62 protein-coding genes and 1 tRNA gene (2 of these 63 only partly in view) are annotated in these 54,044 nt (G+C 72.2%); 22 read left to right on the top strand and 41 right to left on the bottom strand.

Annotated elements, in window-relative coordinates:
* Window positions 1–1,806 carry the 5' portion of an MFS transporter gene (locus CP984_RS18550; protein ID WP_030184300.1) on the bottom strand. Its footprint begins 768 nt before the window's first position, so the window shows 1,806 of its 2,574 coding nt (coding positions 1–1,806); it begins with the start codon at window positions 1,804–1,806; its stop codon lies beyond the left edge, outside the window.
* A gap of 11 nt (window positions 1,807–1,817) precedes the next feature.
* Window positions 1,818–2,288, bottom strand: a complete 471-nt coding sequence (locus tag CP984_RS18545; protein ID WP_003984166.1) for a MarR family winged helix-turn-helix transcriptional regulator — start codon at window positions 2,286–2,288, stop codon at window positions 1,818–1,820.
* 357 nt (window positions 2,289–2,645) lie between these two features.
* Between CP984_RS18545 and tgmA the strand changes: the two genes are divergently transcribed.
* Genes tgmA through tgmC form a run of 3 tightly spaced genes read left to right on the top strand, consistent with a single transcriptional unit; the run spans window position 2,646 to window position 5,058 of the window.
* The gene (gene tgmA / locus CP984_RS18540; protein WP_003984165.1) at window positions 2,646–2,957 is read left to right on the top strand and encodes a putative ATP-grasp-modified RiPP; all 312 of its coding nucleotides are present in this window, start codon (window positions 2,646–2,648) and stop codon (window positions 2,955–2,957) included.
* Window positions 2,954–3,907, top strand: coding sequence for an ATP-grasp ribosomal peptide maturase (tgmB, locus tag CP984_RS18535; protein WP_003984164.1), 954 nt, complete (start codon window positions 2,954–2,956; stop codon window positions 3,905–3,907). Before tgmA ends, tgmB begins: the two co-directional genes overlap by 4 nt.
* A complete protein-coding gene (tgmC, locus tag CP984_RS18530) occupies window positions 3,904–5,058 on the top strand; it encodes an ATP-grasp peptide maturase system methyltransferase (RefSeq protein WP_003984163.1) in 1,155 nt (384 codons plus the stop codon). The genes tgmB and tgmC overlap by 4 nt, the downstream gene beginning before the upstream one ends.
* Here the strand turns inward: tgmC and CP984_RS18525 are convergent.
* On the bottom strand, window positions 5,012–5,692 hold the full coding sequence (locus CP984_RS18525) for a TetR/AcrR family transcriptional regulator (RefSeq protein WP_003984162.1): 681 nt from the start codon (window positions 5,690–5,692) through the stop codon (window positions 5,012–5,014). The two genes, tgmC and CP984_RS18525, sit on opposite strands and share 47 nt — an antisense overlap.
* Window positions 5,693–5,785: 93 nt before the next feature.
* Here CP984_RS18525 and CP984_RS18520 point away from each other — a divergent pair, with 93 nt between their 5' ends.
* Both CP984_RS18520 and CP984_RS18515 read left to right on the top strand, forming a co-directional pair.
* Window positions 5,786–7,315 carry a monooxygenase gene (locus tag CP984_RS18520; RefSeq protein ID WP_003984161.1) on the top strand — a complete coding sequence of 510 codons (1,530 nt, stop codon included), beginning with the start codon at window positions 5,786–5,788 and terminating at the stop codon, window positions 7,313–7,315.
* A gap of 107 nt (window positions 7,316–7,422) precedes the next feature.
* Window positions 7,423–7,638, top strand: a complete 216-nt coding sequence (locus CP984_RS18515; protein WP_003984160.1) for a hypothetical protein — start codon at window positions 7,423–7,425, stop codon at window positions 7,636–7,638.
* Window positions 7,639–7,695: 57 nt separating this feature from the next.
* On the opposite strand, the gene CP984_RS18510 is transcribed toward CP984_RS18515, so the two are convergent.
* Both CP984_RS18510 and CP984_RS18505 read right to left on the bottom strand, forming a co-directional pair.
* Complete coding sequence (locus tag CP984_RS18510) at window positions 7,696–8,046, bottom strand: hypothetical protein (protein WP_003984159.1); 351 nt, start codon at window positions 8,044–8,046, stop codon at window positions 7,696–7,698.
* Window positions 8,043–8,273, bottom strand: coding sequence for a hypothetical protein (locus tag CP984_RS18505; protein ID WP_030184285.1), 231 nt, complete (start codon window positions 8,271–8,273; stop codon window positions 8,043–8,045). The genes CP984_RS18510 and CP984_RS18505 overlap by 4 nt, the downstream gene beginning before the upstream one ends.
* Window positions 8,274–8,484: 211 nt before the next feature.
* Here CP984_RS18505 and CP984_RS18500 point away from each other — a divergent pair, with 211 nt between their 5' ends.
* Window positions 8,485–8,751, top strand: coding sequence for a GntR family transcriptional regulator (locus CP984_RS18500; RefSeq protein ID WP_226048671.1), 267 nt, complete (start codon window positions 8,485–8,487; stop codon window positions 8,749–8,751).
* A 46-nt stretch (window positions 8,752–8,797) separates the two neighbouring features.
* Here the strand turns inward: CP984_RS18500 and CP984_RS18495 are convergent, their stop codons facing one another.
* Complete coding sequence (locus CP984_RS18495) at window positions 8,798–9,337, bottom strand: Uma2 family endonuclease (protein WP_003984156.1); 540 nt, start codon at window positions 9,335–9,337, stop codon at window positions 8,798–8,800.
* An 81-nt stretch (window positions 9,338–9,418) separates the two neighbouring features.
* Window positions 9,419–10,174 (bottom strand): helix-turn-helix domain-containing protein, encoded by a 756-nt coding sequence (locus tag CP984_RS18490; RefSeq protein ID WP_003984155.1) that lies wholly within the window; start codon window positions 10,172–10,174, stop codon window positions 9,419–9,421.
* 226 nt (window positions 10,175–10,400) lie between these two features.
* Here CP984_RS18490 and CP984_RS18485 point away from each other — a divergent pair, with 226 nt between their 5' ends.
* Window positions 10,401–11,069 carry a DUF4097 family beta strand repeat-containing protein gene (locus tag CP984_RS18485; RefSeq protein ID WP_003984154.1) on the top strand — a complete coding sequence of 223 codons (669 nt, stop codon included), beginning with the start codon at window positions 10,401–10,403 and terminating at the stop codon, window positions 11,067–11,069.
* Window positions 11,070–11,186: 117 nt separating this feature from the next.
* Here CP984_RS18485 and CP984_RS18480 read toward each other — a convergent pair whose 3' ends face one another.
* Window positions 11,187–12,350 (bottom strand): hypothetical protein, encoded by a 1,164-nt coding sequence (locus CP984_RS18480; protein ID WP_151416121.1) that lies wholly within the window; start codon window positions 12,348–12,350, stop codon window positions 11,187–11,189.
* Between the two features lie 175 nt (window positions 12,351–12,525).
* Entirely contained in the window at window positions 12,526–12,966 is a 441-nt protein-coding gene (locus CP984_RS18475) for a cupin domain-containing protein (protein ID WP_003984152.1), read from the bottom strand.
* Window positions 12,967–13,204: 238 nt separating this feature from the next.
* Between CP984_RS18475 and CP984_RS18470 the strand changes: the two genes are divergently transcribed.
* The gene (locus tag CP984_RS18470; protein WP_003984151.1) at window positions 13,205–13,849 is read left to right on the top strand and encodes a CatB-related O-acetyltransferase; all 645 of its coding nucleotides are present in this window, start codon (window positions 13,205–13,207) and stop codon (window positions 13,847–13,849) included.
* Between the two features lie 16 nt (window positions 13,850–13,865).
* Here the strand turns inward: CP984_RS18470 and CP984_RS18465 are convergent, their stop codons facing one another.
* From CP984_RS18465 to CP984_RS18450, 4 genes are all read right to left on the bottom strand, one after another.
* On the bottom strand, window positions 13,866–14,297 hold the full coding sequence (locus tag CP984_RS18465) for an ankyrin repeat domain-containing protein (RefSeq protein WP_003984150.1): 432 nt from the start codon (window positions 14,295–14,297) through the stop codon (window positions 13,866–13,868).
* On the bottom strand, window positions 14,294–15,223 hold the full coding sequence (locus tag CP984_RS18460; protein WP_100246661.1) for a S1 family peptidase: 930 nt from the start codon (window positions 15,221–15,223) through the stop codon (window positions 14,294–14,296). Before CP984_RS18460 ends, CP984_RS18465 begins: the two co-directional genes overlap by 4 nt.
* Before the next feature lie 190 nt (window positions 15,224–15,413).
* Window positions 15,414–15,827, bottom strand: coding sequence for a VOC family protein (locus tag CP984_RS18455; RefSeq protein WP_003984148.1), 414 nt, complete (start codon window positions 15,825–15,827; stop codon window positions 15,414–15,416).
* Between the two features lie 48 nt (window positions 15,828–15,875).
* A complete protein-coding gene (locus CP984_RS18450) occupies window positions 15,876–16,298 on the bottom strand; it encodes a helix-turn-helix domain-containing protein (protein ID WP_003984146.1) in 423 nt (140 codons plus the stop codon).
* A gap of 65 nt (window positions 16,299–16,363) precedes the next feature.
* On the opposite strand from CP984_RS18450, the gene CP984_RS18445 reads away from it, so the two are divergent.
* Window positions 16,364–16,687, top strand: a complete 324-nt coding sequence (locus tag CP984_RS18445; protein WP_125533838.1) for a hypothetical protein — start codon at window positions 16,364–16,366, stop codon at window positions 16,685–16,687.
* A gap of 1 nt (window position 16,688) precedes the next feature.
* Here CP984_RS18445 and CP984_RS18440 read toward each other — a convergent pair whose 3' ends face one another.
* Entirely contained in the window at window positions 16,689–17,057 is a 369-nt protein-coding gene (locus tag CP984_RS18440) for a hypothetical protein (RefSeq protein WP_003984144.1), read from the bottom strand.
* 102 nt (window positions 17,058–17,159) lie between these two features.
* Between CP984_RS18440 and sigJ the strand changes: the two genes are divergently transcribed.
* Complete coding sequence (sigJ, locus tag CP984_RS18435; RefSeq protein WP_030184280.1) at window positions 17,160–18,113, top strand: RNA polymerase sigma factor SigJ; 954 nt, start codon at window positions 17,160–17,162, stop codon at window positions 18,111–18,113.
* Here the strand turns inward: sigJ and CP984_RS18430 are convergent.
* The gene (locus tag CP984_RS18430; RefSeq protein WP_003984142.1) at window positions 18,110–19,003 is read right to left on the bottom strand and encodes a LysR family transcriptional regulator; all 894 of its coding nucleotides are present in this window, start codon (window positions 19,001–19,003) and stop codon (window positions 18,110–18,112) included. The genes sigJ and CP984_RS18430 overlap by 4 nt on opposite strands.
* A gap of 143 nt (window positions 19,004–19,146) precedes the next feature.
* On the opposite strand from CP984_RS18430, the gene CP984_RS18425 reads away from it, so the two are divergent.
* Together CP984_RS18425 and CP984_RS18420 are read left to right on the top strand one after the other, a co-directional pair.
* Window positions 19,147–20,202: a YncE family protein gene (locus CP984_RS18425; RefSeq protein ID WP_003984141.1), complete on the top strand. Its 1,056-nt coding sequence runs from the start codon at window positions 19,147–19,149 to the stop codon at window positions 20,200–20,202.
* Between the two features lie 122 nt (window positions 20,203–20,324).
* The gene (locus tag CP984_RS18420) at window positions 20,325–21,209 is read left to right on the top strand and encodes an NAD(P)H-binding protein (protein WP_003984140.1); all 885 of its coding nucleotides are present in this window, start codon (window positions 20,325–20,327) and stop codon (window positions 21,207–21,209) included.
* Between the two features lie 10 nt (window positions 21,210–21,219).
* Here CP984_RS18420 and CP984_RS18415 read toward each other — a convergent pair whose 3' ends face one another.
* The 6 genes from CP984_RS18415 to CP984_RS41290 form a co-directional block, all read right to left on the bottom strand.
* Window positions 21,220–22,359 carry a methyltransferase domain-containing protein gene (locus CP984_RS18415; RefSeq protein ID WP_003984139.1) on the bottom strand — a complete coding sequence of 380 codons (1,140 nt, stop codon included), beginning with the start codon at window positions 22,357–22,359 and terminating at the stop codon, window positions 21,220–21,222.
* Between the two features lie 434 nt (window positions 22,360–22,793).
* Window positions 22,794–23,597, bottom strand: a complete 804-nt coding sequence (locus tag CP984_RS18410) for a hypothetical protein (RefSeq protein WP_226048670.1) — start codon at window positions 23,595–23,597, stop codon at window positions 22,794–22,796.
* Between the two features lie 86 nt (window positions 23,598–23,683).
* Complete coding sequence (locus tag CP984_RS18405) at window positions 23,684–24,520, bottom strand: RNA polymerase sigma factor SigF (RefSeq protein ID WP_003984136.1); 837 nt, start codon at window positions 24,518–24,520, stop codon at window positions 23,684–23,686.
* A 191-nt stretch (window positions 24,521–24,711) separates the two neighbouring features.
* Window positions 24,712–25,521 (bottom strand): RNA polymerase sigma factor SigF, encoded by an 810-nt coding sequence (locus CP984_RS18400; RefSeq protein ID WP_003984135.1) that lies wholly within the window; start codon window positions 25,519–25,521, stop codon window positions 24,712–24,714.
* Between the two features lie 186 nt (window positions 25,522–25,707).
* Entirely contained in the window at window positions 25,708–26,001 is a 294-nt protein-coding gene (locus tag CP984_RS18395) for a Dabb family protein (protein ID WP_003984134.1), read from the bottom strand.
* Between the two features lie 101 nt (window positions 26,002–26,102).
* Complete coding sequence (locus tag CP984_RS41290) at window positions 26,103–26,267, bottom strand: hypothetical protein (protein WP_003984133.1); 165 nt, start codon at window positions 26,265–26,267, stop codon at window positions 26,103–26,105.
* A gap of 601 nt (window positions 26,268–26,868) precedes the next feature.
* Here CP984_RS41290 and CP984_RS18390 point away from each other — a divergent pair.
* Both CP984_RS18390 and CP984_RS18385 read left to right on the top strand, forming a co-directional pair.
* Window positions 26,869–27,258, top strand: coding sequence for an ArsR/SmtB family transcription factor (locus CP984_RS18390; protein WP_043976922.1), 390 nt, complete (start codon window positions 26,869–26,871; stop codon window positions 27,256–27,258).
* Window positions 27,242–30,151, top strand: coding sequence for a P-type ATPase (locus tag CP984_RS18385; RefSeq protein ID WP_030185676.1), 2,910 nt, complete (start codon window positions 27,242–27,244; stop codon window positions 30,149–30,151). The genes CP984_RS18390 and CP984_RS18385 overlap by 17 nt, the downstream gene beginning before the upstream one ends.
* 89 nt (window positions 30,152–30,240) lie before the next feature.
* On the opposite strand, the gene CP984_RS18380 is transcribed toward CP984_RS18385, so the two are convergent.
* Window positions 30,241–31,764, bottom strand: a complete 1,524-nt coding sequence (locus CP984_RS18380; RefSeq protein ID WP_078575559.1) for an LCP family protein — start codon at window positions 31,762–31,764, stop codon at window positions 30,241–30,243.
* 155 nt (window positions 31,765–31,919) lie between these two features.
* Between CP984_RS18380 and tatA the strand changes: the two genes are divergently transcribed.
* From tatA to CP984_RS18365, 3 genes are all read left to right on the top strand, one after another.
* The gene (gene tatA / locus CP984_RS42080) at window positions 31,920–32,195 is read left to right on the top strand and encodes a Sec-independent protein translocase subunit TatA (RefSeq protein WP_003986283.1); all 276 of its coding nucleotides are present in this window, start codon (window positions 31,920–31,922) and stop codon (window positions 32,193–32,195) included.
* 201 nt (window positions 32,196–32,396) lie between these two features.
* Window positions 32,397–33,173, top strand: a complete 777-nt coding sequence (locus CP984_RS18370) for a DUF2127 domain-containing protein (RefSeq protein ID WP_003986284.1) — start codon at window positions 32,397–32,399, stop codon at window positions 33,171–33,173.
* Window positions 33,174–33,230: 57 nt separating this feature from the next.
* The gene (locus CP984_RS18365; RefSeq protein WP_003986285.1) at window positions 33,231–33,659 is read left to right on the top strand and encodes a hypothetical protein; all 429 of its coding nucleotides are present in this window, start codon (window positions 33,231–33,233) and stop codon (window positions 33,657–33,659) included.
* A 136-nt stretch (window positions 33,660–33,795) separates the two neighbouring features.
* Here the strand turns inward: CP984_RS18365 and CP984_RS18360 are convergent, their stop codons facing one another.
* A complete protein-coding gene (locus CP984_RS18360; RefSeq protein ID WP_003986286.1) occupies window positions 33,796–34,758 on the bottom strand; it encodes a pirin family protein in 963 nt (320 codons plus the stop codon).
* Window positions 34,759–34,839: 81 nt separating this feature from the next.
* Entirely contained in the window at window positions 34,840–35,853 is a 1,014-nt protein-coding gene (locus CP984_RS18355) for a GlxA family transcriptional regulator (RefSeq protein ID WP_043976917.1), read from the bottom strand.
* 108 nt (window positions 35,854–35,961) lie between these two features.
* Here CP984_RS18355 and CP984_RS18350 point away from each other — a divergent pair, with 108 nt between their 5' ends.
* Entirely contained in the window at window positions 35,962–36,909 is a 948-nt protein-coding gene (locus CP984_RS18350) for an alpha/beta hydrolase (protein WP_003986288.1), read from the top strand.
* A 116-nt stretch (window positions 36,910–37,025) separates the two neighbouring features.
* On the opposite strand, the gene CP984_RS18345 is transcribed toward CP984_RS18350, so the two are convergent.
* The 4 genes from CP984_RS18345 to CP984_RS18330 all read right to left on the bottom strand — a co-directional run bounded on the left by CP984_RS18345 (window position 37,026) and on the right by CP984_RS18330 (window position 38,716).
* Window positions 37,026–37,112 (bottom strand) — tRNA-Ser (locus tag CP984_RS18345).
* A 68-nt stretch (window positions 37,113–37,180) separates the two neighbouring features.
* Window positions 37,181–37,696 (bottom strand): tRNA adenosine(34) deaminase TadA, encoded by a 516-nt coding sequence (tadA, locus tag CP984_RS18340; RefSeq protein WP_003986289.1) that lies wholly within the window; start codon window positions 37,694–37,696, stop codon window positions 37,181–37,183.
* 23 nt (window positions 37,697–37,719) lie between these two features.
* On the bottom strand, window positions 37,720–38,259 hold the full coding sequence (locus CP984_RS18335; protein ID WP_003986290.1) for a tRNA adenosine deaminase-associated protein: 540 nt from the start codon (window positions 38,257–38,259) through the stop codon (window positions 37,720–37,722).
* A 199-nt stretch (window positions 38,260–38,458) separates the two neighbouring features.
* Window positions 38,459–38,716, bottom strand: coding sequence for a hypothetical protein (locus tag CP984_RS18330; RefSeq protein WP_003986291.1), 258 nt, complete (start codon window positions 38,714–38,716; stop codon window positions 38,459–38,461).
* 444 nt (window positions 38,717–39,160) lie between these two features.
* Between CP984_RS18330 and upp the strand changes: the two genes are divergently transcribed.
* The gene (gene upp / locus CP984_RS18325) at window positions 39,161–39,796 is read left to right on the top strand and encodes a uracil phosphoribosyltransferase (protein ID WP_003986292.1); all 636 of its coding nucleotides are present in this window, start codon (window positions 39,161–39,163) and stop codon (window positions 39,794–39,796) included.
* A 177-nt stretch (window positions 39,797–39,973) separates the two neighbouring features.
* Here the strand turns inward: upp and CP984_RS18320 are convergent, their stop codons facing one another.
* The 8 genes from CP984_RS18320 to CP984_RS41285 form a co-directional block, all read right to left on the bottom strand.
* Entirely contained in the window at window positions 39,974–40,627 is a 654-nt protein-coding gene (locus CP984_RS18320) for a LytR C-terminal domain-containing protein (RefSeq protein ID WP_030191725.1), read from the bottom strand.
* Window positions 40,628–40,760: 133 nt separating this feature from the next.
* The gene (locus CP984_RS18315) at window positions 40,761–41,057 is read right to left on the bottom strand and encodes a type II toxin-antitoxin system VapB family antitoxin (protein ID WP_003986294.1); all 297 of its coding nucleotides are present in this window, start codon (window positions 41,055–41,057) and stop codon (window positions 40,761–40,763) included.
* Between the two features lie 1,175 nt (window positions 41,058–42,232).
* Window positions 42,233–42,883, bottom strand: coding sequence for an RNA polymerase sigma factor (locus CP984_RS18305; RefSeq protein WP_003983355.1), 651 nt, complete (start codon window positions 42,881–42,883; stop codon window positions 42,233–42,235).
* Between the two features lie 31 nt (window positions 42,884–42,914).
* Entirely contained in the window at window positions 42,915–43,406 is a 492-nt protein-coding gene (locus tag CP984_RS18300; RefSeq protein ID WP_106962974.1) for an LAETG motif-containing sortase-dependent surface protein, read from the bottom strand.
* A 130-nt stretch (window positions 43,407–43,536) separates the two neighbouring features.
* On the bottom strand, window positions 43,537–43,932 hold the full coding sequence (locus CP984_RS18295; RefSeq protein WP_003983353.1) for a Fur family transcriptional regulator: 396 nt from the start codon (window positions 43,930–43,932) through the stop codon (window positions 43,537–43,539).
* Window positions 43,917–45,107, bottom strand: a complete 1,191-nt coding sequence (locus CP984_RS18290; RefSeq protein ID WP_003983352.1) for a GTP-binding protein — start codon at window positions 45,105–45,107, stop codon at window positions 43,917–43,919. The genes CP984_RS18295 and CP984_RS18290 overlap by 16 nt, the downstream gene beginning before the upstream one ends.
* Window positions 45,108–45,112: 5 nt before the next feature.
* Complete coding sequence (gene rpmF, locus CP984_RS18285) at window positions 45,113–45,283, bottom strand: 50S ribosomal protein L32 (RefSeq protein ID WP_003983351.1); 171 nt, start codon at window positions 45,281–45,283, stop codon at window positions 45,113–45,115.
* 133 nt (window positions 45,284–45,416) lie between these two features.
* Window positions 45,417–46,196, bottom strand: coding sequence for a hypothetical protein (locus CP984_RS41285; protein WP_003983350.1), 780 nt, complete (start codon window positions 46,194–46,196; stop codon window positions 45,417–45,419).
* 318 nt (window positions 46,197–46,514) lie between these two features.
* On the opposite strand from CP984_RS41285, the gene CP984_RS18275 reads away from it, so the two are divergent.
* The 3 genes from CP984_RS18275 to CP984_RS18265 are packed head-to-tail and all read left to right on the top strand — an operon-like array spanning window position 46,515 to window position 49,109.
* Entirely contained in the window at window positions 46,515–47,408 is an 894-nt protein-coding gene (locus tag CP984_RS18275; RefSeq protein ID WP_003983349.1) for an aminoglycoside phosphotransferase family protein, read from the top strand.
* Window positions 47,405–48,871, top strand: coding sequence for an amidase (locus CP984_RS18270; RefSeq protein WP_003983348.1), 1,467 nt, complete (start codon window positions 47,405–47,407; stop codon window positions 48,869–48,871). Before CP984_RS18275 ends, CP984_RS18270 begins: the two co-directional genes overlap by 4 nt.
* Window positions 48,872–48,881: 10 nt before the next feature.
* The gene (locus CP984_RS18265; RefSeq protein ID WP_003983347.1) at window positions 48,882–49,109 is read left to right on the top strand and encodes a hypothetical protein; all 228 of its coding nucleotides are present in this window, start codon (window positions 48,882–48,884) and stop codon (window positions 49,107–49,109) included.
* An 11-nt stretch (window positions 49,110–49,120) separates the two neighbouring features.
* Here CP984_RS18265 and CP984_RS18260 read toward each other — a convergent pair whose 3' ends face one another.
* From CP984_RS18260 to sbnA, 5 genes are all read right to left on the bottom strand, one after another.
* Complete coding sequence (locus CP984_RS18260; protein WP_003983346.1) at window positions 49,121–49,663, bottom strand: pyridoxamine 5'-phosphate oxidase family protein; 543 nt, start codon at window positions 49,661–49,663, stop codon at window positions 49,121–49,123.
* Between the two features lies 1 nt (window position 49,664).
* The gene (locus CP984_RS18255; protein WP_003983345.1) at window positions 49,665–51,146 is read right to left on the bottom strand and encodes a purine-cytosine permease family protein; all 1,482 of its coding nucleotides are present in this window, start codon (window positions 51,144–51,146) and stop codon (window positions 49,665–49,667) included.
* 264 nt (window positions 51,147–51,410) lie between these two features.
* Window positions 51,411–52,433, bottom strand: a complete 1,023-nt coding sequence (locus CP984_RS18250) for an ROK family protein (RefSeq protein ID WP_003983344.1) — start codon at window positions 52,431–52,433, stop codon at window positions 51,411–51,413.
* A gap of 23 nt (window positions 52,434–52,456) precedes the next feature.
* Window positions 52,457–53,602, bottom strand: a complete 1,146-nt coding sequence (locus tag CP984_RS18245) for an iron-containing redox enzyme family protein (RefSeq protein WP_003983343.1) — start codon at window positions 53,600–53,602, stop codon at window positions 52,457–52,459.
* On the bottom strand, window positions 53,603–54,044 hold the end of the coding sequence (gene sbnA, locus CP984_RS18240) for a 2,3-diaminopropionate biosynthesis protein SbnA (RefSeq protein WP_003983342.1). The gene runs 569 nt beyond the window's last position; only the last 442 of its 1,011 coding nucleotides appear in the window; its start codon lies off the right edge, out of view; it ends in the stop codon at window positions 53,603–53,605.

Raw genomic sequence — 54,044 nt, 5'->3', positions numbered from 1 at the left:
CGGGACCTCGTCACCGCCGCCCGCCGAGGCGTACGCCGCCAGCGGCTGCGTGGCGGTGGTCGCCGCCGGCTGCTGCGCCCAGGAGGGCGCCGCACCGTTGTCGTCCTGGCCCGCCGGGGCACCCGCGCCCACCAGGGCGGGCTCGGGCTGCGGCTGCGCCGCTGCCTGGGCGGCCGCGGCGGCCGGCTCGGCCTCCGGGGTCGCGGCCTGCGCCATGCCGCCCTGGGTCTTCAGCGCGACCTCCTTGATGAACAGCGTCAGCAGGAAGGCGAGCAGCGCGCACGGAGCCGCGTACAGGAAGACGTCGCCGACGCCGTGCCCGTAGGCGCTCTCCATGATCGTCCGGAACGGGGCCGGGAGGGCGTCCAGGTCCGGGATGCCACCGCCGCCGGAGCCGGCGCCGCCCTGCGCGAACTTCGCCGCGGCCTGCGGGCCGAGCTCCTGCACGCCGTCCTTGACGTAGTGCGTGACCCGGTTGGCGAGCACCGCGCCGAGCGCCGAGACGCCCACCGCACCACCGAGGGAGCGGAAGAAGGTCACGACGGAGGAGGCGGAGCCGAGGTCCTGCGGGGCGACCTGGTTCTGCGTGCACAGCACCAGGTTCTGCATCATCATGCCGATGCCGAGGCCCATCAGCGCCATGAAGATCGCGATGTGCCAGTACTCGGTGTCGTAGCGGATGGTGCCCAGCAGGCCCAGGCCCGCGGTCACCAGCACGCCGCCGGAGACCAGCCACGCCTTCCACTTGCCGGTCTTGGTGATGATCTGACCGGAAACGGTCGAGGAGATGAACAGACCGCCGATCATCGGGATCGTCATGATCCCGGACATCGTCGGCGACTCGCCGCGCGCCAGCTGGAAGTACTGGCTGAAGAAGACGGTGCCGGTGAACATCGCGATACCGACGAACAGCGAGGCCAGCGAGGCGAGGGTGATCGTCTTGTTGCGGAACAGCCGCAGCGGGATGATCGGCTCGGCCGCCCTGGACTCGACGAACACGAAGATCGCGCCGAGCACGATCGCGCCGCCGACCATGGCGAAGGTCTGGCCGGAGATCCAGTCGTACTTGTCGCCCGCCAGGGTCACCCACACCAGCAGCAGCGAGACCGCCGCGCTGATGAAGAAGGCGCCCGCCCAGTCGACCTTGACGTCCCGCTTGACCACGGGCAGCTTCAGGGTCTTCTGCAGCACGATCAGGGCGATCACCGCGAACGGCACGCCGACGTAGAAGCACCAGCGCCAACCCATCCAGCTGGTGTCGGTGATGACGCCGCCCAGCAGCGGGCCGCCGACCGTGGCGACCGCGAAGGTCGCGCCGATGTAGCCGCTGTACCGGCCGCGCTCGCGCGGGGAGATCATCGCGGCCATGACGATCTGGGCCAGCGCGGACAGACCGCCCACGCCGATGCCCTGCACGACGCGGCACGCGATCAGCATGCCTGCGTTCTGCGACAGACCGGCCACCACCGAACCCGCCACGTAGATCACCAGGGCGACCTGCACCAGCAGCTTCTTGCTGAACAGGTCGGAGAGCTTGCCCCACAGCGGGGTGGCCGCGGTCATCGCCAGCAGCGACGCGGTCACGACCCAGGTGTAGGCGCTCTGGCCGCCCTTGAGGTCATGGATGATCTCGGGCAGCGCGTTCGAGACGATCGTCGAGGACAGGATGGCGACGAACATGCCGAGCAGCAGCCCGGATATCGCCTCCATGATCTGACGGTGCGACATGGGCGCCCCGTCGGGAGCCGGGTGGCCCCCGTGCTTGGCGTGGCCGCCCCGCACACCGGATGGTGTGGTCGTAGCCATGTGGTTCCTTTTCATTCCGCGGGTGTGCGGGTCGTTTCGTGGTGCGCCCGGGTCCGGCAGTCGCCGAAGCTCGTACGGAGCCGGGCGAGCAACTCGTTCAGACGGCCGACGTCGCTGTCGGACCAGTCGTCCAGGTACCGGGCGAGTGATGCTGTGTAACGTTCGGAGAGCTCCGCGAGGAGCAGCCGGCCGCTCGGTGTCAGCCGCAGCAGGCGCGAGCGCTTGTCCTGCGGATCGGGCTGCCGCTCGATCCAGCCGCGCTCGGCGACGTGCGCCACATGCCGGCTCGTGACCGACATGTCGATCGCGAGCAGCTCCGCCAGCTTGCTCATCCGCATCTCGCCGTACCGGTCGAGCAGCGTGAGCACCCCGGCCGAAGCGGGCGGACAGTCGGACGGCAGTATCCGCCCCATCTCCCGCTTGACGGCACCGATGGCACTGAGCTGCCGGGCCAGCTCCTCGTACTGACTCTGAGCGGCCATGGGCACCTCCGCACTTCTTCTTTTGTTGCCTAGAGCAACCGTAGAACCACTTGGTTGCTGAAGGCAAACGATTCTTGGGGGTAAGAAAGTAAAGGGATCCAAAAGGTTGGCAAGATCAACGGTCAAGGGGTGGGGAGAGGGCGGCGGGCGCGGCCCAAACGCGCCGTGGGTGCGGCGAAGGGAGGAAGGGGGGTGAACCTGCCACCCCCCCTCCGCGCTCATGCGCTCTTCCTCCGCCCCCTCCGGGGCCGCCACGCTGTTCACGGCGCCGGCGGACACCGCGCCACCACTTCCGGTTGCCTCACGGTGCTGCCACGCGGGTGCCACACCGCACAGGCCGCATGCGAGGAGACCCTTGTGTTCCACCACGCGGATCGCTTCCCCACCGGCTGTCCGATGCCGTCCGGCGCGCCGACGCCACCGCCGTGGGGGCTGCGGCGCATGGCGCCCTACCCCTCGTTCGCGCCGGCCTACGCACGTACCGAACTGGACCCGGAGACGCAGACGGCCCGCTATTTCGACGCCGAAGGGCGGCCGGTGCTGATGCCCGGGCACGGTACGAGCTCCGGAACCAATCCGCCGACCAACACCGGCAACCCGTCGGACGGCGCCGGCGGCGGTGGGGACGGCGGCGGGGACCAGGACACCGGCAACGACAGCGACCAGTGAGCGACACCCGGCCCGTCCTGGCCGTGACCAGCAAGGACGACCCCACGGCCGACCTGGTGGTCCGGGAGCTGTACCGCCGCGGCGTACCCGTCGTACGCCTGGATTCCGCGGACTTCCCCCACGCCCTGACCCTCGCGGCCACCTTCACTTCCGACGGGCTCGCCGGAACGGTCACGACACCCTCCAGAGCCGCGGACCTGAGCGGTGTCCGCTCGCTCTACTACCGGCGGCCGTCCGGCTTCGGCTTCCCGCACCTGGCGGAGCAGGACGCCCGGTTCGCTCTGACGCAGGCCCGGTACGGGCTGGGCGGTGTGCTGGCTTCCCTGCCGGGATGTCTGTACGTCAACCATCCGCACCGCATCGGGGACGCGGAGTTCAAGCCCTCCGGCCTGGCCGCCGCGGCCTCGTGCGGCTTCCGCCTGCCACCCACTCTGATCACTTCCGATCCCGAGGCGGCACGGACGTTCATCAAGGAACACGGCCCGGTGATCTACAAGCCCCTGTCCACACCCCTGTACCGCATCGACGGTGTCTCCTGCACGGTGGAAGTCGCCGAGGTCACGGCCGAGGAGATCGACGACACGGTGGCCGGTACGGCGCACCTGTTCCAGCGCCGGGTCGACAAGGCGGCGGACGTCCGGGTGACCGTCATCGGTGAGCACGTCTTCTGCGTACGCATCGACTCCGGCCTGCTGGACTGGCGCACCGATTACGAAGCGCTGACGTACACCGTCGTGCCCCCGCCGCCCGGCGTCCCGCAGGCTCTGGCCGCCTATCTCGACCACTTCCGGCTGGTCTTCGGGGCGTTCGACTTCGCCGTCGACCGGCAGGGGCGATGGTGGTTCCTGGAATGCAATCCGTCCGGTCAGTGGGCCTGGCTGGAGCCGGAGACCGGCCTGCCCATGGTGGCGGCCATGGCGGACCTGCTGGAGAGGGGAGCCGCGGCGTGAAGGAAGACGAGCTGCGGGCGGACCTGGTCCGTCGGCTTACGGACGCCGGGCACCTCCGTACGGATCGGTGGCGGGCGGCGGCCGAAGCGGTGCCGCGGCACGAGTTCCTGCGCGGCGGCTTCTTCGAGCGGGAGCCCGGCTCCGCGCCGACCTGGTGGCGGCCCGTGCTGCCCGGCGACGACACCTGGCTGGAGCGCTGCTACCGCGACGATTCCCTGGTCACGCAGGTAGCCGGCACCATCGTCCCGACCGATGTCCGCGGCGCGGTCTGCCGGGCCCCCACCTCCTCCAGCACCATGCCGGGGCTGGTGCTGCGCATGCTGGAAGAGCTCCGCGTCGCCGATGGCCACCGGGTACTGGAGATCGGCACCGGCACCGGGTACTCCACCGCGTTGCTGTGCCATCGGGTCGGCGCGGACCGTGTCACCTCCGTAGAGGTCGATCCGGACGTGGCGACCCGGGCCCGGGTCGCTCTCGGCGCGTGCGGCCATGCTCCCGAACTCGTCGTCGGGGACGGCCTGGCCGGGTACGCGCCCTCGGCGCCGTACGACCGGATGATCGCCTCCTGCGGAATCCTGGAGGTCCCCGGCGACTGGATCGGGCAGACCCGTCCGGGCGGCCGGATCCTGGCCACCGTCTCCGGCTGGCTGTACGCCTCCGAACTGGCCTGCCTCACGGTCGGCGAGGGCATCGCGCGTGGCCGCTTCCTCGGCGGCCGGATCTCCTTCATGCTCGCCCGCTCCCATCAGCCGCCCCCACTCGGCTGCCTGCCCGACCTGACGAGCGCCGATGAACGGCCCACCCGTCTGGCCGCACACGAGGCGCTGGACGACTGGACCGCGCGCTTCGTCGCACAACTCGCGGCCCCCCGCGCCCAGCACATCACCCTGGCGGGCGAGGACGGCCGTGTCGAACAGGTGCTGCTGGACGTCGCGGACGGCTCATGGGCAGCCCTCCGCCAGGACAGGGGCCGCTCGTTGGTACGCCAGGGAGGCCCGGCGCGGTTGTGGGACGCGGTGGAGGAACACGTGCGGCGCTGGCGGGCCGACGGTTCCCCGGGCCTGGAGCGGTTCGGTATCACCGTCGGGCCGGGCGGCCAGCACATCACTTGGCCGACGAAGGCGCGTGCCGCGCCCGCAACCCCTCGATGATCAGATCGAGTCCGAACTCGAAGAGCCGGGTGAAGTCCGTGCTGGTGAGGGTGGGGAGGGTGGCGTTGAGGTGGGGGTATGTGTCTGTCGTCACCGCGTCGCGCAGGGCGCTGACGGCCTCGGGGTCTCCGTCCTCCGCCTGGAGTGCCGCCTGCTCCTCCAGGGTGTGGCCGACGGTGTAGTTGACGACCGTATAGAGCGCGCGGGCCGCGGCTTCGTCCTGGAAGCCGGCCTCCCGTAGTACGCCCACGAATGTGTCGGCGAAGCCGAGGACGCTGGGGCCGGTCGCGTGGGTGCCGGCGAATACGCGTGCGCCGTCGCGGTGGGCGAGCAGGGCGGTGCGCTGGGCGCGGGCGAGGGTGGCCAGGCGTTCGCTCCAGTCGTCTCCGTCTATGGCCTGGGCCGATGTGCTGACGCCCTCCAGCATCCGTTCCGCCATGGCGGTCAGCAGGTCCTGCTTGGTGGCGAAGTAGCGGTACAGGGCGCCTGCCTGTACGCCCATCGCGTCGGCGAGCCGTCGCATGGTCAGCGCGTCGAGGCCCGACTGATTCAGCAGGTCAAGTGCCGTTTCCAGGGTGCGTGCGCGGTCGAGTCGGGCGGGGCGGCCGCGGGTCGGGGTTGACGGTGAGCTCATGGGGCTCAGTATAGTGAACAGCGTTCACGTGAACGGTGTTCACTAATTGGCGGTCCCTGGCCGCGCTGATCCCTGACCTGGGAGGACAACTTCATGAACGTCGATGTGACCGTGGTGGGCGCCGGACCGGCCGGCCTGATGCTCGCGAGCGAACTCGCGCTGGCCGGTGTGCGGACCCGGGTTCTGGAGCGCCGTACGGAACCGCAGCGCGACTCGCGGGCGCTGACCCTGCACCCGCGCAGCGTGGAGCTGATGGACCAGCGCGGCCTGCTGGACCGTTTCCTCCCGCTCGGCCGCACCGTCCCCGGCTGGCACTTCGCCCAGCTCCCCACCCGCCTGGACTTCTCGGTGCTGGACTCCCGGCACGGCTACACGCTGTTCATCGCCCAGGCCCGCACCGAGGAACTGCTGGCCGAACGGGCCCGCGAACTGGGTGTCGTGATCGAGCGCGGTTCCGAGGTCGCCGGGCTGCGCCAGGACGCCGACGGGGTGGACGTCGAAGTGCGCGGCCGAGACGGTGCCGTCGAAACCATCCGTACCGGTTACGTCGTCGGCTGCGACGGCGGGCGCAGCGTCGTACGGCAGTCCGCCGGCATCGCCTTTCCCGGCACCGACGAAACCCTCACCGGCGTACTCGGCGACTTCGCGACGATCGACCCCGGCGCGCTCGACGCCGCCCGCACGGGCGGCGTACTCGTCGCGCCGATGGAGGGCGGCCTGACACGGCTGGTCCTCATCGACCCGGAGCGGATGCGGGTGCCGGCCGCCGAGCCCGTGACGCTGGAGGAGTTCCGTACGTCCCTGATCCAGATGTGCGGCACCGACTGCGGCGTTGCCGACCCCCGCTGGCTCTCCCGCTTCGGCAACGCCACCCGGCTCGCCGCGAGCTACCGCTCCGGTCGCGTCCTGCTGGCGGGCGACGCCGCGCACATCCACTTCCCCGCCGCGGGCCAGGGCCTGAACACCGGCCTCCAGGACGCGATGAACCTCGGCTGGAAGCTGGCCGCCGAGATCAACGGCTGGGCACCGCCCGGCCTGCTCGACAGCTACGACGCGGAACGCAGGCCCGTCGGGCAACTGGTCACCGAGAACACCGAGGTGCAGACGCTGCTGGCGGAGCTGACGCTCGTACGGCAGTACCAGCGGCCGGGCGCGGCCCTGCGGAAGCTGTTCGACGAGCTGCTCGGGATGGAGGAGGTCAACCGGACGTTGGCGGCGAGGGTGTCCGGGCTCGGTACGGCGTACCCGGCTGGGACGGTCGGGACGGCGATGGCGGCCGGGGCGGACCCGCTGGTCGGGCGGCGGATGCCGGACGTCGGCCTGAAGGCCGTCGGATCGGAGGCGATACGGGTCTACGAGCTGCTGCCCGCGGGCCGGTTCGTCCACCTCGACCTGGCGGGTGACGACCCGGACCTCGGGGCGGCCGTCACCCCGGGCTGGGGTTCACGCGTCACCGCCGTGACCGTCACCGGCCGCGAAGATCACCCGGACTTGGACGGCGTGTCCGAGGTCCTGGTCCGGCCGGACGGGCATGTCGCCTGGGCGACGCGTACGACCGGGGTCGGGGACCGGCGTGCGGAGCGGCGCGCGGCGCTGGTGGCTTGGGCCGGTACGCCCGCCTGAAGCAGCGCTCGTACCTCGGCGGGTGGGACCGGACCGCCGCAACTGTGCTGTGACGCACGGGGCCCAGGGGTGTGCCGGGCATGCCCGGTTCGCTAGGGTCCTGGCCTATGGCGAACTACCAGCAGAACCCGGCCAACGGCAACCAGGACCCGGCCGGCAGCACGCAGATGTTCCGCGCCTTCGTGGACGAGGGCGCGCCCCAGGGCGGCGGCCGCCAGGCCGCACGGCAGCAGCAGTCCTCCGGTCCCCGCATCGGCGTCATCGTCGGCGTGATCGTCGCGATCGCGGTCGTCGTCGGCGCGGCGTGGCTCGCCCTGTCCTGACCGTACGCACGTATGTCTACGGGCCGTCCCGTACGCAGGTGACGGTCTGACGCCCCCTCACTCGGCCGCCACCAAGCGGCCGACGCCCTCCTTTCCGCCCCCCACGCCAAGGCCGGGAACCCGCCGGCCTCGGCTGTCGGCCACCCGCAGCGCGTCGTGCAGGGCCTCGACCAACCGGTTGGCGAGGTAGCGCAGTTCACCGGCCGAGGCGTCGGCATCGCCGAGCAGTGCCCCGGCGCGGTCGAGCAACGTCGTACCCATGTCGAGCTGGGCCGCCTCCATGTCATCGGCGAACCGTGACACGTATCCGTCACCGTCCGTCGACAGGAGGCTTCGTTTTTCGTTCTTCTCCCCCCAGGGCAGCAGGCGCAGCTCCGGTGACGGGCTCTCTTCTTCGTTCTCGCTCATACGGCGAACTCCCCGAGCATCGTGCGGAGGCGCGCGTCGCGCCGGGTCTGCCATGCGTGGGCTCGCGCCTCGAAGGCGGCGAGGTACGGGCGTACGAGGGGGGAGGCGTCGCCGTCGTACGGCAGGTCGAGCGGGGGTCCCGCCAGTGGCGCGAGCCCGGCGATCGGGGTGGGGGAGGGGCGCACGGGCGCGCGGAGGGTTGTGAAGGGCGGAGTCGGCGTCGGCACGAGGAGTTCCCTCACCCGTGCCGTGAATCGGCGGATACGGTGGCGCATGTCGGCGCTCTTTTCGTAGTTGGGTGGCGCTGGCCACGCCCCGGGGGTGGTGGTGCACCCGCCGGGGCTCTGTGTGACCGCCACCTTACTCCCAGTGTGGTACGCCGTACTAGGGTGCAGCACCGCTCGCCTAGGACGGGATACTTTGCCTAGCCTGGCTCAGGTGATCGAATTTGCCCCCGACCGGCCGCGTTGGCGCCAGGTCGCCGACATCATCCGTGAGCGCATCGCTGACGGCACGTACCCGCCCGGGACGCAGGTCCCATCGGTGCTGAAGCTCCAGGAAGAGTTCGGCATCGCTACGGCGACCAGCCAGAAGGTGCATCGCGGGCTCCGGGCGGAGGGCTTGATCTACACGGAGCCGGGCATGGGCTCCTTCGTCTCCAAGGACCTGCCGGAAAGGTCGGCCGAGGGCTCCGGCGGCGCATGACTGGCGGTGCCGATGGTGGGGTTCGGCCAGGCGCGCCGGCCGTCGGCTACAAGCCGGTGGTGTCCAGGTCCAAGCCGAACGGGTCCGGGAGGCGCAGTGAGGTGCCGTACGGCAGCGGCCCGGTGATCTTGGTGTAGCCAAGTCGGCCGGGCTCCGCGAACAGGGTGGCGGCGTGCTGTTGCCGGTCGACGAGCAGGTACAGCGGCGCCTTGTACTCGGCGTAGCGGCGGCGCTTGACCTGGCGGTCGGTCTCCGCGCTGGACTCCGACGTGACTTCCACGATCAGCAGGGTCCGGTCGGGCAGTAGTGCGCCGGCCTCCTTGGCCTCGGCGGCCGGGACGACGGCGAGGTCGGGGACGTACCAGTTGGGGGAGCCGGGCAGGTCGAGGTTGCCGGAGCCGATGACGCAGCCGAGTTCGGCGGCGCGGGTGCTGAGCCGGGTGCGCAGGCTGTGGGTGGCTGCCTCGTGGCTCCAGGGGCGCGACTCCGGGACGATGACGCCCTCGATCAGCTGGGCCCGGTCGCCGTGATCGCGCTGGACCGCGTACTTCAGGGCGTACTCGGCTCCGGCCGCCTTGATGTTCATGCGCATGCCTCCCGGCCGTTCAACGCCACTGTCCGGCCATAAGGCACGACCGGCCGGAGCCTCGGGACGGCAGTCCGCCACCTACCCCCGATCGGGACCCGGCGCGTCCGCGCCCTCCGCTGCTCCCTCGGGGCTCGTGTACAGGATGTCCCGGGCCTGCTCCGCCGCGCGGGCGATGCTCTCGCCGACGAAGTCCACGAAGCGGGCGATGTTTTCCAGGCGGGCGGCGGCCGGGGTGCCGGAGCCCAGGACGCTGACGCCCTGTCGCGCGGCCTCGGCGAGCTGCGCGTTGGAGCGGGCGGCGGCGATCATGCCCTGGTACCAGACGTCGTTGTCGACCACGTACCGCTCGCGGCGGCGCTCGTCGCGTTCCCGGCGGATGAGGCCCTGGGCTTCGAGGAACGTGATCGCCTTGGAGATGGACGCCGGGCTGACCTGGAGGCGCTGGACGAGTTCGGACGCGGTGCAGCTGCCCGCGTCGGTGGTGTAGAGGCAGGTCAGCACGCGGGACATCATCTTCGGCAGGCCCTGCTGCATGAGGAGGGTGGTGAACATCTCCTCGTATTCGCGCACGGCATCCGCATCGCGTCCGTGGGGCTGCGGGGGCGCCTGCCTCCCCCGGGGAGCGGACTGCCGGCGCCGGTGGGCGCGGCGTTCGGTGGCGCGGTGGGCCAGGTCGGCGCGGTAGGCGGTGGGGCCGCCGTTGCGCATCACCTCACGCGTGATGGTCGAGGTGGGGCGGTCGAGGCGTCTGGCGATCTCCGCGTAGGCGAGTCCGTCGGCCAACCCCAGCGCGATCTGCTGACGTTCCTGCTGGGTGAGCCTGCCTCCCGGCATCGCGCACTTCCCTTCGTACTTCCCTGAGGGCGCCAGCATAGCGTTCAGTTCCAGCTCAATGCAACGAGTGGGTGATGTGACGTTGCGTTGACAGGCTGACGGTTGCAATGAAATAGGGGCTCTGACCTGCGCCTATGGGTAATTAGTGCAACGGACGTGTTGCCGGGCGTGCGAACGCAACGTAGCGTTTCTCTCGTCGGAAACAGTAAGCGCAAAGGAGAGAACGATGCACAAGTTCGCCACCCCCGCCCCGGTCTCCGCCGTCCTCGACATCCCCGCGGGCCGCGTCCAGTTCATCGCCGCCGACCGTGCCGACACCACCGTGGAGGTGCGGCCCGCGAACGCCTCGAAGGGGCGGGACGTGACGGCGGCGGAGCAGGTCGAGGTCGAGTACGGGGACGGGGTCCTGCGGATCGTGGCGCCGGCGGCGAAGAACCAGTACTTCGGGCCCTCCGGGTCCGTCGAGGTGACGGTTCAGCTGCCCGCCGGGTCCCGTATCGAAGGGAAGTCGGCCTGCGCGGAGTTCCGGGGCGTCGGGCGGTTCGGGGAGGTCGCGTTCGACGGTGCGAGCGGTGCGGTCAAGCTGGACGAGGCGGAGAGCGTGCGCCTCACCGCCCTCGCTGGTGACGTCTCGGTCGGCCGCCTCAACGGCTCCGCCGAGATCCGCACCGAGAAGGGCGACATCCGGATCACCGAAGCCGTACGTGGCACGGTCGTGCTGAGCACCCAGGTCGGGGACGTGTCGGTCGGCGCCGCACGCGGCGTCTCCGCCTCCCTGGACGCCGGCACCTCGTACGGCCGTATCCGCAACGAGCTCAAGAACGCCGACGGCGTCGCGGGCCTGGAGATCCACGCGACCACCGCGCAGGGCGACATTGTCGCGCGCAGCCTCTGAGGGGCGGGCGCAGGGCCCCGGCGTTACGACCGTTGGGCCACGGGCAGGCCCGGCACGCCCCCGGCATTGCCGCCGGGGGCGTGGGAGGCGGCTGACTCCTCGCCGGTCGTGGACAGGTCAGCCGCAGGTGCCGGCCGGCCGGGTGCGTGTCACGAGATCGCGTTTGCCGGTGGTCGTGTCGATCCACACCACCTGCCGGGCGCCGGCGGAGGCGGGCGAGACCTGGTCGCCGCCGTTGCACGAGACCCGCTCGCGGCGCGTGCCGTCCGGCGAGAACTGCCACAGCTTGGCCGCGGTCCCGGGACCCGCCGTGCCACCGACGGTTCGTGCGGCGACGGTCACCGCGTCCTCGGAGACGGTCAGGCCGTCGATGATCAGTGCGTCCTCGCCCGAGGCCGGGCTGATGACGAGGGGGTCCGAGCCGTCCAGGTTCGCCCGGTGCAGCGCCCTCGGCCTGGTGTCTCCGTCCTCCACCTCCAGCCAGTAGACGTACCGGGAGGTGAGGGCGGTCGGTGCGGGGAGTTTGGCGTCGGCCACCACCGTGCGTCGGCCGGTCGCGACATCCAGGACGGCTATGCGGCAGAGGGTGCCGGTACTGCCGGTGTATTTGCAGTCGTTGAAGGCGATTTTCCCGTTGTGCAGGGACGGGGTGCTCGTCGAGGTCGTCCGTGGGTTTCCGCCCCCTGTGGGAGGGATGCTGACCGGGTCGCCCTCACCCATCCGCAGGTACACCGCGCGCGTGGTGCGGCTCTTGTAGCCGACATCCGTGTAGGTCACGGTCTTTCCCTCGACGCCCAGTGTGGTGAACGCGCAGCCGATCCCCTGGCTTGAAGTCAGCTGCTGTACCGGCCCGCCGTCGAGCGGCCGCGCCAGGAGGTAGCACCACCGGTCCTGGTAGGCCGCCCACACCACGGTCTTCCCGTCGGTGACCGGATGCACGTGGTGCCGCCCGTCGTCGGGGCTGATCAGCTTCTTCTCGCCGGTACCGTCCAACCGCCCGGCCCACACCGCGTACGGCGGCGAGCCGCCCTCGGCGGCCGTGGACACGGTCCACCAGCCGCCCCCCGCACCGGGTGCGCCGTTTCCACCAGCCGTATTGGTCCCGGCCAGCAGCATGTCGGAGTCCACATCGGCGGAGCGCCCCTGGCCGGACACCGTGCCGTGCCCGGTGAGCACCCGCTCCACCCCGCCGGGTGGCGCCGCGGCTCCCGCCGCCCCGGCAGGAACCGCCGGAATGACGAGTGCGGCGACGCCTGACAGCGCCGCCGCACTCCGTAACACACACCGCCCGGTGGACGTTCTCCGTCCAGCCGCATGAACCTTGGGTCTTGGCACAGCCATGCCCCCTCCGTGAGATGCCGTACGGCAGCCCACATGCAACCGGCACATGCCGTGCTGGGCAAAGAGGCGGCCATGTCCATGGACGCTTTCCGGCCTGGTGCCGAGCGCTCCCCTCCTACGCGTCCGCCACCTCGTGCCGGTACAGCTCGGGTACAGACACCTTGACCGGCTCCTGCGTGGTCCTTGCGATGAGGACGACCACCGGTACGTCCGGGTCGGGGTTCTCCTCGCGGTGCGGGACGAACGGCGGGACGAGCAGGAAGTCGCCGGGGCCCGCCTCGACCCGTACCTCCCGTACGCCGTCGTGGTAGACGAACACGGGGTGGCCGCTGACCACGTAGATCCCCGCCTCCGAGTCGCCGTGGTGGTGGTTGTCCGTCGCACTCAGCGGCGGGTTCTCCACCAGACCCATCCACAGCCGCTTCGAGCCGACGGTGTGACCGCTGAGGGCGGTGTGACCGTCGAGTTCGCCGGCGCGGATGTGGTGGACGCGGTTGGGCTTGGGTGCGGTGGTGTCGGTGGCCGATATGGGTTCGGTGCTGTTGTCGGTGGTCATCGTGGTGTCCCCTGATTGCGTCGATGGCCCTGGTGGAGGCATCAGGGTGCGGTGGGTGCGGCGGAACGGCAACTTCCGTTGCTGGGTTGGCAATTCAGGTGGGGGAGGACCTGCCAAGGCGATAACCGGTCGCCCGGGGCGGTGCCGATTGGGATCATGCCGGGGCCCGTGATCGGTGTACGGATACGTATCCGTACACCGATCCCTCTCCCGCCCTCCGTCCGAAAGGCCGCCGCCCATGCCTCTCATCCCCGCCGATCCGAACGTCATCCACCCGATGCCGGAGCAGCCCCGCGTGGTGCTCCTCAAGCCCCTCGTCACCTCGCCGCTGATCGAGGTCGGTGAGTTCTCGTACTACGACGACCCGGACGACCCGACGGCCTTCGAGACGCGCAACGTGCTGTACCACTACGGGCCCGAGAGGCTCGTCATCGGGAAGTTCTGCGCGCTCGGGGAGGGGGTGCGGTTCATCATGAACGGTGCCAACCACCGGATGGACGGGCCCTCGACGTTCCCCTTTCCGATCATGGGCGGTTCCTGGTCCGACCACTTCGACCTGATCAGCGGGCTGCCGGGCCGGGGCGACACCGTGATCGGCAACGATGTCTGGTTCGGCTACCGGTCCATGGTCATGCCCGGCGTACGGATCGGGCACGGGGCGGTGATCGCCTCCGGGGCCGTGGTCGTGGACGACGTACCTGACTACGGCATCGTCGGCGGCAATCCGGCCAAGCTGATCCGCCGCCGCTACGACGACGCGGATGTGGCGCGCCTGTTGGAACTGGCCTGGTGGGACTGGCCGGTCGAGCACATCACGGAGCATGTGCGGACGATCATGTCGGGGTCGGTGGAGGAACTGGCGGCGGTGGCGCCGGAGGCGTAGCCGTAACGGGCCCGGCTCAGATGTCCCGGGGGCGCGCGCCCGCCGCCCGTAGCGCCGCCGCCGTTTCCGGGTGCGGCTGGAACTCCTTCGTGGCCCAGTCGAGCGGCGCGTAGCCGGTGCCGCCGTCCTCACGGAGGTTCGGGTCCGCGCCGTGGGCGAGGAGTTCCCGTACGGCATCGAGGTGGCCCCAGGCCGCCGCCGCGCACAGCGGGGTGCCCTCCGAGCCGTGCCCGCTCTCCGCGTCCGGCGCGGCCCCGGCAGCCAGGAGCAGGCGGACGGCGTCCGCGTCGCCGTGTACGGACGCGGCATACAACGGTGTCGTACCGTCGGAGTTCGCGGTGCCCGGCTGCGCACCGGCCCGCAGCAGCGCGGCGACCTCGCGGATCTCGCCGAACATCACGGCCGCCACCAGCCGGTTCGCCAGCTTCTTCTGCCGTCGTCGGTTCACCGATCGCCCTTCGTGCGTGCGCCCGAGGTCAACTCCGGCAGCAGTGCCGGCACGTCGGCGAACGCCGCGTCCGCAGGACGGCACGCCTTCCCGGCCGCCTCCCCGGCGAAGCTGAAGATGCCGGCCAGCTCCGGCCCGCCGCGCCGCCCCCGGGTCACCAGCGGGCTGCCGCTGTCCCCCCAGCACATCGCCGCGGGAGTACGGCCCGCATGTTCGTCACGCACATCGCGGGCGCAGAAGACCGATGCCTCGTCCACGACCGCCGGCGTCTGGGCGGCGCACTGCTGGTGGGTGCGTACGGTGAGGTCGCCGCGGCGCAGTACGTCGGCGCGGACGTCCCGGCCGGGCGGGGAGGTGGCCGGGTCGGCCGTCAGCCCGTGGCTGTAGATCGATACGGGCGTGCCGGGACGCGGCCGGTGCCGGGCGACCGGCAGCGGTTCGACCTCGCGCACCGGCGCGCTGAGCCGTATCTCCGCCAGGTCGTTGGCCGCGGAGGCATATGCCGGGTTGGTGGGGTCGGCGGGGGACGGCAGGAGCTTGTAGCGCGGGTGCAGGGTGGCGCCGCGGACGTCCCGTACGGTGCCCGGGTCCTTCGACAGCACCGAGGAACCGAGGTGCACCTCCAGCGTGCGTACGTCTCCGCCGGCCAGGCAGTGGGCCGCGGTGAGCACCCGGTCTGGCGCGATGAGCACTCCACCGCACGTCGCCCGGTCCAGCAGCGGCCCGTCCCCCTTCACGGCCAGTGTCGCGAGCCAGGGGGCGGCGCCGGGCCGGGGCAGCTGCGTACCGCCGGACATGGCGTGTGCCGTCCCGGCGGTGCCTACGGTCGTACCGGCGCCGGCCAGTACGACCGCGCTCAGGGCCGCCACCCCGGCTCGCTTCCCACGCCCCGTCGTACGCCCGGCCGCGCGCCGCTTCCGCACCATGTCCACTCCCCTGATCACCTGGTCCCCACAACGTCCCGATAAAGCCGGTCAGTTGCTGCTGTGCCGACGATCGAAGGTAGTGACGGGGCGGGCGGAAGTAATCAGCCCTTGGTCGCGTCGGTGGTCATCCTGGGGAGTGACGACCCTGAGGGCGCCTCAGGGGCGGCCCGGGCCCTGGCCCGCCCCGGCCTCAGCCCCGCTTCGGCTGGGTGAAGCGGAGGCGGTTGCCGAAGGGGTCGCGGAGGCCGCAGTCGGTTCCGTACGGGCGCTCGGTGGGCTCCTCGGTGAACTCGACGCCGCGCGCCAGCAGCGTCTCGTACGTCTTGCGGCAGTCGTCCGTGGTGAAGATGAGCCAGCCGCCCATCGCACCCTTGGTCACCAGCTCACGGACCTGCTGCGCCGTCTCCTGCGACATCGCGGGCGCGCCCGGCTTCTCCAGCAGGACCTGGCGCTCCGGGTGGCCGGGAACGCTGACGGTCAGCCAGCGCATGAAGCCCATGTCGATGTCCGCGGTGACCTCCAGGCCCAGCTTGCCGACGTAGAAGTCGAGGGCCTCGTCCTGGTCGAGAACGTAAATCTGCGAGTGCGTGATGGCGTTGAACATGTCCGTAACGCTACTGAGCGGGCCGGGCGGAAACTTATCCAAAACTGCTCAGTCGGCGACCGGGCCCGACGGAGACGCAGGCGCGCTCGGACGCGTCCACGCCATCGTGAAGCACGTCGGCACCCCCACCGCCGTCGCCTCCTTGCGGTACGCCCGCGGTGACCGCCCGACGATGTCCCGGAACGTACGGCTGAACGTCCCCGGACTGCCGAACCCAACCTCGAAGCAGATGTCCGTCACGCTCCGCCCGGTCTCACGCAGCAGGAACATCGCCCGCTCGACCCGGCGGCGCTGGAGGTACCGGTGCGGCGTCTCACCGAACGTGGCGCGGAACGTCCGTGCGAAATGCGCCTCCGACACATGGGCGATCCGCGCTAGGGTCGGCACATCCAGCGGCTGCGCGTACGCCCGGTCCATCGCGTCCCGGGCGCGCAGCATGCGGCGATTGGTGTCTTCGACGGCGCGCTTCATGGGGGCATCAGACCACGGAGGGCCGATCGGCACTTCCGCCTGACCGGATGAACGGGGCGTCATCGATGGAAGTTCTGGGAATGGACGCGGAGCGCTTGGCGCGGATCTCCGATCTGGTGGCGGAGTGCCGACCGGTACACGCCTCCACAGGGGGCATGGACGCCGTGCAGGAACTGCTGAGCGCACGGGGTGTGCCGGTGATGGACTCGATCCTGGTCACGCGGAAATTGCTGGGCGATGTCCCGCATGCGCTGGGGGAGGCGAAGTGGCTGGTGTTGGGGGCTTCGTCGCGCAGCGAGGAGAGGGAAGCGCACAGGAGGCTGACGGAGGGGCTGTACGAGGCGGTGTGCGCGCTGTACGAGGAGGAGCGGGAGAAGCTCCCGGACTGAATCAGCGCCGCGCCAGCGCCAGCACGCTCAGCCCGAACATCACCACCCCCAGCGGAAGATGGACCGACGGCATGTGCGCGATGCCCGATACCACCTGAACCGAGGCGAGCACGAGAAAGCCGCACGCCTGCCACACGGGCCGGGCCGAGCCACCGCCCGGCTTCCACGCCAGCACCGCCGCGAGTACGTACAGCATCGACGCCCCGTACATGACACGGGCCCCGACGCTGTGCAGCGTCGCTCCGTAGGGCAAGGTCAGCAGCAGACCGGCGGAGACCGCCTGAAGGAAGATGGTCAAGGTCTGGAGCGCGATCGCGATCCGCAGGAACGAGGCGCTGCGCGATGCGTTCGCCGCCGCCTGAGTGGCCATGTCACAGTCCCCTTTTCCGCCCTCGGGCAGGAGCTCGGTTAAGGTCTCACCAGTCCGACGACGCGGGCCTGCGAAAGGTAAGGCGTGGGGGTGGGCGAAGGCATGGGGGCTGCCGGGGGCGGCGCGGACGGGGTGGTCGGCGAGCGGCGCCAACTGATGAACATCGCTTATCGGTTGCTCGGTTCGGTGACCGAGGCCGAGGACGCCGTACAGGATGCCTACACACGCTGGTACGGGCTGCCGCGGAGCCGGCGGCAGGAGATCCGGTCCCCCGGCGCCTGGCTGACGACGGTGACCAGCCGCATCTGCCTCGACCTCCTCGGCTCGGCGCGGGCCCGCCGTGAACGCTATGTCGGCGCATGGCTGCCGGAGCCGTTGCCCGCTCGCGGGGAGTGGGATCACGTGGGCGCCGACGATCCCATTCGCCTCACCGGCCCCAACGATCCCGCCGACCAGATCGTTCTGGACGAGTCGGTGGCCATGGCTTTTCTCGTCGTCCTGGAGTCGATGACGCCCGCCGAGCGGGTGGCGTTCGTCCTGCACGACGTCTTCCGGTACCCGTTCGCCGAGATCGCCGACGTACTCGGCCGGACCCCGGCGGCCTGCAAGCAGCTGGCGGCCTCCGCCCGGCGGCGGGTGAGCGGCGGGCGCGCTCCGGTGACGGCGACCGCGATCGCCACCGCCCCCGAGATCGCGGCCGATCGGGCCGACGTGGTGAGACGCGTCAAAGCGGCATGGGAGGCCAGGGACATCGCATCCCTCGTCGGTCTCCTCGACCCGGCTGCCGTGATGACCGCCGATGGCGGTGGCATGGTCGGTACCGTCCTGCGCCCGGTCGAGGGCGGCGCGCGCATCGCGCAGTACATGGTCGCCATCGCCGACAAGGCCCCGGGCCTCGAACTCCTGGAACGGTCGGTCAACGGCGTGCCGGGCCTGGTGGCCCGGCGTGCCGGTGCCGTCGTCACCGTTGCTTCGTTCGACGTGTCCGACGGGTGGGTCACCCGGATCTGGGTGGTCCGTAACCCGGAGAAGCTGCGGCTGTGGGGCGTCGCCTAGGCACCACCGCCCCGCACCACCCCCGCCAAGTGCTCCCGGAACCACCGATGCCCCGGGTCGGCGGAGTTGCGCGGGTGCCAGGCCATGCCGAACTCGATGGGCGGCAGGTCGAGGGGGAGGGGGAAGGTGCGCAGGCCCAGGGCCTGGATGGTGTCGGGGAGCCAGCCGGCGAGAGTGAGGGTGACGAGGTCGGTGTCCCGGGCGAGGATCATCGCGCTCGTATGGCTCGGGACGACGACGGCGATCCGGCGGCGCAGACCGCGTTCCGTGAGGGCGGTGTCGATGGGGCCGAGGCGCCTGCCATGGCGGGAGATGCCGATGTGGCCGGCCGCGGCGAAGCGGCGGGCGTCGATGCGTCCGTCGAAGAGGGGGTGACCGCTGCGGGCGACGCCCACCAGTGACATCCGGGTCAGCGGCTGGGTGTGGATCTCCGGGTCGAGGGTTCCCAGTACGCCCAGTTCCACGTCCACCCAGCCCTGCCGCAGCGCGGGGCCGCCCTCCACCGCCTCCGGCAGGAAGACCACGTCCACGTGCGGGGATTCCTTGTGGACGCGTTCGATCAACGTTCCGGCCAGGCCCACCAGGATCAGGTCGGTGGCCTGCACGGTGAACGTGCGCTGGAGGTGTACGGCGTCGAAACCGGCGCCGGGCCGCAGCACGTTGTCGCAGCCGCGCAGCAACGCGGCGACCTCGTCGCGGAGTTCCAGGGCGCGTGGAGTCGGGACCATTCCCTGGCCCGCGCGGACCAGCAGCGGGTCACCGACGGCGCGGCGCAGCCGGGCCAGCGTACGGCTGACCGCCGCGGGCGACGTACCGAGCCGTTCGGCGGCTCGGGTCACGCTGTTCTCCTGGAGGAGAGCGTCCAGGACGCGTAGCAGGTTGAGATCCAATGACGCTCCTGAGCTGTGCTTTTACGACTGAGGCAAGGATTGGATGCCGATCCTTGCATTGTTCGGCGGGCCGCCGCGAGCCGAGAGTGAAGAGGTCAGCGAACACGCGTGACACCTCATCCACACCACTCAAGGAGTACGCCATGCCGCAGTCCCCGCGCGCCGGCCGGGACGGCGATGTCCTGGCCGTCGTCAGCCAGACCGGCCCGACGGTCGAGTTCTTCGACGCCGCCTCCGACCGGCACATCGGCACGGTGAACGTCCCGGACCAGCCCCACGAGCTGTGCTACGACCCGACGCAGCGCCTGCTGTGGTGCACCTCCACGTACCAGTCGGGCTACTACCACGCGAACAGCGGCCAGAGCACCGAACTGACCGTCATCGACCCCGACACCCGTCGCGTCGTCGAGGTCATCGACCTCGCACCGGAACACGGCCCGCACGGGCTGGCGCTCGACACGGCGCGCCGCCGCCTGTACGTCAGCGTGGAGGCCTCGGCGGACCGGCCGGGCGGCGTCGTGGTGATCGACACCGAGACCTGCCGGCCGGCGGGCCGGATCGACACGGACGCCCCCGGGCCGCACTGGTTCGCCATCGACCCGACGGGCACGACGGGGTACGCCACCAACAAGGAGGCGCCGTTCGTGTCGGTCGTGGACCTCGAACGCGGGGCCCTCACGGCGAAGATCGAGGTGCCGGGCAGCGAGGGGCTCGCCGTCGCCGCCGACGGCTCGCGGGTCTTCGTCGCCGCGCCCTACGCCGGTTCCGTTCTCGCCGGTGCCGAGGAGCGGCCGGACGCCGGTATCCAGGTCATCGACGCCGGGACGGCGTCCGTCGTCGGCACCCTGCCCACGGAAAACGTCGTCGTACCCGTACACCTGACCTCGACGGGCCGGCTGCTCGCGGGCGAGCTGCGGATGGCATCCGCCCCGGAGTCCGCGCTCGGGCGGCACGCGCCGGGCCGCCTCACGGTGTTCTCCGCCGACAGCGGTGAGGAACTGGGCGGGGTCGAGGTGGGGCACGCGCCGCTGACCATCACCTCGTCACCGGACGGCCGTCTCGCGTACGTGGCGTGCATCGCGTCGTCCACCGTCGACGTCATCGACCTGGAGACGCTGCAGTTGTCCACCCGGCTGGACATCGCCAAGCGCGGCGAGGCGGGCGCGCATGGGCTGGCGTACGTACCGCGGGCGGCGTGATCGCTTGGCCGCACCCCGAAGCGGGACTGCGAGCACGCGTCTCCTGGATTCACCCCGAGCTGAACCCGCCCCGAGCAATCGGACCCCTGCTCCCTCCCCCCTCCCGGACAAAGAGGACGCACATGATCGTCATCACCGCCCCCACCAGCACCATCGGCCGTCACCTGGTCACCGACCTGCTCGACCGCGGGGCCGCGCTGCGCCTCGTCGCCCGCGACCCGTCGCGGATCGCGCCCGGGATACGTGAGCGCGTCGAGATCGTCGTGGGCTCGCACCGCGACGCCGCCGTGATCGACCGGGCGTGTGACGGCGCCCGGGCCGTCTTCTGGCTCGCGCCGGGCGACGGGGCCGAGCCGAGCCCCGAAGCCGCGTTCGTCGACTTCACCCGGCCCGCGTGCGAGGCGTTCGTACGCCACGGTGTCGAGCGGGTCGTGGGCATCTCGGCGCTCGGCCGCGGTACGCCGATGGCCACCCGGGCCGGGCTGGTGACCGCCTCCCTGGCCATGGACGACCTGATCGCCGCCTCGGGCGTGGCCTACCGCGCGGTGGTCTGCCCGTCGTTCATGCACAACCTGCTGCGCCACGTCCGGGCGATCAAGGAGCAGGGCCGGTTCTTCCTGATGTCCGACCCGGAGCTGAAGGTTCCCACCGTCGCCACCCGCGACATCGCCGCCACCGCCGCGCGGCTGCTGCTGGACGACGGCTGGAAGGGGTCCGGCGAGGTCGCCTGCCTCGGGCCCGAGGACCTGTCGCCCACCGAGATGGCGGAGATCATCTCCGATGTCCTGGGCACCGAGGTCGGCTATCAGCAGATCCCGGGCGCGGCGCTGAAGGACCGCCTCATGGGGTTCGGGACCACCGCCCCGATGGCACAGGCCATGGTCGACATGTTCGACGCCAAGAATCAGGGCATGGACAACGCGGCGCCGCGTACCGCGGAGTCGACGACCCCGACCACGTTCCGGCAGTGGTGCGAGGAGGTCCTCAAGCCGGCCGTGGCGGCCTGAGGCCCGAAGATCACGCCACGGGCCGGTCCGGCGCGCCCAGCCACGTCCGCTGCCCGTCCTCGTCCACCGTCATCCCGAAGTCGAACACTTCCGGCCTGCCCTCTCGCAGCCACCACTCGTGGGCCTGCTCGGCCTCCCCGGCCAGATCCCGGGGGCCCCACTGGAACGTCTCCCCGGCGCAGAGGTACGCCCAGGAAGTGTCCGTGGCCAGCCACCAGGCGGGAGAGCCGTCCGGTGCCGGTGTGCGGGTCGCGTGGACGCCGGGCAGCCGCAGGCCGAGGGCGAAGCGCGCGTGGAAGTCGTCGAGGAAGTCCGGAGGGAGGGTGGCGGTGCCGTGCCGACTCTCCTCCCAGCGCGCGGTCGAGTAGACGCGGGGGAGCGGGTTGTCCGGGCGGCGCTGGCCGCGCAGGTCCATGAAGGTCAGCGGCATGCCGAACCGGCCGGACGCGCTACGGCGGCCGGCGTCGACGGTCAGCACCGCCAGGCCGGCGGGCTGGAACGTGGTCTTCCACGGTGCGACGATGCGTCCGCCCGGGGCGGACTGGGTGATCCACGTGTAGGGGACGCGGGACAGCGACGCCGTACACAGGACGCGGTCGTACGGCGCGTCCTGGGGCTGCCCGAACTCGCCGTCCCCGCACACGACGCGCGGCCGGTAGCCGAGACGGTGCAGCCGCTCCCGGGCGGCCTCGGCGAGCGACCGGTCGACCTCGATGGTGACCAGGTTCGCCCCGCCGATCCGCTCGCACAGCAGCGCGGAGTCGTAGCCCGTACCGGTGCCGATGTGCAGGACCCGGCTGCCGGGCTCCGGGTCGGTGGCGGCGAGCATCGTCAGTACGGCGTTGGCGGCGCTCATCGAGCTGGTGGGCAGCTCGCCCGTACCGTCGGACGGCGCGGGGCGGCCGTCGTCGACCTGCGTGACGACGGGCAGGGTGGGGTGGTGCACCAGCTCGGTCCACCGCTCCTCGTCGTCCGCGCGGGACAGCGGGTGGTAGCGGTCGTCCTCGGCGTGCCACACCCATACGGTGTCCGGTACGAATTCCTGCCGCGGAACCGTATGGAATGCCTGCCGCATCCAGGGCCGCGCGAAAGCGCCCGAGCCGTCGAGTATCCGGACGGCCTTGGCGTGCTGCCGGCCGACGCCGGTCACCGGTGCTTCCCGCCCCCGGGTTTGGCGACATCCGGATGCTGACCGTCACTGTCACGAGGCGACGGCTGTTTCGGCTGGGGGTTTGAAGGCGGCGGCTTCCCGTGCGAACCCATTGCGGCTCCCTTTCCTGCGACTGCCCTGGAGTTTCGTCCACCTGAGCATTCCCTCGGCGTCAGCCCCCGAAAAGGGCGCACGGAAGCACGCCGCCGCTGAGCGGGTGAGCCAGGTGCTTGATGTCGCCGACCTCCGAACCGGCCCGCAGGTGTTCGTATATCTCCCCGGCAATTTCCTCCTGCCGCGCAGTCCTGTTGTTTCCTCCCGCGAGGGCACTGGGCCGGCTTTTCGGAAGGGAAATGCGAGGCCGTCGGCGCCACTCGGCGCAACGGAAACAGCCGATGTGCCGGGGCCGCCGCTCAAGGGGCGTACGGCACCGCTCACCCCCACTCGGCCCGCACCTCCCGGGTCTCGACGTGCATCCCGAGCGGCACGCGCCAGGACGCCACGCACACGCGCCAGGTGGCGGTGCGGTGGGAGGTGGCCGGGAGGGGGGTGGGGAGGGGGTGGGTGGAGGTTCTGGTGGTCCAGTCGATGCCCAGGGCGCCGATGATGTGGGTGCCGAAGGTGATCGTGCCGGAAGTCACCGGGCGGCCACCGGTGTTGCGGAGATCGACGGTCACCTTCTCGCACCACCGTACGTCGGCTTCGGCGCGCTGGAGGGGACCGAGGGCGAGGTGGGGAGGGGCGGGGGGGTTGGGCTTGGGCTTCGGGGCGGGGGTGGGCGTGGCGGCAGGTGAGGACGGAGCGCCGGGCGGGGTGCCGTGCGGGGCGCTTGGTGGCTTGCCGGGTGAGGCCCCGCTCGGGGGTTCGGCGGACCTCGCGCGGTGGCCGGGGGGCGACGGCGCGGGCGGAGTGCGCGTGGGGGTGGTGTCCGTACCCGTACCGATACCGGAGCCGGATTCGGGGGAGGGGGCGTCCTCGGAGGGCGAGTCGCCGCGCCGTCCCTCCGGCGTGGCGCCGTCCAGCGGCGTGAGGACGATGTCCTCGCCCGGCGGCACCGGCTTCGTCGGGGAGCGGCCGTCGGCCGGACCGGCGGCGCCCACCGCCGCGTGACCCCGGCCGTCGTCGCCGCAGGCGCAGAGCAGTGCGGCCAGGCACAGGGCGGCCGTGGGGAGAAAGGTGCGCGCCATGTGAGGGGCGCGAGCGGTACGGAGGTGTGGGGCGCGGGTGGTCCGTCGCATCGGGCCAGTGTTGCTGACGGGTAGTCAGTTGCATAGGCCCGGTGCGCAGTGCGCAGTGGTGGTGCGCGTGGGGGCACGGGGTCCGGTCAGTCGGAGATCAGCCCTTCGCGGAGGGTCGCCAGCGTGCGCGTCAGCAGCCGGGAGACATGCATCTGGGAGATGCCGACCTCCTCGCCGATCTGGGACTGCGTCATGTTGGCGAAGAAGCGCAGCATGATGATCTGGCGTTCGCGCGGCGGGAGTTTGGCCAGCAGGGGCTTGAGGGACTCGCGGTACTCGACGCCTTCGAGCGCGCTGTCCTCGTAGCCGAGGCGGTCCGCGAGGGAGCCCTCGCCGCCGTCGTCCTCGGGGGACGGGGAGTCGAGCGAGGAGGCGGTGTACGCGTTGCCGACCGCCAGGCCGTCGACCACGTCCTCCTCGGACACCCCGAGGCACTGGGCGAGTTCGGTGACGGTGGGGGAGCGGTCGAGCTTCTGGGCGAGTTCGTCGCTGGCCTTGGTGAGGGCCAGGCGCAGCTCCTGGAGCCGGCGCGGCACCCGTACCGACCAGGACGTGTCACGGAAGAACCGCTTGATCTCGCCAACCACGGTTGGCATCGCGAACGTGGGGAACTCCACCCCGCGTTCGCAATCGAAACGGTCGATGGCCTTGATCAGACCGATCGTGCCGACCTGGACGATGTCCTCCATCGGCTCGTTGCGGCTGCGGAAACGTGCCGCCGCGTAGCGCACCAATGGCAGGTTCAGCTCGATCAGGGTGTCGCGGACGTACGCCCGCTCGGCGCTGTCCGTGTCGAGCGTGGCCAGTCGCATGAAGAGGGAGCGGGAGAGCGTACGGGTGTTGATAGCGTCGTCGTCGTGCGCGGGTGCTGCCGGCGCGGGAATCGCGGGAAGCACCTTCGAGCTGCCCAGTTCTACGGACATGCCACCCCCTTGAGGTCGCGGTCGGGTCGCTGCGGTGCCCTCGGCCCGCGGCGGAACCGAGAACTTATGCCTCCACCTGAATACCGGAGGCGACGCCACGGCAAACGCGGTTCCTGCAGAATGTCACATGTCGGCAACACGCTGTAGCGCCAAGTCGACATATCTGTGCAGGACGGGGTCGCCCGTCCTGGTTAGGCTTCGATCCTGTTTGCGGACCGCAGTCGTGCGAAGCTCCGCGACAGTAGCCGGGACACGTGCATCTGCGACACCCCCAGCTCGGCACTGATCTGAGATTGCGTCAAGTTGCTGTAGTAACGGAGCAACAGGATCCGCTGCTCGCGCTCCGGGAGCTGGACGAGCAGATGCCGTACGAGGTCGCGGTGCTCGACCCCGGCCAGCTCGGGATCCTCGTACCCGAGGCGGTCCAGCAGGCCCGGCAGCCCGTCGCCCTCCTGCGCGGCCTCCAGGGAGGTCGCGTGGTACGAGCGGCCCGCCTCCAGGCAGGCCAGCACCTCGTCCTCGCCGATCTTGAGCCGTTCGGCGATCTCCGCGGTGGTCGGCGACCGGCCGTGCAGCACGGTCAGGTCCTCCGTGGCGCCGTTGACCTGCACCCACAGCTCGTGGAGGCGGCGCGGCACGTGGACGGTGCGTACGTTGTCCCGGAAGTAGCGCTTGATCTCGCCGACCACGGTCGGCATGGCGAAGGTGGGGAACTGGACCCCGCGCCCGGGGTCGAACCGGTCGATGGCGTTGATCAGGCCGATCGTGCCGACCTGGACGACGTCCTCCATCGGCTCGTTGCGGCTGCGGAAACGTGCCGCCGCGTAGCGCACCAGCGGCAGGTTGGCCTCGATCAGGGCGGCGCGCACCCGGGCGTGCTCCGGCGTGCCCGGCTCCAGGCTCGACAGCTCGGCGAACAGCACCTGCGTGAGTGCCCGGGTGTCCGCGCTCCGGCTCTCGCGGGATGGCGCCTTGGGCGCAGTTCGGGCCGTCACGGTCACGCCACCCTTCTCAGTCCATCCATCCGGCAAAAGCGGTCATAGCAGGTCATAGCATCACAAGACATGTGCACTGTGTGCAAGCACCGCATAACGCCGTGTTGATCGCAGAGTTGGTCCTTCACCCGGGAACGCGAAAAGCCCCCCGCCCGTGAGGAGGGCGAGGGGCGCGCGGCCGGGGGCCGTAGCTCAGAACTCGTAGTCGGCGATCACCCAGGTGGCGAACTCGCGCCACTGCCCGGCGGCGGCCTGATGGGCCGGGTGTTCGATATAGCGCTTGAGGGCGTCGGTGTCGGCAACGGCGGAGTTGACGGCGAAGTCGTACGCGATCGGCCGGTCCGTGATGTTCCAGGCGCACTCCCAGAACTCCAGCTCGGGAATCTGGTCGGCCAGCTCCTGGAACGCCTTCACACCGGCCACGACGCGCGGCTCGTCGCGTTCGACGCCCTCGTCGAGCTTGAAAAGAACCAGGTGGCGTATCACTGGGCGGTCCTCCGTGCGTTCGTCGTGCGGGCCCGCGCCGTACGTCCCGTGGCGCCGGCCGCGGCGCCGGGCGCCCTGCGGGACCGGACCGGCCGGGCGCTCTACGAGACCAGCTGGGTCATGAACTCGCCGACGCCATGGGCGGCCGACGAAATGCCCTCGAACCCTATCTGGACGAGATCGGCGGCGCGCGCCGGAGACGTGATGATCGTGTACAGGACGAAGACGGCGACCACGTACAACGCGATCTTTTTCGCTTGCGCCATCCGACTGTCCCGTCTCCCCTACGGCAGCTCCCGCCCCACCCGTCCCCGGTGCCGGGCGGGGTGAGTCTAACCACTTCCGCCACAGGGGTGGAGTCGGTGGCGAACGCGGGGGTACCCGGGCGGGCCGGCGCCGGGTGGAGCCGGGGCGCGGTGACGATCGGGGACCTGTGGATCAGCTGATCAGGACTTTAAGGACCAAAGGCCCCTGTAGCGAGGTCTTTTGCCAGCGGCCCGCACCCGGCGGCCGCAGCAGGATGGTGGTGTGTCCGGCGAATCTGGCAGGAATTCGCCGGGCACGGGCCCGTGCCCCGCTGCGGGGTCCACGCCGCGGCTTCCCCCCTGACTGGCGGCGCGGACTTGGGGGCCCGGTCCACCATCGGGGGAAACGGCTTGTCCCCCCGATGCCGTTTCCCCCGACCAGACGACGGAGCCCCGGCTCCGGGCCCTCAGGCTCGGCGCCGGGGCTTTTCGCATGGGTTTCCGGGGTTTGCCTGGTGCCTCGGGGCGATGCCGGGCGCACGCCCACGCGGGGCGCCTTTCGTACGGGAACGCCCGGGGCCCGGCGCCTAGACTGGGCCCTTTCGGGGGCACGGGCCCGGCCATGGGCGGATGGAGAGCGGCTGTGACGAGTGGCGTCGAGGACGTGGCGGATCCGTCGGCCGAGGTGCTGACGGAGGCCGCGGCGACGTTCGGACTGCTGGCTTCGCCCGCGCGCCTGCACATCGTCTGGGTGCTGGCGGGCGGCGAGTGCGATGTCAGCGGCCTGGCGGAGCGGGTGGGCGGTGCGCTGCCCGCGGTGAGCCAGCACCTGGCGAAGCTGAAGCTGGCGGGGCTGGTGCGGTCGCGGCGGGAGGGCCGCCGCGTGGTGTACCTGGTCGACGACCCCGATGTGGTGTCGATGGTGCGGTGGCTGGTGGGGCAGCTGACCGACCGGGCGGGCGGGTCCGAAGGACCGGCGGTTCCGGGACGCGTCCGTGGCCTGGGCGCCTGAGAAGGTCGAGGGCTCCGCGGCCGCACGTACGGAGGGGGAGGCGGAGCCGGACGCGCACCTCGTACCACCGGCAGTACGGGCGGAGAGCGGCGCCGCCCTGCGGGACGCCCCCGGCCTGACGGCACTGGAAACCCTGCGTCTCCTGGAGAGCGGGCCGCGCGGCCTGACCGAGGCGCAGGCCGAGGAACGGCTGCTGCGGTACGGCGAGAACACGCTGCCCGAGCGGCGGCCGGCCGGTCGGCCCTGGCGCTTCGTCCACAGCCTGCGCGATCCGTTCACGACCGTACTGCTGTGTCTGGCGCTGGTCTCGGCCGCCGTCGCCTCCTGGGGTACGGCATGCGTGATCGCCGTACTGGTGGTGGTCAGCGCGGTGCTGCGGACCAGCGGCGAGTACCGGGCCGAGCGCTCCACGGCGGCGCTGCGCGAGCTGATCGCCACCACGGCGACGGTGCAGCGGCGGGCACCGTCGGGCGGAGCCGCCCGGGAGATCCCGGTGGACCAGCTGGTGCCGGGCGATGTGATCCGCCTCGGCCCGGGCGACCTGGCCCCCGCCGACCTGCGGCTGCTGCGCGCGAGCGGGCTGACGGTGCGGCAGGCGGTGCTGACGGGCGAGTCGGCGCCGGTGGCCAAATACCCGGTGGACGCCCGGGAGGGCTCGGCGACCGGTACGTACGACGGCCCCGGCCTCTTCGAACGCCCCGAGCTGTGCTTCCAGGGCAGCAGCGTCGCCTCCGGAAGCGCCACGGCGGTGGTGCTGGCCACCGGGGCGGAGACGCTGTTCGGCGGTACGTACGGGAGGCCGGGCGGGCGGGGCGCCGGCCCCGGCGCGCCGGGCACCCGCGGGGTGTCCGGGCCCCGCAAGGCCCCGCGCCGCCCGCGCGAGAGCGCCTTCGACCGTTCGGTGAACGGGATCTCCTGGACCCTGATCCGCTTCATGCTGCTCACCCCGCCGCTGGTGCTGATGGCCAACGCGGCGCTGCGCGGGCGCGGCCTGGAGACGCTGCCGTTCGCCGTCGCGGTGGCGGTCGGGCTCACCCCCGAGATGCTGCCGGTCATCGTCACCACCGCGCTCGCCCGGGGCGCGGCGCTGCTCGCGCGCGGCGGCGAGGTGATCGTCAAGCGGCTGCCCGCGCTGCACGACCTCGGCGCGATCGATGTGCTGTGCACGGACAAGACCGGCACCCTTACCCAGGACCGCCCGGTCCTGGACTGCTCCCTCGCCCCGGACGGCCGGCCCGCGCCCGAACCGCTGCACTGGGCGGCCGTCAACAGCCTGTGGACACTCCAGCTCGCCGAGCTGCCCACGCCGGACGCCCTCGACGAGGCGATCCTGGAGGCGGCCGAGGACGACTTCGACGAGCTGCTGGCGTACGAGGGCGTCGCCGCCCTGCCCTTCGACCCGGTACGCCGCACGTCGTGCGCGGTGATCCGTACGGACGCGGCGACGGTGGGCGGCCCCGGCCCGCGGCTCGGCGTGCACACACTCGTCGTCAAGGGCGCGCCCGAAGACGTGCTGGAACGTTGCGCCGGCGTCCGTGAAGACGGACGGGACACCGACCTGGACGAGGCGGCCCGCGCGCGCCTGGCCCGGGTCGTCGCCGACCGGACGGCGGACGGGCTGCGGCTGCTGGCCGTCGCGGTCGCCGAGCGGCCCGCCCGGCCGGGCCGCGCGTACACCCCGGCGGACGAGCGCGGCCTGACCCTCGTCGGCTTCGTCGGCCTGCGCGACGCGCTCGCCCCGACCGCCGCGGCGGCCTGCGCGGGCCTCGCGCGGCGCGGCGTCGCCGTCAAGGTCCTCACCGGCGACCATCCGGGCACCGTCACCCACGTCTGCCGCGAACTCGGGCTCGACACCGGCCCCGGCGCGGTGCTCACCGCCGACCGGATCGACGGCCTCACGGACGGCGAGCTGGCCCGCCTCGCCTCCCGTACGACGGCGTTCGCCCGCTGCACGCCCGAGCACAAGGCGCGGATCGTGGGGGCGCTGCGGGCGGGGGACGGTACGGCGCGTACGGCCGCGGGGCGTAAGGCCGTGGACCGTACGGGCGCGGACCACGCGGCCGCGGACCGTACGGGCGCCCCGCCCCGTACCGTCGGATTCCTCGGCGACGGCGTCAACGACCTCCCCGCTCTGCACGCCTGTGACGTGGGCATCGCCCCGCGCGACGCGGTGCACGTGACGCGCGAGGCGGCCGACGTCGTGCTCGCCTCGAAGGACCTGAACGCCATCGACGGCGCGATCGTCGCGGGCCGCCGCTCCACCGCCAACATCGCCACCTACCTGCGCATCACCCTCTCCTCCAACCTCGGCAACGTCATCGCGATGCTCGGCGCCGGGCTGCTGCTGCCGTTCCTGCCGATGCTCCCGGCGCAGGTCCTGGTGCAGAACCTGTGCTTCGACGCGGTCCAGCTCGCGTTCGCCTTCGACCGGCCGGGCCCGGCCGCGCTGCGCCGTCCCGCGGTGCTCCGCCCCGCCGACCTGCTGCGCTACATCACCGGATTCGGCCTGCTCAACGCCGCCGCCGACCTGGCCACGTTCGGCGTGCTGGTGCTGGCGGTGCACGGCTCCGGGCACCCGGGCGGCCAGGACGCGTTCCACGCCGGGTGGTTCACGGAGAACCTGCTGACGCAGGCGCTGGTGATGTACCTGCTGCGCGCCGGACGCCACTCGGCGGAGGGCCGGGCACCGGGCCCGATCCGGGGCGCGGTGTGCGCGCTCGCCGTCATCGGCCTGCTGCTGCCACCGTCACCGCTGGGCCCGCTGCTGGGCATGTCGGCACTGCCTCCCCTCTATTACGGGCTGCTGGCGGCCGTACTGGTGCTGTACGGGGCCGGGCTGGCGTGGGCCAAGAGGCGGTACGACGGGCGGGTGGCGGCGGAGCCCCGGCCTTAGGGCAGCGTTCGGCCTCGGCCTTAGGGCAGCGTTCGGGCCTCAGCCGTAGGGCAACGATGGGGCCTCAGCCGTAGGGCAGCGGCGGGGCCTCAGCCGTATGACAGACCCGAGCAGATGTTGTCGTCGGCCGAGCGGGCCGAGTCGGCGATCTTCGACGACCCGGGCGAGGGGCCCGCACTCGGGGCGGAGGACGCAGGGGACTCAAGGGTCGGCTCGGAGGCGTACGTGGTGCCCAGAACGACCTTGACGCCCGCGGCGGCCGTCGGCACGAGCCGGGCGCCCCGGAAGCGCGCCGCGACGGCCTTGGCCTCGGCCTCCTTGCCCGCGCCGTATTCGACGGTGGTGGCCGTGTGGCCCTGGGTGCGCGCGGTCGCCGTACCGGTGACGGTGAAGCCCGCGGACTTCAGCTGATCGGCGGCGCGGGCGGCCAGGCCGGTCTTGGTGGTGCCGTTGTAGACGGCGATGCTGATGTCCGTACCTGTACCTGTGCCCGTACCCGTTTCCGAACCGCTGGACGGTGACGGCGACGGGCCCGGAGATCCCTGCGCCCCCGCCCCGCCCGCGTTCTTGCCGTCCAGCGTGCGGTCCGCCTTGATGTCCGCCCACAGCGTGTCCGCCGCCGGGTGCACGATCGCGACCCGTTCGCCCTGGTAGCGCCACGGCAGCGTGATGAACTTGGTGTTGTGCAGGTCGATGTCCTTCAGCGACATCGCGAAGGAGAGCAGCTTGTCGGCCGAGTCCAGGCCCGGGTCGACGGTCATGGACTGGGTGGCGGCGTTGGCCAGCGGCAGCAGGGTGCCCGGGTTGAACCCCTGGTCCTTGACCTTCTTGATCAGCGAGCCGACGAACGCCTGCTGCCGCTGGATACGGCCGATGTCGGAGTTGTCGCCGATACCGTGCCGGATGCGTACGTAATCGAGCGCCTGCTGACCGGACACGTTCTGCGGGCCCTTGGCGAAGATCCGCTCACCGCGGGAGCGGCGGTTCGGGTTCAGATCGCCCTCGTAGATGTCCTTCGGCAGGCAGACCGGTACGCCGCCCACCGCGGACGTCATCTTCGAAAAACCCTCGAAGTCGACGACGACGGTGTGGTCGACGCGAACGCCGGACAGTTTCTCCACCGTGTTCTGGGTGCAGGCCGGGTTGCCCTTGGCGCTCTCGCCGACCGAGAAGGCCGCGTTGAACATCGCGTTGTGCTGCGGCTTGGTCCACCGGCCGTCCGGCAGCCGGCACGGGGGTATCTCCACCAGGGTGTCGCGGGGTATGGAGACCGCGACCGCGTGCTTGCTGTCCCCGTATATGTGCAGCAGGAAGGCGGTGTCCGAGCGGCCCACGTCACCGTCGCCGCCGCCCAGCGAGCTGTTGCCGCCCGACCGCGAGTCCGAGCCGATGACCAGGACGTTCTGCCCGCCGGCGCCCTCCGCCGGACGCTGCGGGCTGACGCCGTCGGCGCCGAAGGTGGTGATGTTCCCGTTGAGCTTGAAGTAGAACCAGCCCGCGCCCGCGGCGATCAGTACGAGCAGCGATACGGCCACGATCCCGGCCGTACGCAGGGGACGCCGCCTGCCCCGTCCAGTGTTCCCGGCCACGGCCCTGTGACTGCTTGCTGTCATGTGTGTGCACCCTCACCTGCGCGGTTCTTGCCGAAGAAGACGGTCGTTCGGGCCAGTCGGTTGTACAGTTGCGCAATGTAGCAAGTTACGAATCCGGCAAGACGGCGCGGACCGGTGACCGCCGGCGGCGCAATGGAGGGAAAGGCGGGACGACGATGCTGCGGAACGGGCTGGAGCCCTGGCACCTGCTGATCGTGGCCCTCGTGGTGATCCTGCTGTTCGGCTCGAAGAAGCTGCCGGACACGGCGCGGGCCCTGGGCAAGTCGCTGCGGATCCTCAAGAGCGAGACCAAGGCGATGAAGGACGAGACGCCGGAGGGCGAGGGTACGGGGGCGGTGGTGACCGGCCGTGCGTCTGAGGCGTCCGGTGGGCCCGGTGCGCCTGGCGGGACCGGGGCTCCCAGTACGTCCGGCGCGCCTGGCGGACGCTGACGGAGGGGCGGGCCGCCGTACTGCCGTCGGCTGGGCGGACGGGCCGCCGTACCGCTGTCCACCTGCCTTTTCGCCGGAAGCCGCCGACGTACTACCCTCGCCTGGCCCGAACCGGCCGGTCCGTCTCCGTCGGCCGGCTCTGCCCGGCCGTGCCGCGGGACGGTCACGGCACGACGACGAAGCCTTACGGGGGCGTCCGCCATGAAGATCGACTGGAACCGACGTACCTGCGCGCGCCGCGGACACGTCACGTACCTGCCACAGGAGCCGGAACTCCAGGACCGGCTGCGCGCGGACACCGCGCTGGGCGAGGCGTGGCGCTGCCTGCGCTGCGGGGACTTCGCCCTCGGAGCGCCGCGCGGCGCCGGACCGGCGGCCGACGCGCCGCTCGTACCGCGCGGCAAGGTGCTGCGGGACACGTTCATCCTGCGCTTCCTGGCCGTGGAGCGGGCGCTGCGCGGCGTGTTCATCGTGCTGGTGGCGCTGGCCGTGTGGAAGTTCAGCAACAGCCAGGACGCCGTACGCCGCCTCTTCGACGAATATCTGGACGTCCTGCGGCCGGTGGCCGGGCACTTCCACTACGACCTCGACCACTCGCCGGTGGTCGGCACCATCCAGAAGACCTTCGGCTACAAGCACTCGACGCTGCTGATCGTCGCGGGCCTGCTGGTGGCATACGCGCTGGTCGAGATCATCGAGGGCGTTGGTCTGTGGCGCGCCAAGCGCTGGGCGGAGTACCTGACGGTGGTGGCCACGGCGGCGTTCCTGCCACTGGAGATCTACGAGCTGACGGAGAAGGTCAGCTGGCTCAAGATCGCCACGTTGGTCATCAACATCATCGCCGTTCTGTACATCCTGCTCAGCAAGCGGCTGTTCGGCCTGCGCGGCGGGCGGGACGCGTTCGAGGCGGAGCGGCACAGCGCCTCGTTGCTCGAAGTACGCACGTCGGCGGGGATGACCGCCGCCCATAATGGTTGACGCGCGACGCGATCAACGCGCCGTGCCCGGCACCAACCACGAGGGGAAACCGACCGGATGAGCACCGAGCACAAGCCTTCCGAACATGCCGTACGCACCGGCCGCGGCGTTTTGTCGACGAGCGGCCGTATCACCGCAGTCGTCGTGGCCCTGCTGCTCGGCCTGATGGGCGCGGCGGGCACCGCGGCAGCGGCGTCGCCCGCGGCTCCGGCGGTCGCCCACGTCGCCCACAGCGCTCAGCAGCAGACCGCCGGCGCCCCGGCCGCACAGGCGGACGCCGCCCCGGCCTCCTTCCACCACCACGCGAAGGCCGCCTTCGGCTCCAAGGACAAGAAGGAGAAGAAGGAAAAGAAGAAGAAGGGCTTCTTCAAGAAGCTCGGCATCTTCCTCATCGTGCTGGTGATCCTCTTCATCGTGATCATCATCGTGGTGATCTGGCTGATCGTGCACTTCGTGCGCAAGGCGTTCCGCCGTCGGCGGAGCTGAGGCTTCCGGGTATATCCCTAGCCGACAGCCCCCGTTCGCGAGTTGCGGCTCGCGAACGGGGGCTGTTGTTTGTCCTGGCCGGGAAATTCCGCGCTGGTCGGGAATTGTCGCGCGCCCGGCCCGTATCGGCTCCGGCTCAGCGCACCCGCCCCCGCGGTTTCAGAGCCACCGTGGGAAGTTCGGGAGCGGGCAGACGGTCACCGTCGTAACCATGCACCTCGCCGAACCGATCACCCGCCATCCACTCCTCGCGGGCCTCCGCGATATCCGCGTGCGAACGCCCCACGAAATTCCACCACATGACGATTTCCTCCTCGAACGGTGTGCCGCCGAGCAGGACCGTGCGGGCGGGGGTGTCCGACTCGTTCGTGAGGGTCAGGGTGTCGCGGCCGGGGCAGGCGTAGCCCAGTTCGGCCGGGTGCAGCAGGGTGCCGGCGAGGCGGACGGGGCCTTGGTCGACGAGCAGGCCGTGTTCGAAAGCGGGGTCCACGGTGAGGGTGACCGTCGCGCCCGGCGCGAGGACGATCTCGGCGCCGAGGAGCGGGGTGAAGGTCGGCACCGGCGAGGTCACGCCCGCGAGCGTGCCCAGGAACACGCTGACCCCGGCCCCGCCGTGCTCTACGGGGCGGGGCACGTGGTGCCGGAAGTCGGGGTCCGTGAGCCGGTGTTCCGCGGGCAGCGCCACCCACAGCTGCACCCCGTGCAGCACGGTGGTCCGCCCCGTCGACACCTCGGAGTGGCTGATCCCGCGGCCGCCCGTCATGAGGTTCAGCTCGCCCGGCCGTACGTACGCGTGGGTGCCCAGGCTGTCGCGGTGCTCGATCTCCCCGCTGAACAGCCAGCTCACCGTCTGCAGCCCGGTGTGCGGGTGCGGGGCGACGTCCATGCCACCCGTCATGGAGACATCGTCCGGCCCGTAATGATCCGCGAAGCACCAGGCGCCGATGAGCGTACGGGAGCGCTGCGGCAGCGTACGGCGCACGGTCATGGCCCGCGGCCCGCCCAACGGCACGTCACGCGGCGCGAGCACCTCGATCCCGGGCACCTGCGCCCCCGGGGCGCAGCGCAACTCGGCGGGTTTCACTTCGACGTTGCTCATTGCGGCGTCGCCTTCTCGTGGGAGGTGGTTGCATGTTCAACATACAGCGGGGGGGGGGCGACTCCGCTCCCCCTCCTTCCCCTACGCCCCGGCCGACCGGAAAGCCCGCCGATAGGCGGACGGCGTGGTATTCAGCGCGGCCCGCATATGCTGGCGCAGATTCGTCCCGCTGCCCATGCCGGTTTTCGCGGCGATGTCGTCCACGGGCAGCTCCGTCGATTCCAGTAGATGGCGTGCGTGCCGCAAGCGGGCGGCGGCGAACCATTCGGCCGGGGACAGACCCGTTTCCTGCCGGAAGCGCCTGGTGAAGGTCCGGACGCTCATGTGACAGTGCGCCGCGAGATCTTTGAGGGACAGCCGCCGGTCCAAATGCTCCGTCATCAGCGCCCGCGCCGCGGCCGTCGACATGCCCGCGTCCTCCGGGACCGGGCGGTCGATGTACTGGGCCTGCCCGCCCTCCCGCATGGGCGCGACGACGTTGTACCGGGCTATCCGGTTGGCCACCGAACTGCCGTGGTCTTCCCGGATCAGATGCAGGCACAGATCGATCGCCGCCGCACCGCCGGCGGACGTCAGGACCCCGCGATCGGCCACGTACAGCGGATCGATGTCGAGCTCGACCGCGGGAAACAGCCGCCTGAACCGATCGGCGTAGCGCCAGTGCGTCGCCGCCCGGTGCCCCTCCAGCAGCCCGGCGGCCGCGAGCACGAACGCCCCGGTGCACAGGGACACCATCCGGGCCCGGCGCCGGGCCGCCCGCAACGCCTCCGCGATACGGGCGTCCAGTACCCCGTCGTCGAGCACGTCCGGGCAGCGGGTGCCCGCGACGATCACGGTGTCGGCGTGTTCCAGCAGGGACAGGTCCCCGTGGGGCGTGACGCCGTACCCGTTCACCGTCGCGACCGCGGAGCCGTCCGGCGTGGCGGTCCGTACGTCATATGCCGCGCCGCCCGCCTGCGAGTCCACCATGGCGAGCATCTGGGCCGGGATGCTCAGGTCGAAGGCGACCACCGGCGCGAGGGCGAGCACCACGACCTGGTGAGGGGCCCGGTATGGGGCCTGGTGAGCGGCTTGCTGGAGGGCGGCGACTGTCATGGCCCGATAGTTGCACATAGTGGCCCCTGGGCCACTTCTGTCGCGCTCGCGAGCTGGCGAAACTGATGGCAGTTCCGTACTCCCACACACGAAAGGCGGCGGCCAGCCATGTCCGTTCCCCCGGTCGACCCCGAGATCCAGTCGCTGCTCGAAACGTCCGACACGGGCATCTTCCCCGTCCACGGCCTGGCTTCCGTACTGGCGAATCCCGAGCGGTACCAGCTTCTGCGGGAGCGCCCCGACACGACCGCCGACGACCGGGCCAAGGTCGAGGACCTGTTCATCCCCGGGCCCGGCGGGCAGCTGCGTCTGCGCGTCTACCGCCCGGTCGCGCCCGCCACGGGCGATGTGCTGCCGGTCGTCCTCTACCTGCACGGCGGTGCCTTTACTTACGGCTCACCCGAAGCCGAGGAGGACCACGCCCTGCGGTACGCCCTGGACGCCGAGGCCGTCGTCGTCTCCGTCGACTACCGCCTCGCACCCGAACACCCGTACCCGGCCGCGGCCGATGACGCCTACGCGGCCCTGACCTGGCTCGCCGATCACGCGGCCCGGATCGGCGGCGACCCCGGCCGCATCGCCGTCGCGGGAGTGAGCGCCGGAGGAAACCTCGCGGCCTCCACCGTCCTGCGCGCCCGCGACCTCGGCGGGCCGAAGGTGGCCCTCCAACTGCTGATGTACCCCGCCGTGGACGGCGGCACGACAAGCGCCTCCGCGCGTGAGTTCACCGATACGCCGATCCTCGACCGGGACGCGACACGGCTCGCCTGGCGCCACTACGTCGGCGACCAGGACCTGGAAACCTACGCTTCCCCGGCCCAGGCCCCCGACCTCAGCGGCCTGCCGCCCGCCTTCGTCGTCGTGGCCGAGGTGGACCCGCTGCGCGACGAGGGCCACCGGTACGCCGAACGTCTCGGCGCCGCCGGCGTCACCACGGAACTGATCCAGGTCCCGGGCGCCGTGCACGGGTTCGACGTGCTGTTTCCGACGGCTCGTATCAGCGAGCGCAACCTGACGGATCAGGTGCGGGCGCTGCGGGAAGCGCTTCATTCCTGAAGGGCCCGAGCTTCAGCACGTGCACCGCTTGAAGCATCACCTGGCACCGCCTGGCGCTCCGCCATGCAAAAACACCCCCCTGACCGCGTCTCCGCAGATCAGAGGGGTGTTGTGAGCGGTAGCGGTGGGATTTGAACCCACGGAGGAGTTGCCCCCTCACGCGCTTTCGAGGCGCGCTCCTTCGGCCGCTCGGACACGCTACCGAGAGGAACTCTAGCCCACGGGGGGCCGTACGCCGAAATCGGTATCCGGGGGAGTGGGAGAGGAGGGGTCAGCGGGAGCGGAAGAAGGTGGTCAGGAGGGTGGCGCAGGGGGCGGCGAGGACGCCGGTGATCACTTCGGGGCGGTGGTTGAGGCGGCGGTCGCGTACGACGTCCCAGAGGGAGCCGACGGCGCCCGCCTTCTCGTCGGACGCGCCGTAGACGACGCGGTCGAGGCGGGACAGGACGATGGTGCCCGCGCACATTGTGCACGGCTCCAGGGTGACGACGAGCGTGCAGCCGGTCAGCCGCCACGAGCCGACCGTGCGGGCGGCCTCCCGGATGGCGAGCACCTCGGCGTGGGCGGTGGGGTCACCGGTCGCCTCGCGCTCGTTGCGGCCGGTGCCGATCACCGTGCCGTCCGCGGACAGCACGACGGCGCCCACCGGGACGTCACCGGTCCCGGGGGCGAGGGCGGCCTCGTCCAGCGCCTGTCGCATCGCGGCGGTCCAGGGATCGCGCAGTGGGTCGGGCGCCGGGGTGTGGAGCGACGAGGCGGGAAGGGGGCCGGGCACGGGGGCGGTCATGCCCCCAGTGTCCGTGACGGGCGTTACCTGACGGCCTCCAGGACGTCCGTGCAGCCGAGGGCATCGGCGATCTCGGACAGCGCGTCGGTGTCGAGGGCGAGCAGCTCCTTGCCGCCGATGCCCAGGTCGGCCAGCAGGTCCGGGTCGCCGAGCGGGCCGTGCGGTACGACGGGTGTGTCGCCGGCCGTGACCGTCTCCTCCCCGCCTCCGCCGTCCGCCATGTCGGGTTCGCCGTCCTCCGTACCGTCCAGGTCGAGGCTGTCGAGGTCGTCGGCGCCGTCCTCGTCGCGGCCGAGCAGTTCGTCGGTGAGCATCGCACCGTACGAGCTGCGGGCAGCGGCGGCGGCGTTCGAGATGAAGATCCGCGGATCGTCCTCGCCGTCCACGCGGACGACGCCGAACCATGTGCCTTCCTGCTCGATGTATGCCACCACCGTGTCGTCGTCGACCGCTGCCTCACGGGCCAGGTCGGCCAGATCGGTCAGGGTCTCCACATTGTCGAGCTCCGTGTCGCTCGCTTCCCACCCGTCTTCGGTGCGCGCGAGCAGTGCGGCGAAGTACACCGTGACTCTCCCACTGGTCATAGGCGTGCCGGGCCGGACGGGGCGACGCCTTCGCGCCGCAGGTCCCCGCCCATCGGAATCGTGGCAGAAACAACGCGATTGCGCGGGGTCTTCGGCGTTGCGTCGTGCGGCCGTTCCGAGAGATGTGGCTCACGTCGGGTGGGGCGGAAGGTTCTGATGGGGCGAAAGAGGCGTTCGGCTACCAGCGGAACGTGCGCATTCTCATGGCCTGACGCATCCGGGCCGCCCGGGCGCGGCGCGGCTGGACGCGGTCGCGCAGCTCTTTGGCCTCGTTGAGGTCGCGGAGGAACTGGGCGCGCCGCCGCCGGCGCGCCGCGTCGTTCTCGCCGCCGGTGGCCAGGCCGTCGGGTTCAGGGGCTTCGGAGGCTTCGGAGGACTCGGGGGGCTCGGTGAGGGCGTGGGTGGGGTTCGGGGGAGAGGGCGCCGGCGATTGCATACGATCGCGGGCGCCTCGGCCCGCTCTGCCGGTACGGCGGCGGGCCGCGTTTCCGCTCGTGTCTCCGCCCGCGTTCCCGCCCGTGTTCGTACCGGCGTTCGTCCCCGCGTACCCGTCCGCGCCCCCGCTTCCGCGTACGTCTTCGCCCGCGCCGCCACCGGCGCGTCCGCCGTTGCCGGCGCCTTCGCGGCCCCCGGCGCCTGCGCCACGCCCCGAGCGTCCAGCGCCACGGACGCTCCCGCTTCCGCTCCCATTCCCGTCTGGCACGCCGTACACCGCCCTGGGACGAGGTCCATGCCCGGCGCCGGTGCGACAGACCGGGCGTTTGTGCCCACTTTCCCCCGGACCGGTGGTTCGATGCCAGCGCGGTGGAATCCGTTCCCGGCCCGCCCGGCGCCCACGGGGCGGGCGCCGCCGCTTCTGACCTCGGCTAGTGTCGATGTCATGCGGATCCACGTCGTCGACCACCCGCTGGTGGCGCACAAACTCACTACCCTGCGCGACAAGCGCACCGATTCCCCGACCTTCCGGCGCCTCGCCGACGAGCTGGTCACCCTGCTCGCGTACGAGGCCACCCGCGATGTGCGGACCGAGCAGGTCGACATCGACACCCCGGTGACGGCGACCACCGGAGTGCGGCTGTCCCACCCCCGCCCGCTGGTCGTGCCGATCCTGCGCGCCGGGCTGGGCATGCTGGACGGCATGGTCCGGCTGCTGCCCACGGCCGAGGTCGGCTTCATGGGCATGGTCCGCAACGAGGAAACGTACGAGGCCCACACGTACGCCACGCGCATGCCGGACGACCTCTCCGGCCGCCAGGTGTACGTGGTGGACCCGATGCTGGCCACCGGCGGCACGCTGGTCGCGGCGATCCGCGAGCTGATCAACCGCGGTGCGGACGACGTCACCGCGATCTGCCTGCTGGCCGCGCCCGAGGGCGTCGAGGTGATGGAGCGCGAGCTGGCCGGCGCGCCGGTGACGGTCGTCACGGCGGCCGTGGACGAGTGCCTGAACCCCGACCGCTACATCGTCCCCGGCCTGGGCGACGCGGGCGACCGGATGTACGGCACGGCGGGCTAGAAGGGCTTCGGTCCGGCGGGCCGGGGGGCTTCTTCGGCTCGGCGGGCTGTTGTGGCGTCGGGTCGGCCGTACGGCACGGGCCGCGGCCCCGCCCCGCGGTTCAGCGGCCCTTGCCTCGGGGCTCAGCAGTCCCCGCCCCGGGGCTCAGTGGCTCCGCCCGCCCGGTTTCCGGCCCGCTCAGCTCCGGCAACCCGGTGCCGTCTTCGACGGCGCCGTCAGCGCGGTGAGCGACTTCTGGGCGGCGGCCGGTTCGGCCAGGGCCTTGAACGTGTCGCCGATGATCAGGTCGACGTCCCCGGTCTTACGGGTGTCCGTCTTGGACTCCGCGCCTTCGAGCTGCGTGCCCAGCACCTTCCGGGCGCCGTCGGACGCCGTCTGCGCGCCCAGGAACACGCCCGTGCCCTTGACCTTCTTGTCGTAGGCGGGCGGCGCGTTGCCCACCTTGCCGACCTTGAAGCCGCGCTTCTTCAGCTCGTCGGCGGTCGTCTTGGCCAGGCCGCCGCGCGCCGTCGCGTTGAAGACATTGACGCTGACGTCGGCGGGCTTGGGCAACGGCTTGCCCGTACCGGACGACGACGCCGAACCGGCCTGCTGAGCGCCGTCCGGAGGGCATTTCTTCTTGTCCTGCGCGGCCTGGGCCGTGCCGCCCCTGCCGCCGAAGACATCGATGAGCTGCAACGTGCCCCACCCGGCCAGGGCGAGGGCGCAGACGGCGGCAGCGATCACCAGGGTGATCCGCCGGCGGTGACGGGGACGGCGCATCCGCGGATACCTGTCGCCCGTGATGCGGTACTTCTTACCGCCCATGCCGGGGGGCGTCAGCATGCTCATGTCCGCAGCGTAGTGGGACGCAGGGGCCATGCCTACTAAATGATCAATGCGTGGCGGGAGACCCCACCCGAAAGGGCCAATACGTTCCGCCGAACAGGGGGCGGGGCCGTGTCGGGCGGGCTCCGGCGGTGCGTCAGCCCAGTTCCAGAACGCGGGCGTGCAGCACCTGGCGTTGCTGGAGGGCCGCGCGCACGGCGCGGTGCAGCCCGTCTTCCAGGTAGAGGTCGCCCTGCCACTTCACGACGTGCGCGAAGAGGTCGCCGTAGAAGGTGGAGTCCTCGGCGAGCAGCGTCTCCAGGTCGAGCTGCTGCTTGGTCGTCACCAACTGGTCAAGGCGTACCGGGCGAGGGGCAACATCCGCCCACTGGCGGGTGCTCTCCCGGCCGTGGTCCGGGTACGGCCGCCCATTTCCGATGCGCTTGAAGATCACACGGAAAGCCTACCGGGCCACCGGCTCCGGGCGCAGCCATGCGGACGGAGTGCGAAGACGACAAAGGGTGGCAATTCCGGAGCGCGGTGCCCGGGAGGCGGGTGCGGGAGCGGGGTACGGAGGGTGGCGCGCGACCCGTGCGGCCACGGTGGGCGGAGGGTGGCCGCGGCCCGGGGCAGGTGGACGGCGACGGGGAAAAGTGGCGCAACGTACGCCCGAGGACGGCCGGAAATGAGCGCTGGGCGGGTTGCGGAACCCGGAACGGGCGGGTGGACGGCGCCGTGCGGCGATTCCCGTCGGCACGGCAAAGAGTGCCGAATTCCGCAAAGCCCGTGAATTGTGTGGTGGGGGCGAATTCCGCACGAACTTCGACACGAACGAGGTACGGCTCGTCGCGCCGGGCGGAAATGGGCGGCGGGGGGTGGTACGCGGCTCCTCCTGCCCGCGCCGTCAGCGGTCCGGCGCGGTGGACGGCACGGGCGCCCGGCCGGTCACGTCCGCTCCGGGGCGGTCGCGCGCATCGGAGGGCGATGCGGTGGCCCCTTGCCGCGGGCCCGGGGACCGGCCGGCGCGCTGAGCTGCGGGGTCGGAAGGGACGGAGGGGGTGGTGGGGTACGGCGTGGCGCCTGATCGAGTAGGCGGGGTGCTGGGGCGCGCGGTGGAGGCGCTGGGGGTGGGACGAGGGCTGGGGGAGGCCGGGGAAGGGGTGGGGCTCGGCGGTACGGGGCGCGGGGTCGAGGCGGGCGCGGGGTGCGGCTGCTGGGGGCCGTCCGGGGCGAGGGCGAGGTAGCCCACGGCGGCGGCGGTCGCGGTGGCCGCTGCCGCCAGTGGCAGGGCGAGACGCCGTAGCCGTCGGCCCGTGAGCGGTGCGCGGCGCAGGAACGGAACGCGGCGCAGGTGGGGGCCGGGCGGCGCGGCGGGCCGCAGATCACGGAGGTCGACCTGCCCGGCGCGCGCCGCGAAGGCGGCCCGCAGCCGCGCCTCGACCGGCCGCCCACCGCGGGCGGCACCGGCACCAGCGCCGCCATCGGCGCCTCCGGCACCACCGGCATCAGCGCCGCCACCGGCACGGGCGCCGCCATCGGCGATAGCGCCGCCTCCGGCACCAGCGCCGCCACCGGAACCGCCATCGGCCCCGGCCCGCGCCCCGCCCCCAGCCCCGGTCTGGTGATCCCTCATTCCCCCTCCTCCAACATCTTCTCCAGCGAATCCAGCGCCCGGCTGGCGATCGACTTCACCGAGCCGCGGCTGATCCCGAGGGTCGCCGCGATCTGGGCCTCGGTCAGCTCGCCCCAGTAGCGCAGGACGAGCACCTCGCGGCGGCGGGCGGTCAGCCGGCCGAGGGCGGCGAGGACCTCGCGGTGCTCCTCGTCGAGGACGACGCGCTCCTCGGCGGACGGCGCGTCCGTCTCGTACGGGGGCGTGTAGTCGCGCGCCGTACGCCGTCGCCGGAGCACCGAGCGGGCCGCGTTGACGACGGCGGTACGGAGGTACGCCAGGGCGTTGTCGACCTCGTCCAGCCGTTCGCCGTGGCGCTTGTAGAGGGCCGCGAACGCGTCCTGGACGACGTCCTCGGCGGTGGCCCGGTCGTCCACCAGCAGCACCGCCAGCCGCACCATGGACAGCCGGTGCGCGTGGTAGAGGTCCGTGATGGTGGGGCTGGAGTGGTCGCCGGCGCTTCCGGCGGGCGGCCCGGCGACGGTGTGCGCGGCGGCCAGGGTGGTGGGGCGGGCGCCACGCAGGAGCAGGCGCCGACCCAGGGCGCGCCAAGGCCCCGGTACGGCGGGCCGTACCGGGGCGACGAGCGCGGCGGCGGTGAACTGCATCGGTTCCTCGGCCGTCGGGGAGGCGGTGGCCTCAGTTGGTGCGACGGCGACGGGCAGCGTAGACGGCGCCGCCGCCCACGGCGATCAGCAGCGCGGCACCGGCGCCCAGTGCCACGTTCGTGGTGGTCGAGGCGCCCGTCTCGGCGAGCTCGTCCCGGGCGGGGGCCGGCGCGGCGCTCGATGCGGCGCTCGGCTGCGCGGAGGGGTGGGACGGACGGGCCGACTGGGACGGGTGGGACGGAACCGGGCTCGGCCGGTGCGCGGAATCCCGCGCGTCCTTCGGGGCGGCGGCGCTGGGCGCCTGCGCTGCCGGGGCGGCGGCACTGGGGGCCTTCGGCCTCGGGGCCGAGTCCTCGGCGTATGCCGTACCGGTCAGGGACAGCGCCGGCAGGGCGACCGTCACCAGCAGCCCGGCGGTCACGGCACTCCGTATCCGGCTACGGGCCGCACGCCCGGCGGGCGCGTGCGAGGTGGCGGGCGGGCAGGAGGAGAGGGGCGAGGCGGAGGTGCGGGAGTCGTTCACGGTGGCTGCTCCACGATCGGCGGGGCGGCGCCGGATGGCGCCCTCACCCGTCACGACGTGCGGCGGGGGCGGGGGTTGCCGGGAGGGCGGGAATTTCCCGCACGGTGCCTCTGGGACCGCAGGTACCCGGCTACGCGCACCTGCCCGTGCACCGCCCGCAGATGCCGCTCAGCTCCACGGTGTGCTGGACCGCGCTGTAGCCGCTCTCCGCACCGACCCGCTCGGCCCAGCGCTCCACCACGTCGGAGTCGAGCGGGCGGCTGCGTCCGCAGCGGCGGCAGATCAGATAGTGCCGGTGGCCGTCGGCGGGGCGCGGCCGGTACAGGCGCTCGCCCGCCTCGTCCCGTACGACATCGACCTGCCCGGTCCGCTCCAGGTCGCGCAGGGTGCGGTAAACGGTGGACAGCCCGACGGGGATGTCGGCGGTCACCAGGCGCACGTGCAGTTCCTGGGCCGACACGAAGTCCTGGCACGCGGTCAGCACGCGCAGGACGGAGGCCCGCTGCCGGGTCAGCCGGCCGCCCACGCCGGCACGTCCTCGTGCTCACAGGTGCCGTCCACGCCGTACGTCTCCCAGGGCGGGAACAGATCGTTGCCGTAGTCCGCGGCACGCACCTCGCCGTCCGTGACGAGACAGCGGCCGAGAGCCGCGCGCAGAGCGCCGCCCCGCAGCCCGACCCCGATGAAGACCAGTTCCTGCACGTCCTCGGAGCTTCCCGCCGCCCCGGCCGCCCCCGACGGCTCGAACCGCGCGACGGACCCCGCCTGCGACCACAGGCCGGTCACCCCGGGCCGCCCGGCGAGCCGGAAGAACCCCTTGGACCGCAGGATCTCCCCGTACGCGCCGCTGTCCATCCCCTCCGTGACGAACGTCCACAGCCGCCCCGGATGGAAGGGGCGCGTGGCGCGGAACACCGTGCTGGAGATCCCGTACTCCTCGGTCTCCGGTACGTGTTCGCCGTTCAGCTCCATGACCCAGCCGGGCGCCTGCTGGGCGCGCTCCAGGTCGAAGCGGCCGGTCCCCAGGATCTCGGCGGGCGCCACCCGGCCGTGCCGGGCGGGCACGATCCGGGCCACCGGGTTGAGGCGCCCGAGCGCCGCCCGCAGCCGCGCCGCCTGCTCCTCGCTCACCAGGTCCAGCTTGTTGAGGACGATCACGTCGGCGAACTCGACCTGGTCCACGAGCAGATCGCTGACCGTACGCTCGTCGTCCTCGTACGGCGCGAGCCCGCGCTCGGCGAGCCCGTCGCCGCCCGCCAGTTCCGTGTGGAAGTTGGCGGCGTCCACCACGGTGACCATGGTGTCCAGCCGGGCCACCTCGCCCAGCGTCGCGCCGTCGTCGCGCGGGAACGCGAAGGTCGCGGCCACCGGCATCGGCTCGGAGATCCCGCTGGACTCGATCAGCAGGTAGTCGAACCGCCCCTCGCGCGCGAGCCGGTCGACCTCCTCCAGCAGGTCGTCGCGCAGGGTGCAGCAGATGCACCCGTTGGTCATCTCGACCAGCCGCTCCTCGGTCCGCGACAGGGCGGCCGTGCCGCCGCGCACCAGCGCGGCGTCGATGTTGACCTCGCTCATGTCGTTGACGATCACCGCGACCCGCAGCCCCGACCGGTTGTGCAGGACATGGTTGAGCAGGGTCGTCTTCCCCGCGCCGAGAAACCCGGAGAGCACGGTGACGGGCAGCGGCGTCCGCCGTTCCACGGCCCTCAGCCCTCCGGCCGCAGCAGACCGCGCTCGTACGCCTTCGCCAGCCGGCGCGGGACCTGGTACACGGACCCGTCGACGGTCACCGGGACCAGCGCGGGCGTGCGGGCCTTCCACTGGGCGCGGCGGTGGCGGGTGTTGCTGCGGGACATCTTCCGCTTGGGGACGGCCATGGTCGCGGGACCTCTCCGGGGTGGGGGTGGGTGCGGTCGCGCGGCGCTCCGCACCGGATGGCGCGACCGAGGCTACATGAAAATGAATCCCATTACGACTGGGGTTGCCGACGCGTATGAGACGGCCGCCGCGTCAGCGTGGCGACCTCGTCGTCGAGTACTCCGGGCTGTCGTATCCCGGACTCGCGTACTCGTGCCGCCCGTACTCCGGCCGCCCATACTCCGGACTGCCGTACTCCGGAGCCGGGTAGCCAGGTCGGCCGGTCGGCCGCTCCGTCTCGCGCTCCTGGACGCGGGTCAGCAGGAACGGGACGATTCCGCGTTCGAGGAGGGCCAGGTGCCAGGCTGCTCGGGCCTGGGCGACCTCGCTGCCAGGGGCGGTGGCGTCCGTGGCGGGGGAGGGCGAGTCGGCCGTGGAGCGGTTGCGGGCGGCTGTTGCCAGGAGCCAGGCCAGGTCGGCCGCGGTGGCTGCTGCCGCGATGCCGGCGGCGAGCCAGCCCGCGTACACCAGCTCGTCGGCGAACTGGCGGTGGGCGCTGACGAGTCGCATGCCGAAGCCGATGGCGAGGAAGAGGACCGCGGCGATCGCGCCCAGGCTCGGTACGAGGACGGCGAGGGCGGGGAGCAGGCCGCCGCCGGAGGCTGTCGCGGTGGGGGAGTCCGTAGGGGTGGTGCCGGGGGCGGGGGTGTCCGCTTCGGCGCGCAGCCTTGCGTACGTCTCGTACTCGGCGGCCGCGGTGGCGCAGAGGGCGGTGCGTTCGCGGTGGGCCTGGAGGCGCAGGTGTTCGGGGCGGGGGGCGTCCGGGGTGCGGCGGAGGGCTTCCTTGATTTCCGGGGCGGCGAGTGCCTGGCCGAGGGCCTGCTCGAAGGCGGTGGTCTCCTCGGTGCGGCGCAGGGAGTCGGTGCCTGGCATATGGGTCCCCCCGGCGGTTCGGTGCGGGCGCGCGGTGCGGTCCCGGTGGCGTCCAATTTACTTGCTGGCTTGCGCAACCGTATAACTCGGCAGGGCCGCACGGCTCCGTTTCTGCCGACTTCCGGCCACCGCAATCCCCGGATCGGGTGGTTGTTCACGAGCGGGTGAATCGTGTCGGCCGAAGCCGCGCCGGGCCGCCGGGTTGACGGGATGGTCGAACTTTCGACCGGGAGGGGGCCCTCGTGGGACCGTGACGAACGGTCCGCGGGCCTCGTTCTGCGAGCACCCGTCCGAACCGGCGTCAACCGAGGAGGAACTGTGCAATCCGTCCCGAACACCATCGGTGCCTGGGCCCGCCGCCGGGCCGGTGGCGAGATCACCGCGGTCCGCAGCGTCTCGTGGCGGGCGGACGGTGCCCGGGTGTGGGAGCTGAGGCGCGCGGACGCGGCCCGGTTCTTCCTCAAGGTGGCGCCGACGCCGGACCGCTATACGCGGGAGACGCACGCGTACCGCCATGCCGTCCCCGCCCTCGGACACGCGCACGCGCCCAGCCTCGTCGACAGTGACCCCGCCCGGCTCGCGCTGCTGCTCACCGCCGCGCCGGGGGCCGGCGCGACCGGCTCCGGGCTGGGGCGCGCCGACCGTACGGAGCTGTACCGGCAGGCGGGCGGCCTGCTGCGCCGTCTCCATGACGCGTGCGGCACGGCGGTACCGGCGGGCGGCGCGGACCGCTGGGTCGCCGACCGGCAGGCCGCCGCCGAGGAGCACGTGGCCGCGCTGTCGGCCGCGGGCGCGCTCCACACGGCGGAGCGGCGCCTGATCCTCGACCGCGCCGAGGTGCTCCACCTGCTCCCGCCGCTGCCCGCCGGCTTCCTCCACGGCGATGTCGGCGAGCACCACTTCCTGTGGGACGCGGTGGGCCGGCGCCTGGCGCTCGCCGGATTCGCGCAGGCACGGCTCGGGTGTGCGGTGGAAGACCTCGTACGGGTGACGTACGGCGCGTGCCTGCCCGACCGGGGTCTGCGCGCCGCCTTCCTGCGCGGTTACGGGCGGGAGCTGACGGTCGCGGAACGGTACGCGCTGCCCGCGCTCGCGGCCCTGGACGCCGCGGAGGCGTGGGAGCGCGGGCTGCGGACGGGCGACCAGGAAGCCGTCGGGCGCGCCCGGGGGGTGGTCGGGACGCTGCTGGACGGTGTTGAGTTGCGGATATGAGTGGGGATGCCGATCTCAGCGGTGCCGGTACCGGTAGCGACTCCGGTGCTGATGCCGCCGACCTCGTCCACGCCGACGCCACCGAGCTCGCCGCCCGCATCCGCCGCCGCGAGGTGTCCGCCCGGGAGGTCGTACGGGCGCACCTGGACCGGATCGATGAGGTCAACCCCCGCGTCAACGCCGTTGTCTCACTCGATCCCGAGGGGGCGATGGCGGCCGCCGCGGCCGCCGACGAGCGGCTGGCGCGGGGTGCGGAGGTGGGGGCGCTGCACGGACTGCCGATCGCCTTCAAGGACACCCACCTCACCCGGGGCATGCGCACCACGCGCGGCTCGCCGCTGTACGCGGAGACCGTGCCGGACGAGGACGAACTGCTGGTCCAGCGGATTCAGGCGGCCGGGGCCATCCGTATCGGCAAGACGAACGTGCCGGAGTTCGCGGCCGGTTCGCATACGTTCAACCCCGTCTTCGGGGTGACGCGGAACCCGTACGACCTGGGGCGCTCGGCGGGCGGGAGCAGCGGCGGGGCGGCGGCCGCCTTGGCCGCGGGCATGCAGCCGATCGCCGACGGCTCCGACATGGGCGGGTCGCTGCGCAACCCCGCCTCCTTCTGCAACGTCGTCGGGCTGCGCCCCACCCCGGGCCGCGTGCCGTCGTACCCGGCGTGGAACCCGTGGGACACGCTGACCGTGCCCGGCCCGATGGCCCGTACGGTCGCCGACGCCGCGCTGCTGTTGTCGGTCATGGCGGGGCCCGACCCCCGCTGCCCGGTCAGCCTGGAGGCGCCGGGCGCCGCGTTCCGCGAGCTTCCGGCGCGTGAGCTGACCGGGTTGCGCGTGGCCTGGACGCCGGACCTCGGCGGCCGGGTGCCGGTCGACGCCGGCGTACGGGCCGTGCTGGAACCGCAGCTGGAGGTGTTCCGGCAGCTCGGGTGCCGGGTCGAGGAGGACTGCCCGGATCTGGACGACGCGGAGGGGGTCTTCCGTACGCTGCGGGCCCATCACTTCGATATGGCGCTCGGTGCGGTGCTCGATGAGTCCCGGGACGACCTGAAGCCGAGTCTGGTGTGGAACATCGAGGAGGGGCGCCGGCTGACGGGGGCCGATCTCGTCCGCGCCACGGCGGGGCGCGCGCGGCTGCATCTCGGGGCGGTGGACTTTTTCACGCGGTATGACGTGCTGTTGGCGCCGGTTTCGCAAGTGGTGCCGTTCGAGGCCGGGTTGGAGTATCCGGCGGTCGTCGACGGGCAGCCTCAGCGTACGTACATCGACTGGATGCGCTCGGCCTACTTCGTGTCCGTGCTGGGCGCGCCCGCGCTGTCCGTACCGGCCGGCTTCACTCCTGACGGCCTCCCGGTGGGGCTCCAGATCGTCGGTCCGCCGCGCGCGGACCTGGCGGTGCTCCAGGTCGGCGCCGCGTACGAGGCCGCGACGCGGTACGGGCGGCGGCGCCCGCCCCGTTAACATCGCACTCATGAGCGAGGGGGAGAACGCGGAGCAGCTCGGCAGCCGGGCCGCCCGTATCGCGGTGTCCGTGGTGAGCGCCGCCCTGGTATTGGTGCTGGCGATGCTGGTGGCGTGGTGGATGGAGTGGTGGAACCCCGGTTTCGCCTGGCTGTCCACGAAGCTCGCCGCCAAGGTGGCCGTGGGAGCGCCGATCGCGCTTGTGGCGCTCCTCGCCTGGTTGCGCAAGTCCCGCTGAGGGCGGGGGTCTCAGGTCCCCGGCTCACCCGGTTCGTATGCCTTCGCCCATGCCGTGGTGAAGGGGAAGACGAGCCGGTGGGGCACCGTGTTGCCGTGGACCGGGTGGGGGTCCGGGGTGAGGGCCGAGTAGGTGTGGATCGTGGCGCAGTAGAAGCGCTTGGGTGAGTCGCCCTGGAACTCGGCGGGTTTACGGGCCTTGCGCGCGCGGACGGCGGGGTCCGGGTAGCGGCGGGCGTAGAAGACCGCCAGCGCCGTCGGCAGGTCGGCCGGGGCGAGGGCGTGCGCGGTGCCCTCGCCGTAGAGGGCCTGGGCCTCGGCGTCGGAGACCTGGGAGTCGAAGACCAGGAGCGAGACGGCGGGGTTGGCGGCGATGTTGCGGGAGTGCACCGCGTCCGAGGCGGACCACCAGTAGAAGTGGTCGGCGTCGTCCCAGGCGTAGGTGACGGGGGTGGTCCACGGGGCGCCTTCGGGGCTGGCGGTTCCGAGGGTGAGGTAGCGGTTGGTGTGCAGGAGGCGTGCCGCTTCGGCGCGTAAATCGGGGATGGTCGACATCTCAGGAGCCTTCCTGGGGGAGGGCGGGGGCAGGGGCGGCCGCGGTGGTGCCGTGGGGCACGGCGGCGGTACGGCGGCGGGCGATGAGCCAGTACGCGACGGACGGGACCAGCAGGCCCACGGCCCAGGAGAGGTCTATTCCGCCGAGGGCGCCGGCGACCGGGCCGGTGTAGGCGGAGGTGTGCATGAAGGGGACCTCCAGCGCGAAGCTCACGGCGTAGACCAGGACGGCCGGGCCGTTGACGCGTCCGTACACGCCGCCGCCGGGCGCGAAGAAGGACGGTACGTCGTAGTGGCCGCGCCGCACCAGATAGAAGTCGACGAGGTTGATGGCGGTCCACGGGATCAGGACGTACTGGAGGATCGCCAGGAAGTCGGTGTACGAGGCGAGGAAGGTGTCCTGGAAGGCCAGCGCGAGGGTCAGGCCGAGGGCGAGCGGGGCCGCGATCAGCGCGGTACGGGCCGGGCGGCCGGGCAGCCAGCGGTGCCGGAAGGTCTGCGCCGCGGTGATCAGGCAGAGTGACGTGCCGTACAGGTTCATGGAGTTGACGTGGACGACGATGACGGCGAAGGAGCACAGGACGACGGCGGAGAGGGTGCCGCCGAGCACGGTGTCCAGCCCGGCGATCGCGTCGTCCGCCACCGCGATGCCCATGACGATGCCGAGGAACATCGGCAGCACGCTGCCCAGGACGCTGCCCCAGTAGGTGAACCACAGGGTGGAGCGGCGGGACGCGGCGTGCGCGGGCATGTAGCGGGTGTAGTCCGAGACGTACGGGGCGTAGGTGATCTGGAGCAGGATGCCGATCGCGGTCATGCCGACGAAGCCGGAGACGGTGAAGCCGGTGGCTTTCATGGCGCGTTCGAGCACGCCGGGGGTCAGGAGCACCCGTACGGCGCACAGCGCGAGCAGGGAGAGGGTCAGCACGGTGGCCCAGCGGCCGACGCGGTGGATCAGGTCGTAGCCGACGATCGCGACGACCAGGCCGGCCAGCCCGCACAGCACCAGCCAGGCGGAGATGTCCACGGCGGGCACCGAGCGGTGCAGCGCCTGCCCGGCGATCACCAGGTTGGACGCGAACCAGCCCGCGTACATGAAGACGACCACGAGCGTGACCAGCAGCGAGCCGTGGCTGCCGAACTGGCCGCGGCTCTGGATCATCTGGGGGACGCCGAGGCGGGGGCCCTGTGCCGCGTGCAGGGCCATCAGGAAGCCGCCGAGCAGGTTGCCGAGGGTCACCGCGGCGATGGCCGGCCACAGGCCGAGGTCGAAGACGAGCGGCGCGATGGTGCCGGAGACGATGGTCAGCGGACTGATGTTGGCGGCGAACCAGACGGCGAACAGGTCGCGCGGGCGGCCGTGGCGCTCGTCCTCCGGTACGGCGTCGATGGTGCGGCCCTCGACCAGGCGGCGGTCCGGGGCGGCGGTGGGGCGGGGGGCCTCGGCGCCGGCCGGGCCGGCGCCGGAGACGGGGTGGTCCATGGTCGGGGCCCCTTTCGAGGACGGAGATCCCGGCTGGGGAAAGCGAACCCGATCGACGGCCTCCAGGCCCGGTCCGCCGCGCCCACTGCTGTGTACATGCCCGTTTCCCCCGCGTCCGCCGCGCCGCGGGCAGACCCGGTCAGCGGGGGCCGGACGGCCGGTCAGGGCCGGGTCGGCAGCCGACGTGGGGGTGCGGCTGGGGCGGGCCGTGCCCGCGTACGGGCGTGGCCCTGACCGCTTCTGCCCGGACGCGGGCGCGCCCGCTCATGTCCGTACGCCTTCGGAGGCACGGACGAGGTCCCAGGCCAGCAGCCCGGCGCCGATCCGGCCCGCCCGTTCGCCCAGCCGGGCGAAGACGAGGTCGGGCAGGGCCTGGAAGGCGGCCCGCCGTTCGAGACCGCGCCGCAGCGGTGCGCGCAGCTGCTCGCCCGCCTGGCTGAGGCCGCCGCCCAGGACGAGGACGGCCGGGTCGAAGAGGGTGACGGCCGTCAGCAGGGTCTGGGCCATCGCGTCGGCGGCCTCCTCCCACACCCGTACGGCCGCCGGGTCGCCCGCCGCCGCGCGCTTCGCCACCTCTTCGGCGCCGGAGACCGGGGGCAGCGTGCCGCGGCGCTCGTTGTAGCGGCGGGCCACGGCGACACCGCCCGCGAGGGTGTCCAGGCAGCCGCGCTGGCCGCACGGGCACGGGTCGCCGTCCGGCCGGGTGACGACGTGGCCGACCTCCGCCGAGCGCCAGTGGCTGCCCGGGAACGGCTTTCCGTCCAGCAGCAGCGCACCGCCCACGCCCGTACCGACGGGCACGAACAGGACGACCCGGTGGCCGCGCCCGGCGCCCAGCCGCGCTTCGGCGAGGCCGCCGGACCGTACGTCGTGCCCGAGCGCGACCGGCAGGCCCAGATGCTCGGACGCCAGCCGTCGCAGCGGCAGATCGCGCCACTGGATGGAGGCCGAGAACACCACGGTGCCCGCGTCCTCGTCCACCAGCCCGCAGGAGGCGATGCCCACCGCGCGCACGTCCTCGCCCTCGGCGCGTGCCTTGGCCAGGGTTTCGGCGGCATGGTCGAGGACGGTGCGCAGCACGGCGTCGGGGCCGTCCTGGGCACGGGTGGAACAGCGGCTCTCGTACCGGACCGTTCCGTCGGGGGCGACGAGTGCGGATTTCAGGACGGTGCCGCCGATGTCGAGCCCGAGCGTGACGCCGCCGGGACCGTCGGGCATCGGGCCGGGCAGGGTCAGTACGGCGTCGGTGGCGCCCGCCTGCCGGGTGCTGCGGTCCGGGTCCGTCATGGTTCCTCCGATCGCGGCCGGCGTCAGTGGTCCCCGGCCTGTGGCGCGGGTACACCCCGCGGGCCCATGGTCTCCAAGTGACGCAGGATGCTGTCGTACTGCCGTACACCCGTGTCGACCGCGAGGTGGGCCCCGTTCAGCGCGGCCCGTACCTCCCGGGGAGTGAGCCGGGGGCGCTGGGCGCGCAGGCCGTCGCACAGGTCCTGGCTGTGGCGGGGGTCGATACGGGTGTGGGCGGTGTAGTACACGCGCATGTCGTCGTCGTGGATGCCCACCCGCGTCATGCCCTCCAGGAGCAGGGTGAAGTGTGGTTCGACCCAGCTTTCGAAGACGAGGAAGCAGCCGTACGCGGCCTGGACGCGGGCGGGGCGCAGCAGCAGCGCGGCGAAGAGGTTGGAGGTGGGCTTGGCGAACCAGGGGTGGTCGCGGCGGTAGGAGGCCAGTGCTTCCCAGCCGGCGGACGAGCCGAGCTGGCGGCGCAGCCAGTACGTATGGAAGTTCTCCAGCCGCCCGCGCCCGCACTCGTCCCACAGGTTGGACGCGGCGACCGCCTTCTGGTGGCCCTGGAGCCCGACGACGAGCAGGGCGACCTCGTCGTCCACGACCTCGTTGCGGATCAACTCGCAGCGCAGGAAGTACTCGATCTGCTCGCGGGTCGCGTCGGTGGCGAGGAAGCGGAAGAGGGGGTGGGAGGCGCCGGGGTTGTCGGCGGCGAGCGCTTCCAGATGGTCTGCGGCGGCTTCCTGGCCGCGCAGGTCCGGTACGGGCGCGGGGGAACAGCCGTAGGTCAGGAACTCGTGCTCCAGGCGGGTGCGGGCCGCGTACAGCGCGATCTCCAGGTCGTCGTCGGGAGCGTGCGCGGCCGGGCCGTCGCGGTAGCCGAGGGAGTGGGCGTAGAGGGTGGCGAGGTGGTCGTGGAGGAAGCGGCCGTGCGCCTCGGGGTCGGCGCGCAGGCGGGCGAGCAGGGCGGCCCGTGCGGGCGGGGGAGCGGCCACGAAGCGGACCAGCTCCGGGTCCAGGGACTCGAAGGGGTGGACGGGCGGCCAGTACAGGTCCTGGAGACTCCCGGGGTCCGGTAGGGCCTGGGGACCGTCACCGCCGCCCGGCGCGGCGGGGGGCCGGGGGCGGCCGGGTGCCGGGGCGGCGTTCACGGGGGAGGGCGGGATCATTCAGCGAACCTCCTCTGGGGCGGCCTGCGTTGTTCCGGAATGACGGGGGCGGCCGGACCGTCCGGCCACCGCCGCGCCGAAGTGCCCGGTGACCCAGGCGTCGTCGTACACGGTGTCCAGGTAGCGCTCGCCGAGGTCGGCGGAGAGCGCCACCACGCGGGCGCCCGGCGGGATGCCGGACCGCAGCCGCAGCACGGCGCTGAGCACCGAACCGGTGGAGCCGCCGACGGCCAGGCCGTGGCTGCGGGCGAGCCGGCGGCACATCAGTACGGCGTCCCGCTCGGGCACCGACACCAGCCGGTGCACCTCGCGCGGGCGGCAGATCTCCGGCACCCGGCTGGTGCCCAGGCCCGGGATGCGGCGGGGGCCGGGCGGGCCGCCGAAGGTCACCGAGCCCTCGGCGTCCACCGCGACGACCGTCGTACGGGGCGAGTGGCGGCGG

The organism is Streptomyces rimosus, from assembly GCF_008704655.1.
Lineage (GTDB): Bacteria > Actinomycetota > Actinomycetes > Streptomycetales > Streptomycetaceae > Streptomyces > Streptomyces rimosus.
The sequence above is the reverse complement of the archived record's forward strand: the minus strand, read 5'-3'. Positions and strand labels throughout refer to the sequence as shown.

Bases quoted from the DNA above. Each gene is read 5' to 3' on its own strand.
- CP984_RS18410 (WP_226048670.1), bottom strand. From the start codon at position 23,597: ATGCGACGGACCACCCGCGCCCCACACCTCCGTACCGCTCGCGCCCCT.
- CP984_RS18450 (WP_003984146.1), bottom strand. From the start codon at position 16,298: ATGAAGCGCGCCGTCGAAGACACCAATCGCCGCATGCTGCGCGCCCGG.
- CP984_RS18260 (WP_003983346.1), bottom strand. From the start codon at position 49,663: ATGTCGACCATCCCCGATTTACGCGCCGAAGCGGCACGCCTCCTGCAC.
- CP984_RS18370 (WP_003986284.1), top strand. From the start codon at position 32,397: ATGAAGATCGACTGGAACCGACGTACCTGCGCGCGCCGCGGACACGTC.
- CP984_RS18405 (WP_003984136.1), bottom strand. From the start codon at position 24,520: ATGTCCGTAGAACTGGGCAGCTCGAAGGTGCTTCCCGCGATTCCCGCG.
- CP984_RS41285 (WP_003983350.1), bottom strand. From the start codon at position 46,196: ATGCCAGGCACCGACTCCCTGCGCCGCACCGAGGAGACCACCGCCTTC.
- CP984_RS18515 (WP_003984160.1), top strand. From the start codon at position 7,423: ATGGCGAACTACCAGCAGAACCCGGCCAACGGCAACCAGGACCCGGCC.
- sigJ (WP_030184280.1), top strand. From the start codon at position 17,160: ATGGGGGCTGCCGGGGGCGGCGCGGACGGGGTGGTCGGCGAGCGGCGC.
- CP984_RS18390 (WP_043976922.1), top strand. From the start codon at position 26,869: ATGGGCGGATGGAGAGCGGCTGTGACGAGTGGCGTCGAGGACGTGGCG.
- upp (WP_003986292.1), top strand. From the start codon at position 39,161: ATGCGGATCCACGTCGTCGACCACCCGCTGGTGGCGCACAAACTCACT.
- CP984_RS18420 (WP_003984140.1), top strand. From the start codon at position 20,325: ATGATCGTCATCACCGCCCCCACCAGCACCATCGGCCGTCACCTGGTC.
- CP984_RS18365 (WP_003986285.1), top strand. From the start codon at position 33,231: ATGAGCACCGAGCACAAGCCTTCCGAACATGCCGTACGCACCGGCCGC.
- CP984_RS18445 (WP_125533838.1), top strand. From the start codon at position 16,364: ATGGAAGTTCTGGGAATGGACGCGGAGCGCTTGGCGCGGATCTCCGAT.
- CP984_RS18255 (WP_003983345.1), bottom strand. From the start codon at position 51,146: ATGGACCACCCCGTCTCCGGCGCCGGCCCGGCCGGCGCCGAGGCCCCC.
- CP984_RS18475 (WP_003984152.1), bottom strand. From the start codon at position 12,966: ATGACCACCGACAACAGCACCGAACCCATATCGGCCACCGACACCACC.
- CP984_RS18545 (WP_003984166.1), bottom strand. From the start codon at position 2,288: ATGGCCGCTCAGAGTCAGTACGAGGAGCTGGCCCGGCAGCTCAGTGCC.
- CP984_RS18380 (WP_078575559.1), bottom strand. From the start codon at position 31,764: ATGACAGCAAGCAGTCACAGGGCCGTGGCCGGGAACACTGGACGGGGC.
- CP984_RS18265 (WP_003983347.1), top strand. From the start codon at position 48,882: ATGAGCGAGGGGGAGAACGCGGAGCAGCTCGGCAGCCGGGCCGCCCGT.
- CP984_RS18270 (WP_003983348.1), top strand. From the start codon at position 47,405: ATGAGTGGGGATGCCGATCTCAGCGGTGCCGGTACCGGTAGCGACTCC.
- CP984_RS41290 (WP_003984133.1), bottom strand. From the start codon at position 26,267: ATGGCGCAAGCGAAAAAGATCGCGTTGTACGTGGTCGCCGTCTTCGTC.
- CP984_RS18455 (WP_003984148.1), bottom strand. From the start codon at position 15,827: ATGTTCAACGCCATCACGCACTCGCAGATTTACGTTCTCGACCAGGAC.
- CP984_RS18460 (WP_100246661.1), bottom strand. From the start codon at position 15,223: ATGGTGCGGAAGCGGCGCGCGGCCGGGCGTACGACGGGGCGTGGGAAG.
- CP984_RS18360 (WP_003986286.1), bottom strand. From the start codon at position 34,758: ATGAGCAACGTCGAAGTGAAACCCGCCGAGTTGCGCTGCGCCCCGGGG.
- CP984_RS18425 (WP_003984141.1), top strand. From the start codon at position 19,147: ATGCCGCAGTCCCCGCGCGCCGGCCGGGACGGCGATGTCCTGGCCGTC.
- tadA (WP_003986289.1), bottom strand. From the start codon at position 37,696: ATGACCGCCCCCGTGCCCGGCCCCCTTCCCGCCTCGTCGCTCCACACC.
- CP984_RS18440 (WP_003984144.1), bottom strand. From the start codon at position 17,057: ATGGCCACTCAGGCGGCGGCGAACGCATCGCGCAGCGCCTCGTTCCTG.
- CP984_RS18320 (WP_030191725.1), bottom strand. From the start codon at position 40,627: ATGAGCATGCTGACGCCCCCCGGCATGGGCGGTAAGAAGTACCGCATC.
- CP984_RS18525 (WP_003984162.1), bottom strand. From the start codon at position 5,692: ATGAGCTCACCGTCAACCCCGACCCGCGGCCGCCCCGCCCGACTCGAC.
- CP984_RS18490 (WP_003984155.1), bottom strand. From the start codon at position 10,174: ATGCCGGGAGGCAGGCTCACCCAGCAGGAACGTCAGCAGATCGCGCTG.
- CP984_RS18355 (WP_043976917.1), bottom strand. From the start codon at position 35,853: ATGACAGTCGCCGCCCTCCAGCAAGCCGCTCACCAGGCCCCATACCGG.
- CP984_RS18330 (WP_003986291.1), bottom strand. From the start codon at position 38,716: ATGCAATCGCCGGCGCCCTCTCCCCCGAACCCCACCCACGCCCTCACC.
- CP984_RS18250 (WP_003983344.1), bottom strand. From the start codon at position 52,433: ATGACGGACCCGGACCGCAGCACCCGGCAGGCGGGCGCCACCGACGCC.
- CP984_RS18520 (WP_003984161.1), top strand. From the start codon at position 5,786: ATGAACGTCGATGTGACCGTGGTGGGCGCCGGACCGGCCGGCCTGATG.
- CP984_RS18305 (WP_003983355.1), bottom strand. From the start codon at position 42,883: ATGCAGTTCACCGCCGCCGCGCTCGTCGCCCCGGTACGGCCCGCCGTA.
- CP984_RS18510 (WP_003984159.1), bottom strand. From the start codon at position 8,046: ATGAGCGAGAACGAAGAAGAGAGCCCGTCACCGGAGCTGCGCCTGCTG.
- tatA (WP_003986283.1), top strand. From the start codon at position 31,920: ATGCTGCGGAACGGGCTGGAGCCCTGGCACCTGCTGATCGTGGCCCTC.
- CP984_RS18470 (WP_003984151.1), top strand. From the start codon at position 13,205: ATGCCTCTCATCCCCGCCGATCCGAACGTCATCCACCCGATGCCGGAG.
- rpmF (WP_003983351.1), bottom strand. From the start codon at position 45,283: ATGGCCGTCCCCAAGCGGAAGATGTCCCGCAGCAACACCCGCCACCGC.
- CP984_RS18350 (WP_003986288.1), top strand. From the start codon at position 35,962: ATGTCCGTTCCCCCGGTCGACCCCGAGATCCAGTCGCTGCTCGAAACG.
- CP984_RS18485 (WP_003984154.1), top strand. From the start codon at position 10,401: ATGCACAAGTTCGCCACCCCCGCCCCGGTCTCCGCCGTCCTCGACATC.
- CP984_RS18495 (WP_003984156.1), bottom strand. From the start codon at position 9,337: ATGAACATCAAGGCGGCCGGAGCCGAGTACGCCCTGAAGTACGCGGTC.
- CP984_RS18245 (WP_003983343.1), bottom strand. From the start codon at position 53,602: ATGATCCCGCCCTCCCCCGTGAACGCCGCCCCGGCACCCGGCCGCCCC.